Raw genomic sequence first — 55,478 nt, forward strand, 5'->3', positions numbered from 1 at the left:
GCGTTGTCCAGCAGCACGAGCACCCGCTTTCCCGCGGTACGGCTGCGGAACTCCGCCGTGCGCTCCTCGACGGTGGCCGGCATCGACCGCGCCGGCACCCCCAGCGCCCGCAGGAAGCCGGCGAGGACCTCGTGCGGCGCGGCCGGCCGGGCGTCGGCGCCCCGCAGGTCGGCGTAGAGCTGCCCGTCGGGGTAGGCGTGCACCGACGCCGCTCCCACGTGGACGGCCAGCGCCGTCTTGCCGATCCCGGGCATACCGGTGACCAGTACCAGCGGCGGCGCGTCGGAGCGGCGCGCCACCGCGGCCCGGACCGCGGCCGACTCCGCGTCGCGCCCGGCGAACCCGGACGTCCGCGGCGGCAGCTGCGCCGGCACCACGGTCGCGGCCGGCAGCGTCTCGACGGAGAGGATCTCCGCCTCCAGCGCGAGCAGCTCCCGGGGCGGATCCATCCCCAGCTCGTCGCGCAGCACGCGCCGGGCCTCCTGGAACGCCGCCAGCGCGTCGGCCCGCCGCCCGGCGCGGTGCAGGGCCAGCATCCGCCGGCGGTGCAGGCCTTCGCGCAGGGGGTGCGCTCGGACCAGCGCGGTCAGCTCGGGCAGCAGCCGCGCGGACCGTCCACACAGGATCTCCGCGTCGATCCACTCCTCGACCAGGCAGATCCGCAGCTCCTCCAGCCGGGGCAGCTCCGCGCCGGCCAGGTGCGGGGTCACCCCGCCCAGCGGCGTCCCGGTCCACCGGTCGAGCGCGGACCGCAGCAGGACGGCCGTGTCCGCGGGATCCCCGGCCGCACCGGCCGTGCCCATCAGCCGCCGCACCTCGTCGACGTCGACGAGGCAGTCCAGCAGGTACCCGCTCGACACGGTGACCACGGCTCCCGCCGCGCCCGCCCGGTCGAGCGAGGCCCGGAGCTTGGACACCTGGATGTGCACCTGCGTCCGCGCGGTGGCCGGCGGCAGCTCACCCCACAGGGCGTCGATCAGCCGCTCCACCGACACCGGCCGCCGGCAGGCGAGCGCCAGCGCGGCGAGCACCGTGCGCCCCAGCCGTCCCTTGACCGGGACCGGCGTCCCCCGGACCCGCGCGCCGACGGGACCGAGCACCGTGGCTTCCAGCAATCCCCTGCCCGCACCTTTCGGGATCGACGATCCGCCCAGGACCGCCGCCGACCTGTCCGGCGACGATCCCGGGCGAATTTTCGTTACGGCGTCAGGGCTTCTCGAAGTGCTGGTAGTCGATCGGGGTGTCCCAGGAGCCGCCCCAGGTCCAGCCGCGGGTGGTGAACGCCTGCTCGGTGACGTCACCCGCGTGGATCATGCCGGGCGTGGTGAGCGTGCGGTCGACGTACGGCGCGCCGTTGGGCGGGTAGACCGCGCCACTGCCGGAGATGTACGGGTTCTGCACGGTGTTGATGTCGATGGCGCGCCCGTAGGAGTGGTTGGACCACGCGGTGCCGCCGGTGATCGCCCGGCAGTTGAACGCCGAGGTGTTGTTCGCCGCCATCGACGCGTCGTCGTCGGAGTTGTACTTCTCGACGGTCTCCATCCGCTCGATGGGGAACCGGCCGAAGTACAGGTCGGCGAAGGTGCGGGCGACCTCGGTGGCGCGGTCGGCGTTGACGACCAGTTCGCCCCGGTGCACCGCACCGTCGAAGCCGAGGAAGTTCAGGCTCACCAGCCGCAGCTGGTCGGGACCGACCGGGCAGCCCTCGTGCCAGCTGGAAGCGAGCCGTTCCGCGGTGACCGTCTTGATGACGGCGACGTAGGGCGGAAGGCCGCTGCTCGCCGGCGCGGCGATCTCCACGGTCTGGGCCGTGGCGGCCGGCGCCGGCGTGGCGCCGAGCAGGACCGCGGGCAGGGCCATCGCGAGGAGAGCAAGAACTCTCGTTCTCAAGTTCATGACGACAACACACTTTCTCTCGGTTTGCCGGAACAGCGGGGAAATCCGCAGAAGACTTTTCGGCCGGTGAAGCACCACCGGCACGACGAAGACGGCGTCGTCCGCCACGATCACTTCGTTGGTGTCAAAGGATGTGACGCGACTCCGCCGGACAGGTACCGCTCAGCTCTCGTGCCCGCGCTCGCGGCCGGCCGCGCGCGTTCGACGGCGGCCGGACTCCCGGAACGGGTCGTTCAGTGGGTTCCCGCGCCTGGGCGGGAACTGCCGGCGACCTTCACCGGCCTCCCCCGGCGCGGTGCCGACGTGATCCCCTACGTCGGCCATCGCTCTTCGCCATGCGGTCTTCCGCCTTCCCCAGTCACCGAGAGCGCCTTCATCCCCCAGGTGAGTGAAGGAACTCTCGCAAGATCGAACGTGCCAGCGGCGCGCGAACAGCGTCAACCGACCCGAAAACGTTTCGCCCCTCCCCGAAACCTGTTCTCGTGGCCCGGAAACGGCAACCTCGACGCAGCTGCGCTGGTCAGCGCCCGCGTACGGGAATCAGCCGTCGAGTGCCGCCGCGGTCAGGGTGAGGTGCCGGGCGAGCAGCTCGGCCGCGGCGTCGGCGTCGCGGTCCAGGCCCGCTTCCTCCAGGCGGCGGTGCTCGCCGGCGGCGTCCCGGTCCGGCGCGCGCTGCGCCGACCACCGGCGCGCCAGCTCGCTCGCCGCCCACATCCGGTCGAAGGTCTCGAGCAGGGCGGCGTTGCCGCACCCCTCCAGCAGGGTGCGGTGGAAGCTCCGGTGGGCTTCGGACCAGGCGGCGCTGTAGTACTCGCCTTCGCCCGGCGCATACGGTTCCGTGCGGGCCAGGCGGTGGTGCGCGGCCCGCACGCGGGCCTCCCAGTCGACGTCGCCGCGCTCGACGGAGAGGCGCAGCACGACGGGCTCGACGGTCCGGCGCGCCTCCGTGATCTCCTGCCAGCGCCGGTCGGAGAACGCCGGAACGGCGAAGCCGCGGTTCGGCAGCCGGTCGGCCAGGCCCTCGCCGACCACCCGCACGAGCGCCTCGCGCACGACGGCCAGGCTCACGCCCTGGTCCCGGGCGAGGTCCTGGGGCTTGAGCGCTTCACCGGGGGCGTAGTCGCCGCGCATGATCGCGTCCCGCAGGTGTGCGTAGACCTGCTCCGACAGCATCTGACCCATGCCCTCAGCATAGATGTTGCCGTTAATAATCGATTATCTGTGCTATCGTCGATGACGTCACCTCCCCGGAAGGATCCCCGATGACCGTCAACGACCCCTTCGCCCGGCTCCCCGAAGCGGCCGCCTTCTCCGTCACCAGCACCACTGTCACCGACGGCGCCGCCTGGCCCCGCCCGCAGTTCTCCTCGGGGGTCCCGGGCGGCGAGGACGTCTCCCCGCAGCTGTCCTGGAGCGGCGCACCGGAAGGCACCGAGAGCTACGCCGTCACCGTCTACGACCCCGACGCCCCCACCGGCTCCGGGTTCTGGCACTGGGCGGTCGCCGACATCCCCGCCACCGTCGCGCGGCTGCCCGAGGGCGCCGGCGACGACACCGGGTCCGGCCTGCCGGAAGGCGCTTTCCAGCTGCCCAACGACGCCCGCGTGCCTCGCTTCCTGGGTGCCGCCCCGCCCGCCGGGCACGGCCCGCACCGCTACTTCGTCGTGGTGCACGCCCTCGACGTCGCCGCCATCGGCGTCCCCGCCGACGCCACCCCGGCCGTCCTCGGCTTCACCATGGCGGGCCACATCCTCGGCCGCGCGGTCCTGACCGCCACCGCCGAAACGCCCGCATGAGCACCGCCGTGCGGGAGGTCGGCCTCGCCGTCTCCGCGGCCCACACGTTCATCTACCTGGTCCCCGAGTCCGAAGAGGAGGCCGCGAAGCTCGGCGTGACCGACCGCGGGCAGCGGTATTTCGCCTTCCGGTCGGCCGCCATGGGCGCGGTTCCGTGGCAGGTCACGCTGGCGGCCTTCTACAACTTCAGCCCGCGGGCGGTGCGCGCCATGGACGGGGTGTGGAACGCCGCGTCACCCGGCCGATGGCAGGCTGCCCGCTTCACGGCCGCAGTGGATGCTCTGCACCGCGTCGGCGTGAACCTCACGGCCGGCCGGATCGCGGAGGCGCGGTCACTGATCGATCCCGTCGTCGCCCACGCCGACTACGCCGGCAAGACGCTGGCCGCCGCGAACGCGTCGGTCCCGCTGCCGGCCGACCCGCTCGCCGCGCTGTGGCAGCAGCTCACCGTGGCCCGCGAATGGCGCGGCGACGCGCACGTCGCCGTGCTGGCCGGCAACGACCTCGGGCCCTGCGACTGCAACGTCCTCCACACCGCGACGGGCCGGCTCCCCGAAGCGGTCGTCCGCGCCACCCGTGGCTGGGACGACGAGGAATGGGCCGCGGCGACGGCACGTCTCGTCGCCCGCGGCTGGCTCACCGCCGACGGCACCGCGAGCGAGGCCGGCGTCGCGGCCCGTGAACGGATCGAGGGCGAAACCGACCGGCTCTGCGTGCCGCTGTGGGCCCCGATCGGCGCGGCGGGTGCCCGCCGCCTCGCCTCCCTCATCGCCCCTATCGGCGGCGCGTTCACCGCGGCCTACGAGGAGCTGACCCGCCGCCCGGCCCGCCAGAGGAGCACACCGATCAGCCAGGTCAAGAGGAACAGCGCGACGATGCCGAGCCCCGCGTAACCGGGGTCGATGTCCCCGACCCACGCCAGCGGCCCGGACGTGGTGCCGAGCAGCCCGGCCAGCCCGAAGCCGCCGGCCAGCAGCGCGGTCACCACCGAAATCCCGGTGACCAGCAGGTTGTAGCGGATCCTCCGCACCGGGCTGAGCAACGCCCACTCGTAGACGGCGGTCATCACCACCCCGTCCGCCGCGTCGAACGCGCTCATCCCCGCGGCGAACAGCACCGGCAGCGCGAGGAACGTGTACCAGGGCACGGCCGGCGCGACACTGCTCGACAGGACGAGCAGGGAGACCTCGGTGGCGGTGTCGAACCCGAGGCCGAACAGCAGCCCGATCAGGTACAGGTGCCATTCCCGGCCGACCGACCTGGTCAGCCGGGCGAGCAGGCGGGCGAGCAGCCCGCGCGAGTTCAGCTGCCGTTCGAGCTCCGCCTCGTCGTGACCGCCGTCGCGAGCTTGCCTCGCCACCCGCAGGACGCCCGTGAAGGCCCGCGCGTTCAGCACCCCGATCAGCAGGAGGAACCCCGCCGAAATCAGGGCGCCCCCGGCCGTGGTCACGTCGTGGAGCGGAGAGGAGTCGTCGACGACGCTGTCGGCGACCGCCCGGAAGCCCAGTCCCAGCACGACGCAGAGCAGCAACACGACCGTCGAATGGCCGAGTGAGAACCAGAACCCGGCCGACAGCGGCCGCCGCCCGTCGCCGAGCAGCTTCCGGGTCGTGTTGTCGATCGCGACGATGTGGTCGACGTCGAACGCGTGCCGCATGCCCAGGACGTAGGCCGTGACGCCGATCCCGGTACCGAGGCCCTGGGCACCACCGCCGCTCGCCGCCAGCAGCAGCATGCCCACACCGAAGAGGTGCAGGAAGACGACGAAGCCGCCCATGCCGACCAGCCGGCGGCGATCCTGCCGGGTCAAGCCGGTGAGCTGTCCCGGGTTCACAGCTGGAGCTGACTCACCTGGCCACCGTGGACGGTCACGGTGGCGTGCGGTGCACCGTCGGGGTGCCAGACGGTGTAGTCGCCGGCCGGCACGCTGGGGAACACGGCGGTGTAGGCCGTCCGCTCCCGGTTGTGCCGGGCGTGCACCACGTTGTGGCTGCGCGGCGTTTCGGAGTCCGCTCCCGGGCTGATTTCGATCTCCCGCTCGCAGTGCTGCGGGCCGGTGTGGATGACCAGCGCGCCGATGTCGCCGCCGATGTCGAGGATCAGGGTGTCCATGGTGGGTTCTCCGTTCAGGCCTTCGGGGTGGTGAAGCCGCTGTTCGGCACGCCGAGGTAGGGAAAGCGGTCGAGGTAGGGGATGTCGAGGTCGTCCGGGGTCACCCCGTCGTCCACCTTCGCCGCCGCCGGGTCGGGCGTGTAGGTCTTGTCCACCAGGGCATAGGTGGCGCCCGCGATCGCGCGCAGCTCGATCGCGACCACGTCGTCGAACACCCGGCGCCCGTTGGGGAACCCGGCGAGGTCGCCGCCGAGCAGCCCGAAGATGCTGGGCTTCGCCGACGGCGGGATGGCGGTGTTCAGCCGCATCAGGTCGGCCTGGGTCTTGCCGGTGAAGTTCTGGAAGCCCGGGATGAGCCCGCCGGGGATGCCGGTGAGCAGGATGGCCAGCAGGTCGGCACGCGGCTTGCCGGACTTGTTCAGCACGTCGAGGTTCGGGAACACGCCCGGGAACAGGCCCGGCAGCAGCGACGCGACCTCGGGGTTCGCCACGAACTTCGCGAACCGGCTGTCGCCGTCCGGAGACTGCGTGTTCCAGAAGTCCTTGCGCCCCATGGGCACGATGACCTCGTTGAACAGCGGGTTGGCCAGCCGCGAGACCTGCCGCTGCGGCCCGGTGCTCCAGGTGTTGTTGCGGTCGGCGTCGAGCATGCGCACGCGCTGGCGGCTCGCGGTCGTCCACACGCCGATGGTGGCGCGCGGGTCGGTGACGTCGCGGCCCGGCCGGCCTTCCCTGGTCAGGTCGGTGATCGGGACCTGCAGCGCGATGGAGTGCACGTTGAGGTTCTTGGTGGCGTTGACCCCCGCCCCGGACTGCGGGAACTTGGTCAGCCCGAAGTGCGCGTGCGCGTCGGCGAACGGCCGCGGGTCGAGCAGGTCGAAGATGGCACCCAGGTCGACGTAGAACCCCTCGGCCCGCTGCCCGGCGTACACCTTCCGCCCGCCGCCGAGATCGCGCACCGCCGCGTCGGCGAGCGCGCCGTAGTCCGGTGTGGACAGTGGGCCGATGTTGCAGGGCGGGCAAGGGAACTTCCGCCCGAGCAGCTGCTCGCGACCCTTGCCGTCCCGGCGGGTGACCGAGTAGAACTGCCGGCGGTTCCAGTTCGGCGAGTCCAGCGCCTGGATCGGGCCGGTGTTGTAGAGGAAGGTGTTCTCGTTGCGCACCTGGGTGGTGAAGCGGAACTCGTAGCTGACGTCCGCCTTGCCGTCACCGTTGTTGTCGACGTGGATCGCGTACCGGACGTCGTCGCCGAACTCGTAGAAGTTCGGCCCGCCGGCCGGCGCTTGCAGCGGCACGTAGTTCGCGATCAGGGTGACGGTGTCCGGTCTGTCCGGGCTGACGAAGGCGTAGACATCACTGGAGTCGGCGACGGGGTCTTTGGAGATTTCGGGCGCCTCACGGTGTGAAGACATGGTTCAACCTCACGGGTTTTTGAAAAGGAAGCCGGACAACAGGGCCGGCACGGGAAATGCGGCCTTTCAGGCGGCGTTGACGATCTTCGCCAAGCGAGCGGCGAAGGCGCGATCGGTGACCTGGATCCGGCGGTCGCCCACGAACACGTCGAGCTCCCCCGAGCCGGCATCCCGCAGGTGCACCATGACGGGATCAGCCGGGTTTTCCGCCGGGCCATCGGATTCCGCGACGGCGGAGACGACGGACGGACCCACCACACCAACGGCCAGCCCGGCCGCGGCAAGCCCACCCCCCGCCACGAGCGCCCGCCGCCGAGAGACTCCCCCACCGGGCGCGGCCTGATCTTCCTTTGCCATGAGCCAACTCCTCACTGCTGTGGGCGTCCGCACCGCCCGCTCCCCAGACATTCGGCACGCTGAGGCGGCCGGATTGCCCGAGTTTTTCTCGAATGTGCGCGGATGATGTTGTGCCGCAAGGAGTATTAGCCCATTCGGTCGCGGGCAAGAGCCGGGGCGCCGCTCGAAACCGGGGCCGTCACCACGGCTTCGTCGGCGGCGTGGTACCCGTCCGCTCGTCGCTGTAACTCAGCCAGGTTCCGATCCGTCGCCGGCAAGAACCCGCGCACCACCCGAAACCGCAACCGTCACCGCGACTTCGTCGGCGGCGTGGTGCCCGTCCGCTCGTCGCCGTAGCTCAGCCAGGTTCCGATCGGGGCGCGCTGCCCCACTCCCGGACGGCTGTAGTCGCACACCCCATCGGGGAACGTCTCCCGCAGCCGCTTCCGGTCCGCCGTCGTGAACGCCACCGGGTACTCCCGGAAGTCCAACGGCTTCAGCCGGCACTTCAGCACGTCGAGGGACAGGCTCTCCCCCGCGACCATCCGGGTGTTCGCCGCCACCGGGTACTGCGCGCCGCACTGGCCGCTTGCCGGGTACGTCAGCTTCTCCGTGATCCGCGACGCCGCGGAAAGGTAGCAGCCGTCGCCGAGGTCGCGCGGGCGGTCCGCCAGCACCTTCTGCTGGCGGCTCCGGTGGGAACCGTCGGCGTCGATCGCGGTGAGCCAGCGGTCCATCGCGTCGAGCTCGTACACGCTCGCGGCCGCCGCCTCGGGCGCGGTGGGGTGGTTTTCGATGATGACCTGGTTGCCCGCGGTGCCGTTGGCCCGCAGAAGCCGTTGCCGCATCACGTAAGACCACTCGGTGGTGTGGATGTCGTTGCCGAACCCGGCGAAGTCGAGGTCGGTGCGCTGGTCGATGATCGGCGTCTCCCGCAAGCCCTGCGACGCCGAGTTCAGGATGTCGTCGGCGTAAGCCGCCTCGAGCGCCTTCGGATCGGCCGCGATCCGCTGTGCCACGGGCGCTCCGGTGTAGTCGAGGCCGCCGATCGCGGCGTTGAGGTCGGCGAACTGCGCCGCGGTGATCGTCCCGGCCTTCAGCGCGGCCAGGCCGTACTGCACGCCGGTGGTGTCCAGAGGGCTGCGCACGAACCCGGTCTTCGGGTCCCGGCCGAGCTGGTTGACCAGCTGCTCGTTCGAGTTGCACTTCACCCCGCGCGGGTTGGTGACCGGGTCCCACCGCGCCGCGACCGGGATGGCCGCGTTGCAGCTGCCGGTCGCGGTGGCGCGGCTGGCGAACGTCGCGTCCCAGGACGTGCAGGTGTCGTAGCTGGCGAAGCCCGCGACGGCCTGCTTCTGCGCCGCGGTGAACGACGCGCCCGGCCCGGCGAAGTACCGGTCCAGCAGCCGGCAGTCCGACACCGGGCCGCCCACGCTCAGCGGGTCCGGGAACGAGACGCCGGGGATGATGCCGTCGACGATGCCGGGGTAGTTCTCGGCGATGTCGTACTGCTGGATCGCCCCGCCCGAGCCACCCCAGCCGATGGTGTGGGCGATCGGGCCGTAGGTCTCGGCGAAGTGCTCCTTGACCATCATCGCCGCTTCGGCCGAGATGATCGGGCTGCAGTTGTTGTCGAGCACGTTCAGGCTCGACGACGCGACCGCGTACCCCCGCGCCAGGAACAGGTCGTTGACGACCCCGCCGGTCGAGTTGCCCTGGTGGTAGCCCGCGTTGCAGCCGCCACCGAAGGTGTAGACCAGCCTCCCGTTCCAGCTGTTATCCGGCGCGACGGGCGACGGCACGCCGTCGTAGAGGGCCGCCAGCTCGTAGACGGCGCGGTCGATCGTGCCCCGCTCGACGCGGACGACGTACGGCACCGCGTGCCCGTTCACCGTGGCCGTCGCGAGGTCCGCGGGCCGGGTCGCCGGGTCCGCCAGCGGCGCGAACGCCCCGGCGGTGGTCTTGTACTGGTAGCTCACCTGGGTCGGGGCGCTGCACAAGGGCTGGGACGCCGGGGGCAGGCCGAACGCCTGCGTCTCGCAGTAGAACGGGCGCTGCTGCGAGCCGGAGAGGACGGGCCCGGTGATCGGGTGGTTGGTGACGCGCAGGTTCGCGCGCTGGTCCGGGCCGTGACCGCTCGTCCGGGCGCTGAGGTCGTTGACGCCGTCGCGCAGCCCGGTCACCAGGCCGAGCAGGCTGCCGTCCGGCTGAGCGCGGAAGCTCGCGGTGACGTCGTGGCCGTTGCCGCTGACGGTGACCCGTGTCCTCCCCGGCGCGACGACCTTGACCAGGACCTGTCCCCCGCTGACGAGCGCGGGCCGCGGGTTGGACACCGTCTCGATCGTCAGCTGCCGCCCCGGTGGCGTGCCGGCCACGGCGGTCGCGGTCCCCAGCAGGAGCACCGGCGCGGTCAGCGCGGCCACGACGAAAGCACGGTTTGCCACCGGACACTCCGCTCGCTCGTGGCGTCGCGTCGTCGCGACACCGGGCAGCTGCCGGTATAGCACCTGGGACCGGCCGTGAACAACGTTCGGTCCGGGGCCGCCGTTGGGCGGTACGCCGCGACGCACGGGTGCCGCACGATGGGGCGATGGAGGTCCAGCCCGCTCCCTACCCCTTCGGGGACGTCGAAGCCCTACGACTCCACCCGCGCTTCGCCGAGCTGCGGAAGTCCGGGACGCCGGTCCGCGTCACGATGCCCTACGGCGGCGACGCCTGGCTGGTGACGCGCTACGAGCAGACGCGGGTCGTCCTGTCGGACCCGCGGTTCTCCCGCGCCGCCGCGGCCGGGGCGGACGTGCCGCGCGGGCGTCCCGGCCTCGAACCGGCGGGCAACCTGCTGGCCATGGACCCGCCGGAGCATAACCGGATCCGCGCGCTGGTGGCCAAGGCGTTCACCGTCCGCCGGGTGGAGCTGCTCCAGCCCCGGGTCCAGGAGATCGTCGACACCCTCCTCGACGGCATCAGCCCGCCCGTCGACTTCGCCTCGGCGGTGGCGTGGGAGCTGCCCGTGCTGGTGATCAGCGAACTGCTCGGCGTGCCGGCGAGCGAACGCCGGATGGTGCGGCAGTGCACCGAAACGCTGCTCGCGTCGGGCGGAACCGTGACACCCGCGGACGTCACCGAAGCACGCGCGAAGCTGGCGGGCGCGCTGAACACGCTGATCGCGCAGCGCCGGGCGGAGCCCACCGGCGACCTGCTGACCGCGCTCGTCGCCGCCCGCGACGAGGAAGACCGCCTGACGGACAACGAGCTGCTCATGCTCGGCGTGGCGCTGCTGGCCGGCGGCCACGAGACCACGGCGAACCTGACCGGCAGCTTCCTGGTGGAGCTGCTGTCCGACCGCGACCGGTGGACGGCGCTCGTCGAGCGTCCCGAGCTGATCCCGTCGGCGGTGGAGGAGCTGCTGCGGTTCGTGCCGCTGGCGACGGTCGCGGACCTCGCGCGGATCGCCCAGGAGGACCTCGAGCTCGGCGGCCAGGCCATCCGCGCCGGCGACGCGGTCCTGGTCCAGCTGGACTCGGCCAACCGCGACGAATCGGTGTTCGCCTCGGCGGAGGACCTGGACTTCGGCCGCAAGGTGAACCACCACGTCGCGTTCGGCTTCGGCGTGCACCACTGCGTCGGCGCGCCACTGGCGAGGCTGGAGCTGCGCGTCCTGCTGTCGACCCTGGTCCGCCGTCTGCCGGGGTTGCGTCTCGCGATCCCGGCGCAAGACATCGAGTGGCGCCGCGACGGGTTGATGCGCGGGGTCGCGAGCCTGCCCGTCACCTGGTGAAGCCCGATACGGGTGACCGCCGTGATCCTCAGCCTGGTCGGCTCGTGAGGCACTACCGGGCGAAACTGATGTCCATCCGGCCGAACAGTTGCTGCGCAACGCTTTTGCACACTTCGGCCCCGAACCGGTGCTCGTCCCCCTGGTCCGGGTAGTGCACCAGTACCGCGAGCACCCAGTGGTCCCAGACCGCCAGGCAGTTCACCACCCACCAGTCCCCGTGCCGGGTCCAGCCGTTCTTCACCGCCGGGTGCGTGCCCGCCAGCGCCGGCGCCTCGGGGATGCCGAACGCGGCGCCGGGATCCGCCGAACGCATGAGGTCGAGCAGCTTGTCCCGCCACTGCGGGCTCAGGCCCGGACCGCGGACCACGCACTGGCCGAGCAACGTCGCGTCGGTCGCGGACATCGTGGTCCTGGACCACCAGTCCGGGTGGACGCGGGTGTCCCGCAGCCCGCAGGTCCGGATCATCCGCGTGATCGAGTCGTCCCCGCCGAGCCGGAGGTACAGCACCTGAGCGGCGTGGTCGTCGCTGTGCCGGATCATCCGGGTCACCCGATCCTCGTCCGCGGCCGGGATCCGGGACTTCCGGGAGGCGAGGAAGTCCACGGCCAGCCAGATCTTGATCATGGACTCGGTCGTGGTGCGCAGGGTTCCGTCGCCGACCACGACTCCGGTGTCGAGCTCGCGCAGCGCCCAGGACCACTCGCCCCGGACCTCGACCGTCACCTTGAGGTCCTCCGGCCGCGACACGACCGGAGGGCTGCTCAAGACCGAGGGCACGTACGAGACCGGCCTGTCCGCGGCCGGTTCGCCGGCGGGGCGAAGCCAGACCGCCGCGGCGAGGGCCCCGAAGGTGACGACCACCAAAAGGACGACCACGGAGACGCGCACCGCAAGGTCACCGGGTGAGCTGGACGGAGTTCAGCAGGGCCAGCGCGGGCCGCTCGTTGGCGCGCGAGCTGTCGACTTCGACGGTGTAGGCCCCGATCACCCGGTGCTGGTGCACGGGCAGGGGGTCCTCCGGAAACGCGCTGTCGCCGGCCCGGCTGGTCAGCGACACGGTCAACGAGAAGCACCGGACGTCGAGCGGGGCCCGGTTCGCCTCGGGGTCGGGGCAGAGCACGAGGGTGTTGGTCTCGGGCTCGCTGGTGAACGTCGTGACCTGCTGCCCGTCGGGGACCTGCACCGACTTCAGCGGCGACGCGACCACCGGCGGTGTCGTGCCGATCTTCGCCAGCAGGGCGAACATCTCCGCGGCCGTCACCGGCTTCGTCGTCTGGGCCCAGATCCAGCGGTCCGGCCCGTCCTGCCACATGACCGACTGCGGGTGCGCGATCTGACCGGCGGTCGAGGGCTTCGCGGCCAGGGCGCCCCGGGGCGCGGCGCCGTCGCGGACGTCGATCTCGAACGCGTACTTGTGGTCCTGCGCGTAGTGCAGGGCCGCGAAGTGCGGCTGGACGGCCCACATCGCCAGATCCCAGGAGCCGTCCTGGAGGCTCAGCGCCGGCGCGGCCGGAGGTACCTTCCCGCCGGCCGGCGGCGTGGTGGGTGCCGAGCTCGCGAGCGTCGCCGGCGGCACCGCCGCACTCCCGCGGTCCAGCACCACGACGGCACCCGCTCCCAGCGCGAGCACCGCGACCGCCACCGCGGCGACGCCGGCCATCCGGCGACGCCGGATCCGCCGCGTCGCGACGGCGAGCACCTCGCCGGGATCGGGGGCCAGGTCCGCCTGGGCGCGCAGCACGCGGCGCAACTCGTCGAGGTCGGTCATCACACGCTTTCCTTGCCTTCCTTGAGCTGGACGCGCAGCGAGCTCAGGCCGCGCGAGATGTGGCTGCGCACCGTTCCGGTCGCGCACCCGAGGACCGCGGCGATCTCTTCGTCGTCACGGTCCTCGTAGAACCGCAGCACGATCGAGGCCCGCTGGGCGCGGCTCAGCCCGGCCAGCAGGCCGGTGAGCTGGTCGGCGTCGGCGATCCGCCACGCCGGATCGGGCGCGGTGGGCTCGTCGAACCGGGTGACGTCGGCGGTGGGGTGCACCGAGCGCTGGTACCAGCGGCGGCGCCAGCCGAGATAGCCGTTGACGACCATCTTCCGCAGGTACAGGTCCGGCCGATCCACCGCCGCCACCCGCCGCCAGCCCTGGTGCGCGCGCACGAGCGCGTCCTGCACGACGTCCTGGGCCAGCTCACGGTCACCGGTCAGCACGGCGGCGAACCGCACCAGGCCCGGCAGTTGTTCGCGCGAGAACTCTTCGAACTGCACACCTCTTAAGATGCCGCTGCCACGACGCCCTGTTGCAGTACGGCCGAGATTTCCGGCGGCCGGTTCTGTACCGAGAGGTACAATCACAACGAACCCCCTGACCGACGACGAGCCCGTCGTCGAGCGGGTCGGGCAGATCCGCTCGTCATCCTCAGCACGGTCTTCTTCGCCGTCGCGGCGTCGGCGCTGTCCCTGGGCGCCGCCGACCCGGCCGTCTGTTCCAGTCGGCCCTGATGGCCGCCGCGGGCGAGCACGCCGGCGCGGCTCAGCCGATGATGGTGACCATGTGGAACGTGGGCATCGGCCTCGGCGGGCTGACCGGCGGCCTGCTGCTCGCCGTCGTGACGACCGTGCTCATCGTCGTTTCCGCCCGCACTCACGCCTTCCCGAGGAGGACCCGATGACCGACATCAGCTTCTACTTCGACCCCATCTGCCCGTTCGCGTGGATGACGAGCAAGTGGATCCGGATCGTGCAGGCGCAGCGCGACTACACCGTCGACTGGCGGTTCATCTCCCTGCGGCTGATCAACGCGCACCTCGACTACGACACCCACTTCCCGCCGGAGTACGAGGCCCAGCACACCGCGGGCCTGCGACTGCTGCGGGTGGCGTCGGCGGTGCGGGAGAACCACGGCCGCGAGGCGATCGGCCCGCTCTACGAGGCCTTCGGCGCACGCATCCTCGAGACCGCTCCCGACGAGAGCAAGCCCTTCGGCTGGCAGGGCACCCCCGAACTCGCCGCCGGCGCGCTCACCGCCGCCGGCCTGCCGACCTCGTTCGCGGAGTTCCTCGACGACACGAGCCGCGACGCCGAGATCCAGGCCGAGTCCGACGAGGCGCTGTCGTTGACGGGCAAGGACGTCGGTACCCCGATCATCCACTTCGAACCCCCGCACGGCGTCGCGTTCTTCGGCCCGGTGATCAGCAGGCTGCCGAGCGAGGAGCAGGCCGGGGAGCTGTGGGACCACGTCGTCGGGCTCGCCCGGTTCCCCGGCTTCGCCGAGCTGAAGCGCAGCCTGCGCGAGCAGCCGCAGCTGCCGTCGTTCGGCGTCACGACCGGAGAGACGGGCAAGACCGAGGACTGGCACGCGGGCAGCCGCCGGCTCAAGAAGTAGCCCGTCGGCGGCCGAGGAAGACGCCGTCCGCGCCGACGGTCGAGTTGATGTTCCCGCAGCAGGTGGTCACGCTCGACGCCGGACGCGGCGCAGCGGTCCCGGCGTCAGGCACCGGACTTGTAGTCGGCGTCCATCGACGCCAGCACCTTGTCCGGGGTGGACTGCTTGCTGAACACCTCCTGGATGCCCGTCAGCATCGTCTGCTGCACCTTCGGGTTCGGCCACAGCTGGTCCATGAACGGAACCGTCTTGTTCTGCGTGATGTACGTCGACAGCTCGGTCAGCGACGCGTCGAGCTTGAACCCGGTGTCCGGCAGCGCCGGCAGCCCGCCGTGCTTCTCCGCGAACAGGTTCATCCCCTGCGGGGACATCACGAAGCTGATGAACTTCATCGCCAGCTCGGGGTTCTTCGCCTTCGCGTTGACGCCGTAGCCCGCGCCGGCCGCCGCCGGGATGATGGTCTGGGCCGGGTCGTCGGTGGCCGGGACCGGCTTGAGGGTGAACGTGCCCGCCGGGTTCTGCTTCTTCAGCAGCGAGATCACCCAGTTGCCCTGGATGATGCCCAGCGTCTTGCCCGTCGCGGCCAGCTTCTGGCTCGCTTCGTAGCTCGTGCCGAGCGGGTTCTCCTGGAAGCAGCCCGCCTGGTCCATCTCACCGTACTTGGCGAACGCGGCCGCCCACGGCGAGCTCGCGAACGACGTCCGGCCCGCCGCCATCTTCTTCTCGAAGTCGCGGTCCGGGCCGTAGACCAGGGTGGCGGCCAGTGGATAGAGGGCAACCTGCGTGACCCAGTTGTCCTGGATGCCCAGCGCGAACGCGGGCGTGCCCTTGTCCTTCGCCGCGCGGCAGAAGGCGAGCAGCTCGGTCCACGTCGCCGGCGCCGTGAGGCCGGCCTTGGTCATCGCTTCCTGGTTGTAGACCGCGCCGATGCCGTTGATGCCGTAGATCGCGTTGTACGTCTTGCCGCCGTACCGCGCGACGTCGCTGACCACCTTCGGGAACTTCCCGACCCACGGCTGGTCCGAGAGATCCTTCAGGTAGCCGCCCTTGGCCAGGACGGTGACCGTGCCGGGGTTGCCGTTGCCCGGCCACACCGACATCACGTCCGGCGCGGTCCCGGACGCCAGCTGGGTGCGGATCTGCTGCTGGAACTGGTCGGCGCCGCTGGTCGTGAAGTTCACCTTCACCCCGGGGTTGGCGGCTTCGAACGCCTTGACGACGTCCTCGACCGAGCCCTGGTCGACCGAGGCGAGCGACAGCGTCTGCGTGCCGCCGGTGTTCGCGGCGTTCGTACCTCCACCGCAGGCGACCAGCGCGGCGCCGGTCGTCACGGCCAGCAGGACGGGGCGGATCTTCATGGCAGCTCCTTCGAAAAGGTGGCGGTGACGACGTGGTGGCCCGAGGCCAGCCGGAGCGTGGTGCCGCTCCGGTCCCCGGTCTCGCTCGCGATGCTCGCCGGGTCCGTGGTGGGGACTTCCAGGACGGCGGTGGTCCCCGGCGGGACGACGGCGGTGACGGTGATCCGGTCGCCGTCGAGGGCCCACCCGCAGGCGACGCGGCCGCGTGCGGTTTCCTGCTCGGCCCGGGCCCAGGTGAGCGTGCCACCGGGCAGGGGACGCAGCAGGAGTTCGGAGTAGGCGACCGACGACGGGGGCTGGTCGATGCCGGCGACGCGGCCGAAGAGCCAGTCGCCGACGCTGCCGAGGCTGTAGTGGTTGAACGAGTTCATCGCGGCGGACTGGAACCCGCCGTGCTCGGTCCAGCCGTCCCAGCGCTCCCAGATCGTGGTGGCGCCCTGGCGGATCGAGTAGCCCCACGACGGGAACTCCTCCTGCTGCAGCAACGCGTACGCCAGGTCGTCGCGGCCGTGGTCGGCCAGCACCGGGCAGAGCAGCGCGACCCCGACGAACCCGGTCGTGAGCCGGTTGCCGCGCTTCTCGACGTCGGCCGCCAGGTGGTCGACGGCGGCCCGCACCAGGTCGTCCGGGACCAGGCCGAAGGCCAGGGCCAGCAGGTACGCGGTCTGGGTGCCGCCTTCGACCGTGCCGTCTTCGTCCACATAGGACTCGATGAACGCGGCGCGGATCGACGCGTGGAGGGCCCGGTGCTCGGCCGCGATGCCCGGGCGGCCCAGCACTTCGGCGGCGTCGGCGACGATCTCGGCGCTGCGGGCGAAGTAGGCCGTGGAGAGGACGACCCGGGGGGTGGTGACGTCGATCTGCAGCCAGTCGCCGTAGGAGTTGCCGGTGCGGTGCCGCCACCGCAGGTCCGGGTTGTGGCGGCGGATGTGGGCGACCCAGGCGACCATCGCGTCGAAGCTCCGCTCCAGCACGCGCCGGTCGCCGTAGGTGCGCCACAGATGCCACGGCACGATCACCCCGGCATCACCCCACGCCGGGGCGGCCTCGCGGGGCATCGCGATGCGCGGGGCGACGTCGCCGAACGCGCCGTCGGCGTCCTGGCCGTCGACGACGTCGGCCAGCCACCGGGCGAAGAACGCGCCGACGTCGGCGTTGCGGCTGGCGGTCGGGGCGAAGATCTGGGCGTCGCCGAGCCAGCCGAGGCGTTCGTCGCGCTGGGGGCAGTCGGTCGGGACCGCGACGAAGTTGCCGCGCTGGCCCCAGCGGATGTTGGCCTGCAACTGGGTGACCAGCGGATCGGAGCACTCGAACGTGCCGGTCCACGGCGTGTCGTTGTGCAGCACCCGCGCCACGACGTCCTCCGCGGCGAGGGCGTGTCCGGTGACTTCCAGGTACCGGAAGCCGTGCAGGGTGAACCGCGGCTCGAACACCTCGACCGGTTCGCCGCCACAGGTGTAGCTGTCGGTGGCCGTGGCGCGCCGCAGGTTCGTCACGTACAGCTCGCCGTCGTCGAGGATCTCGGCGTGCCGCAGGACGATCCGCCGGCCGGGCGGTGCGTCGCGGACGGTGAGCCGCACCCGGCCGACCAGGTTCTGTCCGAAGTCGACGATGAACCGCCCGGGTTCCCTTTTCACCAAGGAAATCGGCGGCACCTCCCGCGTGACACGGATCGGCGCGTCGGGTTCGGCCACCAGTGGTCCCGGCTCGGTACCGAGCACCGCCACCGGCCGGCCGGGTCCGTCCACACCGGACGCGTCGACGTGCTGCCCCATCAGCAAGTCGGCGAAGCGGACGGCGCCGGGACGCTCGGTCCACGCGGCATCGGTGGCCACCACCTGACGGGAGCCGTCGGCGAAGTCCACGACGAGCTGCGCGAAGAACTCCGGGTGCTCGCCGTAGTGGCGCGCGGGCCGTCGCTCGTCGAACCCGACGAACCCGGACCACCAGCCGTCGGCGACGACCGCGCCGAGCGTGTTCCCACCGGTTCCCAGCGACGAGGTGACGTCGTAGGTCTGGTACTGCAGCCGGTGGTGGTACTCGGTCCACCCCGGCGCCAGCTCGGCGTCACCGACCCGGATGCCGTTCAGCGACGCCTCGTAGACGCCGTGCGCGGTGGCGTACAAGCGTGCGCGCACCGGCTCCCGCGTCAGCTCGAACTCCCGGCGCAGGTTCAGCGGCGGCTCGCCGCGAGGCTGGTCGTGGTCGGTCGGCGGGTCGAACACGGGCTGGGCGTGGGCGTCGCGGCCGATCCACGCGGCCGTCCAGTCGTCGCGGTGCAGCAGGCCCGTCTCGAACCAGCTCTCCCCGGTACCCGCCGCGGTACCCGTCTCGTCCCACAGCTCGACGCGCCAGTGGTAGCGGGTGGCCGAGCGCAGGACCGGCCCGGCCCAGGGCACGAGCACACCGTCGCCGGACTCGCGGCGGCCGCTGTCCCACACCAGCCGCGCGGGGTCGTCGAGGTCGGCCGCGCGTTCGGCGGCGGTGATCCGGTAGGCGCTCTGCGCGGCGCCGTGGCGATCACTCGCCAGCCGCCACGACAGCCGTGGCCGGGGTTCGCCGAGGCCGAGGGGTTCGTGACGCTGTTCGGCCTGAAGTGCGTACGGCGTCAGGGTGTCGGTCATCCTTTGAGCCCTCCGGCGAAACCGTTGATGATGCTGCGTTGCAAGGCGAAGTAGACGACCAGGATCGGCACGATGCTGATCACCAGCGCGGCGAAGATCAGGTTCCAGTCGGACACGTACTGGCCGACGAACCCGGCGATGGCGACCGGCAAGGTCTGTTGCGCGCCGCCGCTGAGGTACAGCAGCGGGGTGAAGAAGTCGTTCCACACCGCGACCGCGTTGAGCACCAGCGCGGTCACGGTCACCGGCTGGAGCATCGGCAGCACGACGTACCGGAAGCCCTGCAACGTCGTGCAGCCGTCGATCAGCGCGGCGTCCTCGAACTCGCGCGGGACCGCGCGCAGGAACCCGACGTACAGGAACGTCGTGAACGGCACCTGCAGCCCGGAGTAGAAGAGGATCAGCGCCCACGGCGTCCCGAGCAGGCCGAGGTCGCGCATCGTCTGGTACAGCGGCAAAGCGGCCAGCTGGAACGGCAGCACCAGACCGAGCATGATCAGCAGGAACGTCCAGCGCGACCACCGGGCGGCGACCCGGGCCAGCGGGTAGGCCGCGAGCGCCGAGACGGCCAGGATGACCGCCACGGACCCCACGGTGACCAGGACGCTGTTGGCCAGCGCTCCACCGAGCGCGCCCTGCTGCCAGGCCTGCGTGAAGTTGCCGAAGGTCGGCGAAGTCGTCGGCGCGATCGGCGACGAGGTGTCCGACGGCTGCCGGATGGCCAGGTTGACCAGCACGTACACCGGGAACGCGAAGACCAGCCCGACGGCGATCATCACCAGTTCCAGGGTGAGCGTGCGGCCGCGGTAGCGGTTCACGACACGGCCTTCTCGGCTCGCGACAGCCCGAGGTACTGCCCGGTCGAGGCCACCGACACGACGAGGGTCAGCACCACGGCGAGGGCGATGCTGTAACCGAACTCCCCCAACGTGAAGGCGTCCTTGTAGATCAACGTCGAGAGCGTGTCGGTCGCGTGGCCCGGACCGCCGCCGGTCAGCGCGTACACCTGGTCGAACAGCTTGATCCCGCCGATGATCGACAGCATCAGGTTGATCGTGAACGCCGGCGCGAGCAGCGGCCGCGTCACCGACCAGAACCGGCGGATGGCTCCGGCGCCGTCGATCGCCGCGGCTTCGTGGACCTCCCGCGGGATCGACTGCAGCCCGGCCAGGAAGATGACCATCGAGTAGCCGGCGAACTGCCACACGATCACGCCCACGACCGACCACAGCGCGATGTCCGGGTCGCCGAGCCAGTCCTGCCGCCACGAGCCGAGGCCGACGGCGTCGAGCAGGCTGTTCACCGCGCCGTCCGGGCCGAGGATGTTGCGCCACAGGTAGGCGGACACGATCGGCGTGACCACGGCCGGGGCGAACAGCAGCACTCGCAACACGTTGCGGGACTTGATGATGCTGTTGACGCCGAGGGCCAGCAGCAGGCCGACGCCGTTCTGGATCACCGTGATGGCCACCGCGATCACCAGCGTGTGCCCGACCGCCTGGGTGGCCGCGGGATCGTCGAGCATGGCGGCGAAGTTGCCGAACCCGACCCAGGAGAAGTCCGGGGACAGGCCGTCCCAGTCGGTGAAGGCGTAGTAGACGCCGCGTGCGCTGGGGACGAGCACCACGAACGCGAAGAGCAGCAGGGCCGGCAGGGTGAACCACCACGGGGCACCCCGCCGGCTCACCGCGCCGCGACGACGGCTCGGCGTGGCCGTGACGACGTCCGGGTGCGGTTCCTTGATGGCGACAGTCATTGGCGCCCACCTTGTTTGAACGTTTCAACATTGCGGCCAGGCCGCTTGACCTGGTTCGAGACGCTTTGGGTAACGTTGCCCACTGAAGGGTGCGGACGACTTTAAGAGTCCGGCGAGGGCGCGTCAAGACACCTGGTGCCGAGCTTGCGTTCGACAGGTAACGTTTCCCATATGGACCGAGCGGAGCAGCAACGACGGGTGACGATCGTCGACGTCGCGCGCCACGCGGGCGTGTCGACGACCGCGGTGTCGAAGGTGCTTCGCAACGCCTACGGCGCGAGCCCCGCGATGCGCGCGAAGGTGCAGCAGGCGATCGAGGAGCTGGGTTACCGGCCGTACGCGGCGGCCCGCGGGCTGCGTGGCCAGACCTACACCATCGGCGTCATGCTGCCGGACATCCGGAACCCGTTCTTCCCGGACATCCTCGACGGCCTCACCGACACGCTGCGCGACACCGACTACCACGTCCTGCTCGGACCCAGTTGCGACAACGAGACCGACGAAGGCAAGCTGACCGACGCGATGGTCGACCGGGGCATGGACGGCCTCGTGCTCATCGCCCCGGTGATGTCGCAGGCGCGTCTCGAGCGGCTCGCCAAGACCGTCCCGACCGTCGTGGTGGGCCGCCACTCCCGTTCGGCGCACTACGACACGGTGACCGACGACGACACGACCGGCGCCGAGCTCGTCGTCGGCCACCTCGCCGACCTCGGCCACCGCCGCATCGCGCACATCGAACACCACGAGACCGAACCCGCCCGCCTGGCCGAAATGCCCAACGCGGTCCGCGCCGACGGCTACCGGAAAGCCATGCGGGACCGGGGATTGCCGGTCGACATCGTGTCCACAAGCTACACCCAGGAAGGCGGTTACCTGGGAACGCAGCAGATCCTCGCCCGGCAAGAGCATCCGACGGCCATCTTCGCCGGCGCCGACATCGTCGCGATGGGGGCGCTGACGGCGCTCAGCGAAGCGGGCCTGTCAGTGCCGGCCGACATCTCCCTGGCCGGCTACGACAACACCAGTTTCGCCGCCCTCGGCCCGATTTCGCTGACGAGCGTCGACCAGGCGGGCCACCACATCGGCACGGCCGCCGCCCGGCTCCTGCTGGAGCGCATCGCCGACCGGACCCGCCCGGCGGCCCAGATCAAGCTGTCACCCAAACTGGTCCCCCGCCGCACGACCGCTCCCCCACGCTGAACCCGGCACTTTCAGTCGCGGCCGGCGGCTTCCGGGTACACCCAGTGCTGATCGTCGTCGCCGAGCCCGCCGGCTTTCGATCCACGGCCCGGAGCAGTCCGGGAAGATCTCGAGCCGGATCGCATCCCCTCGTCGGCGGGACCGAATTCGGTGCCGGTCACCCGGAAGTCCCCCTCCGCGAACCGTGCCGTCAGGAACATCGGCAATGCCTCGACCATGTCGACGCGCAGCTGCGAGTGCTTCTCGGCGAAACGGTCCTCCAGATGACCGGCGAGCGCCGTACGACCGGACCACCGTCACCGTCGCCGGCAATACCCGGCACTCGTTGACCACCCCGCTCCGCACTCCGTAGGTTCGACACCGAGCGCGGTTCGGGTCACTGAACGAGGAGGTCCGGGATGAGCCACCTGGTGCGGTTCGCCGACGGAACCGGCGACGTCCGCGTCGGCCTGCTCACCGATGAGCAGCTGCGGCCGCTCGCGGTGGCGTCGATGGGTGACCTGCTGCGCCGGCCGGTGGCCGAGATCCGTGAGCTGGCCGAGGCCGCCGGAGAGCCCGTGCCCTCGGCCGGGACGCGTCTGCTGCCGCCGCTGGACGGGCGGATGGAGGTGTGGGCCGCCGGGGTGACCTACCTGCGGTCCGAGGAGGCGCGCCGCGAGGAGAGCGCCGACGAGGACGTCTACGCCCGGGTGTACCGCGCGAAACGGCCCGAGCTGTTCTTCAAGTCGGCCGCCTGGCGCGTGGTCACCGACGGCGAGCCGATCGCCATCCGCGCCGACTCCGCGAACGACGTGCCGGAGCCGGAGCTCGGCCTGGTGCTGACCGGGACCGGGGAGATCGCCGGATACGTCGTGGTCGACGACGTCAGCTCCCGCAGCATCGAAGGCGAGAACCCGTTGTACCTCCCGCAGGCCAAGATCTACACCGGTTCGTGCGCGGTGTCGGCCCGGGTGCGACCGGCGTGGGAGGTGCCGGACCCGCTGGCGCTCGGCCTCCGCATGCGCATCCTGCGCGACGGTCAGGAGGTGTTCGCCGGCGAAGCCAGTACCGCGCAGCTGAACCGCGAACCGGCCGAACTGGTCGAATACCTGTGGCGGGACAACGACTTCCCCGACGGCGCCGTCCTTTCGACGGGCACGTCCGTCGTGCCGGGGCTCGATCAAGGACTGCGGCCGGGCGACGTGGTCGAGATCGAGATCGGCGAGGTCGGCTCGCTGCGCTCCCCCGTGGTGCTCGGCGCGGACGAGGTGCGCCGGGCACTCGCCACCCGACGCTAGACCTCCGGTCGTGCCTGCAGGTCGTAGGCGCGGAACAGGACCGCGTGCTCGACCCCCATGGCCTGGCCGCCCATCGCGGCGATCTGCGGGATGAAGTCCGCCGGGGCCGGGTGGTCCGGCAACGCGGCCAGGTACGCGGCGTGCGCCTCGAGCGAGGCGACGCCGCGGCGCAGCGGCTCACCGGTGACGTCGACGCCGTGGGTCGCGTCGGTCATGCCGGAGGTGAGGTACCAGCGCGCGGAGTGCGGCTCGAGGTGCTCGTCCTCGACCTGCTCGGGGAAGACCCACCGGTTGCCCGCGTCGCGGATCGCGTCCAGGGTCGCGAGCCCGGCCGCGCGGTGGTCGGCCTGGTCGAAGCCGTACGGGGTTTCGACGGCGAACCCGGTGCCGAACACGGCGTCGGGCTTGAAGCGGCGGATCTCCCGGCAGATGTCCCGGCGCAGGTCCAGGCCGTAGACGAGCACCCCGTCCGGGTGGTCCAGGATCGTCAGCTGCTCGACGCCGACGGCGTCACAGGCGGCGCGCTGCTCGGCGGCGCGCAGGCGAGCCGTCTCCTCCGGCGGGTTCGGCATGCCGGCCTCGCCGCGGGTGAGCAGCAGGTAGCCGACCTCGATGCCGCGCGCCGTCCAGCGGGCGACCGCCGCGGACGTGCCGTACTCCATGTCGTCCGGGTGCGCGACGACGCAGAGCACGCGGCGGAAGGACTCCTCGGGAAGCGCAGGCAACGTCATGCCGGCCATCTTGCCGCGTCCGCCGTCTCCCGGCCGTCTACCGGTCAGTGCTCCTTCGCCGACAGGGCGGCGGCGAGACGGGCGACAGCCTGGTCGTCGTCGTGCGCCAGCTGCCGCAGGACGTCGTGCGTGAGGGATGCCGGCAGCTCCGCCAGCGCCTGGACCAGGCGGATCCGCACCGCGGAATCCGCCGCCGACACGCCGGTCAGCGCGCTCAGGACCTGGTCCGCGCAGCCGTGGTCGGTCGCCAGCGTGCTCAGGACCTCGGCCGCCTCGACGTCGTTCGCTCCCTCGACCACCATCGCGACGAGGACCGGCACCGCCACGCTCGCACCTCGGCTGCCCGCGGCCAGCGCGGCGGGCCGGCGCACCGCCGGGTCCGGGTCGCCGACCGCGCCCAGGAGCTCCGCGGTCGCCTCGTCCCCGGACAGCTCGGCCAGCGCGAGGACCGCCCGCCGCCGGATGCCCGCGTCGGCCGAGCGCAGACCGGCCGCCACGCCGGCCACGGCGTCGCTCCCGGCCCGCGCGAGCGCCCAGCGAAGCGCGCCGGCGACGTTCGGATCGGACTCGGCGAGGACCGCCTTGACCAGCACGTCGGCGGGCACCGACCCGTCTTCGGCCGGGGCGAGGGCCGCCTGCTGCCGGCGCGCGGCGTGCGGGGACTCCAGCCCGTGCAGCAGCTCGACGACGCGCAGGACGTCCGGCCAGCCGTCGGGAGCCGAGGCGTCGATCGCCCGGAGCCGCTCGAGCAGCTCCTGCTCGCGCTCGAGCCGGTCCTCCGTCCGCCGGATGAGGTCGCCGACCAGGGCGGACGGCGCGAGGTCCTGGTCCGCCAGTGCGCTGCCGATCTGCCGCAGCGACAACCCCAGCGACCGCAGGCCTTCCACGTGGAAGATCCGGCGGATGTCCGCCTCGGTGTATTCGCGGTAGCCCCCGACGGTCCGGCCGGTCGGGCGCACCAGCCCGAGGGAGTCGTAGTGCCGCAGCATCCGCGCACTCACCCCGGACCGGCGGGCCACCTCACCGATCAGCACGCCGCGCCCCCGGCCCGCTCCGGGCCGAGCGCGACCACCCGCTTCGCCTCTTCGACGGCCAGGTCGAACCCGGCGTCCGGGTCACGCAGGAGCCGTTCGGTGGCGCGGGCGTGCGCACGCACCACCGGGTCGGCGTCGGCCAGCGCCGTCCGCACCGCCGGCTCGGCGACGTCCCCGAGCGCGACGAGCGCGCGGCTGAGACTCAGCCGCGTGTCCCGGTCACCGCGGCCGAGCCGGGCGGCCAGCCGGACCGCCAGCTCCGCGCGGTCACCGTCGGGCACGAGGACGACGGCGGCCCGCCACGCGCTGCGCTTGACGTCGTCGTCGGCGTCGTCGAGCAGCGCCGGCGTGATGGCGGGCCACGCGGTCCGGTCGCCGATCTTCGACAGCGTGTGCAGCGCCTGGCTCCTGGCCTGCGCGTGCTCCGAACGCAGCTCGGCCAGGAGCCGGGGAACAGTGACCGCCGCGGGCAGCCGGGTCAGGGCCCAGGTGAGCATGTCGCGCACGAAGAAGTCGGGCTCGACCGCGCACCGGCCGACGAGCGCGTCGACGAGCCCGGGGTCGGCGTGCGTGCCGGCCGCGAGCGCGGCTTCCAAGCGGGTCGACGGGTCGGCGGCGGCCAGGTGTGGGTACGCGTTCATCGAGATCACCTCCGGCCGCCAGTGAAGACCTTGTCACGGTGTCAAGGTCAAGGGGCGGTGGGCTCGTGGCCCGGCGCGGCGCACACCAGCTGCTGCTCACCGGCACGGCGGGGGCGCAGGCGCCGGCGGACCGCGTCCAGGACGCCGCGGGCGCTGACCAGCGCCATGACGCTGATCAGGACCCACACGAAGTTCGCCGCGACGGCGGGCCACGCGCCGTTGGCGGCGGCCGAAACACCCAGCAGGGCGGCACCCGACAGGTTGAGCGTCTGGAACAAGGCCGAGTCCGGCTCGATCACGCGGCGCGAAACCAGGCCGTACGCCGCCGCCGTACCCAGTGCGCCCACCCACCCGGCCGCGGTGGCGGCCAGGGACATCATTTCCTCCATGCCGCCATCGTGACTGCCGTCGGGGGTGCAGCGCAATCGAAGTTATCTGCTCCGGGGGTTAAGCTCCGCTGAATGCAGATCGATCCACGCCGGCTCGCCGTCCTGCTGGCCGTGCACCGCGCCGGTGGCGTGCTCGCCGCCGGCGACCTCTTGCACCTGACGCCGTCGGCGGTGTCCCAGCAGATCGCCCGCCTCGAGGAGGCGATCGGCGTGGCGGTGCTGGACCGCCAGCCCACCGGCGCCGTCCTGACCCCCGCCGGGCGGGTGCTCGCCGAAGCCGCCGAACACATCGAATCCGAGCTGATCGACGCGCGCAAAGCCCTTGCGGCGCTTCAGGAAGACGTCACCGGCACGGTCGTCATCGCCGCCTTCCAGTCGGTCATCCGGACGCTGCTGATCCCGCTCCTGCACCAGCTGCGCGAGCAGTTCCCCGCACTGGAGGTGGTGATCCGCGAAATGGAAACCCGGAAGGCACTGCAGTCCCTGCGGTCAGGGGCGGTCGACCTGCTCCTCCTCGAAGCGGAAAGCCCGGCGAGCCAAGGGAAACCGGCGCGCGGCACCCGTGACGTGCCGGTGCTGGAAGAGCCGTGGCTGGTCGTCCTGCCCGCCGGGACGGCGGACCCGGTGAGCACGGCCGACCTGGAACACCACACCTGGCTGGGCGTCGACTCCGAAACCGCGGCCCACGCGGCCACCGAACGCACCCGCGGCGGGCTTCCGTCCGCACCGGCGCCCGGGCACAGCTACTACGACTACAACGTGGCACTGTCGATGGTCGCGGGCGGCCTGGGCATCGCCATCGTGCCCGCGCTCGCGGTGCGCGAAGCCGTGCCGGACGGGGTGAAGGCCGTGTCCCTGCCCGGCCTCGGGACCCGCACCCTCATCGCCCGCCACCGCACCACCCGCTCCGAACCGCGCAAGGAGGTGGTGACCGTCCTCGACGCGATCGTCACCCTCGCCGCCGGTCTCGACGTGGCGATGCCGTGGACGGTGGAGTCGCCCCACCCGGGCTGACGGCGATCCCCTCCGCGCACAGGGGATCCCCTCCTAACTGTTGCTTATTCTGCCATGTGGAAGTTAACCTCCGCAGAACGGAACTTCGGGAGGTTCGATGGCGAAGGATGACGCGGTGAGCAAGCCCGAGGACGAACGGCTCGGGATCGGCAAGAGCTTCGCCTACGGCGTCCAGCACGTCTTGACGATGTACGGCGGGATCATCGCGCCGCCGTTGATCATCGGGAGCGCCGCGGGCGTGTCACCCGGCGAAATCGGGCTGCTCGTCGCGTCGTGCCTGTTCATCGGCGGGCTGGCGACGATCCTGCAGTCCTACGGCGTGCCCTTCTTCGGCTCCCGGCTACCGCTGGTGCAGGGCACCTCGTTCGCCGGTGTGGCGACGATGACCGCGATCGTCGCCGACGGCGGGCTCCCCGCGGTGTTCGGTTCGGTGATCGCGTCCGCGGTGCTCGGCCTGCTCATCACGCCGCTGTTCTCCCGGCTGGTGAAGTACTTCCCGCCGGTCGTGACCGGGACGGTGATCACGGTGATCGGGCTCAGCCTGATGCCGGTCGCGGCGCACTGGGCGATGGGCAACGACACCAAGGCACCGGACTCCGGGTCGGTCTCCAACATCGGGCTGGCCGCGCTGACGCTGCTGATCGTGCTGCTGCTGAGCAAGGTCGCCATTCCGGCGGTTTCCCGGCTCTCGATCCTCCTGTCGATCGTGCTGGGCACCGCGCTGGCCGCCGTGCTCGGCAAGGCCGACTTCTCGCAGGTGGGGAACGGCCCGATCTTCGCGGTGCCGACGCCGTTCGGTTTCGGCGCGCCGACCTTCGACGTCGCCGCGATCGTGTCGATGTTCATCGTCATCCTGGTGACCCTCACCGAAACCACGGCCGACATCCTCGCCGTCGGGGAAATCGTCGGCACGCCGGTCGGCAAGCGCCGGATCGGCGACGGCCTGCGCGCCGACATGGCGTCCTCGGCGATCGCGCCGATCTTCAACGGCTTCATCCAGAGCGCGTTCGCCCAGAACGTCGGCCTCGTCGCGATCACCGGGGTACGGAGCCGGTTCGTGGTGACCGCCGGCGGCGGGGTCCTGGTCGTCCTCGGCATGCTCCCGGTCCTGGGCCGGGTGGTCGCCGCCATCCCGTACCCGGTCCTGGGCGGCGCCGGTCTCGTGCTGTTCGGCACGGTCGCGGCGTCCGGCATCAAGACACTGTCCAAGGTGGACTACAACGGCAACCTCAACCTGGTGATCGTCGCGGCTTCCGTCGGCCTGGGCATGGTCCCGATCGCGGTGCCGGACTTCTACGACCGGTTCCCGTCGTGGGTCGGCACGATCTTCCACTCGGGGATCAGCTCCGCCGCGCTCCTGGCCGTCGTGCTGAACCTGGTGTTCAACCACCTGAAACCGGGCAAGGCGGGCACCGAGCCGTCGGTGTTCGCGACGGCGACCCGGGTGATCGACTACTCCGACCTGAAGGCTCTTTCCCGGCTCGAGAACGGCGACAAGGTCGTCGACGGCAAGATCGTCGACGCGCAGGGCCGGCCGGTCCCGGTGCGGGACGCGGACGGGCAGCCGGTGTCCTACCGGATCGGCTCGGAGCCGGAGGCGCACTGACGCGACGCCGGCAATCTCCGGAAGTACTGTCGAGATGCGGCCGTTCCGTTCGTCATCCTCTGGGACGCACCCGAGCCAGTGAGCTGGAGGACACGTGCACTACATGCTGCTGATCTACAACTGCGACCGTCCCGAGCCCGGTGACCCGGCCTTCCCCGACGCGTTGGCCCGGGTCAACGCCTTCGCCGACGAATGCCGCCGGCGAGGCGCGTTCGTCGCCGGCCACCCGCTGCAGGCCGAGCACACGGCGACGACCGTCAGCGTCCGCGACGGCAAGACCCTGATCACCGACGGCCCGTTCCCCGAGACCCACGAGCACCTCGGCGGTGCCTACATCCTCGACTGCCGCGGCCTCGACGAAGCCCTCGAGCTGGCCGCGCTCTGCCCGATGGCCGCGGACGGCACGATCGAGGTCCGGCCGATCGCCGGGGTCCCGGACCTCGACCACCGCGCGTCGACGGGCGTATGACGGCCGCACCCGTCCTGTCGGAGGCCTACCGCGAGCACCGCGCGAAGATGCTCGCCGCCCTGGTCCGCGTGCTGGGCGACTTCGAGCTCGCCGAAGACGCGCTGCAGGACGCGTGCGCGCTCGCGTTGCGCACCTGGGAGGACCGGCCACCCGACGACCCGGTGGCTTGGCTCCTGACCGCGGCCCGCAACACCGCGATCGACCGGCTCCGGCGGGCCCGGAACGGCCGGGACAAGCTGGCCCGGCTGACCCAGCTCGCCGGGCAGCCGGAGGTGACCATGAACCTCGGCGAAGAACGCCTGCTCGGCGTCGGCGACGAGCGGCTCAGCCTCATCTTCACCTGCTGCCACCCTGCCTTGGCCGAGGAGGCGCGGGTCGCTCTCACGCTGCAGGCCGTGGCCGGACTGACCGCCGGGCAGATCGCCCGGACGTTCCTGATCGCGGAGCCGGCGCTGGCCCAGCGGCTCGTCCGCGCCAAGCGCAAGATCCGCGACGCGGGCATCAGCCTCGACGTCCCCGCCGACCACCTCCTGCCCGAGCGGCTCGACGGCGTCCTCGCGGTGATCTACCTGATCTTCACCCGCGGCTACACCGCCGGCGGCGACCGGCCGGAGTACGGCGAGCTGCAGCGGGAGGCGATCCGTCTCGCCAAGCTCGTCGCCACCCTCATGCCCGACGAGCCGGAAGCCCTCGCCCTGGTCGCGCTGCTGCTGGTCCACCATTCGCGCTCGGCCGCCCGGTACGCGCCGACCGGCGACCTGGTCCTGCTCGAAGACCAGGACCGGTCCCGCTGGGACGGCGCCGAAATCGCCGAAGCCGTCGGGCTGCTGGACCGAGCCCTGCGGTGGGCGACATCCGGGCCGTACCTGCTGCAGGCGACCATCGCGGTCCTGCACGCCCAGGCGCGGACGGCCGAGGAGACGAACTGGCCCGCAATCGCCGCGGTGTATGAGCAGCTGCTCGGGTTGACGCCTTCGCCGGTGGTGGCGCTCAACCACGCCGTGGCGGTCGCCATGGCCACCACTCCGGGCGAGGGATTGGCCCTGATCGACCGGATCGAGGGCCTGGAGGGTTACCACCTGCTGCACGCCGCCCGCGCCGACCTCCTGCGCCGTCTGGGCCACGCGGACGACGCGATCACGGCGTACCGGCGTGCTCACGACCTCGCCACCAACCCCGCCGACCAGCGCTTCCTCGCCGGTCGGATCCACGCACTGGAAGGACCCCGATGAGCGACGACTCGCACCGCCACCGCGCGGAAACGGTGCGCCAGGCGATGGCCGGGCGCACCGGAATCACCGATGTGGCCCTGCGGACGGCGGTAGCGGCCCGAGCGGCAGGCGGGCCGCCCGTCGCCGAACCGTACGACGACCTGGCCCGGCGGATCGGTGAGGCCTCCTACCGGGTGACCGATGCCGAGGTCGACGCCGTCCGGGAGGCGACCGGCAGCGACAAGGCGGCGTTCGAGATCGTCATGTCCGCCTGTATCGGGGCAGGCCTCGCCCGGTGGGACGCCGCCGCCCGGGTGATCGCGGAGGCGACCGATGCGCCTGCCTGAGGTCGAACGCGGTGACGGTCTCCGTACCAGGATGCTGATCCGGGTCATCACCTTGGCCCTGGGCGCGCGCCTCCCGGACGCGGCCCGGGTTGCCTTCTACCACAAGGGTTTCGTCGGCACCGCGCTCGGCGCGTGGACGCAGGCCGCGATGCGCGGACCGAGCGAATGGTCCGTCGCGGAGCGGGAACTGATGGCCGCGATGGTCGCGACGTGGAACTCGTGTCCCTTCTGCGTCGGGGCTCACCGGGCCATCGCCGTGCGCGGGATGGACCAGGCGGTGGCGGACGCCGCGCTCGCCGACTACCACACCGCACCGATCTCGGATCCCCTGCGCGCCACGCTCGCCGTCCTGGAGACGATGACCTCGCGCCCCGGCGAGCTGGAGGGCGGGCAAGTCCGAGCGGCGCTGGCCGCCGGCGTCACCCGGCGGCAGCTCGACGACGCGACCGCGGTCGCGGCCTTGTTCAACATCGTCACCCGCTACGCCAACGCGCTGGGCTTCGCCATCCCGACCGGCGCCGAGTTCGACAAGGCCGCGGGCATGCTGCTCAAGCGCGGCTACGCCTGAGCGAGGGCGGCTGGACCACCGGCGGGGCGTCGGCGATGCTGGGCGCGTGGAGTACGTGTCCCGAGTGCCGCGACCGCCGCTGGACGGGCTGGTCGACGACCTCTACTACCTGGCGGGCACGTCGCCGTACGCCCGGCTGACGCTGCCGCCGATGCCGGGCGCGTTTCTCATCGTCAACCTCGGGGCGCCGTTCCGCGTCCGCGGCGGCACCGACGTCGAGCCGGCCGAGTACGCCGACGGTTGCGTGGTCACCACGCCCACCCGCGCGGTGGAGTTCGGCTACCCCCGCCGGACCCGCTCCGTCGGCGTGCACTTCAAGCCGTGGGGGCCGGCGCCGTTCCTGCCGATGCCCGCGGCCGAGCTGTGCGACCGGCCGGTGACGCTGGAGCAGGTCTGGGGCCGGCCCGCCGTCGCCGAGCTGCGAGACCGGCTGGCCACGGCGGACGGACCGCACGCGATGCTGACACTGCTCGAGGAGGAGCTGGTGCGACGCCTGCGCGAGACCCCGGGCCTCGGGCTGATCCGCCACACGAGCGGCGTCATCTCGGCGACGGGCGGGGCGGTGGCGATCGGCGACCTGAGCGTGGCCGCCGGCGTCAGCGGCACTCATCTGGCCCGGCGGTTCAAGGAGCTCGTCGGCGTCACGCCGAAGCGGCTGGCCCGCACCCACCGCTTCGCCGCCACCGTGCTGGCGATCGACCCCGCCGGACCGATCGACTGGAGCGACGTCGCCGGCGGCGCGGGATACTTCGACCAGGCCCACTTCGGCCACGAGTTCCGGGCGTTCACCGGCCTCACGCCGACCCGCTACCTCGAAGTCCGGCGGCGGTTCCTGCGCGAACACCCCGGCCACGCGCTGGACGGCTGGCCGCTGCCGATCGATTGATTTCTTACAAGAGCGACGGCTCACGAGACGCTAATTTGGGCTTCCCGAAGCAGAGGAGAGTCCCGTGGGCAAGGTGGTCATGTACAGCTCGGTGTCCGTGGACGGTTTCGTCGCGGACGAGAATGACCAGCCGGGACCCCTGTTCGACTGGTTGTCCGGCGGCGACGTCCCGTTGGACGAGAGCGGCGCGCTGAAGGTGTCCCAGACGTCCTACGACTACACCCGGCCGTACTGGGACGGCATCGGGGTGACGATCGCCGGCCGCCACGTCTTCGACATGACGGACGGCTGGGACGGAAAGCCACCGGGCGGCATCGACCACGTGGTCGTCGTAACGCACCGGCCGGCGCCGGAGGGCTGGAACCCCGAGGCACCGTTCCACTTCGTCGACGGCATCGAGGCGGCCATGGCCAAGGCACAGGAGCTCGCGGGTAACCGCGTGGTCGAGGTAGCGGCCGGCGACGTCGGCGGCCAGGTGCTCGCGGCGGGCCTGGTCGACGAGGTGCGCATGGACGTCGTCCCCGTGGTGTTCGGGGCCGGCAAGCGCTACTTCGGGTCGGTCCAGGCGCAGCACCTGCTGGAGGATCCCGAGGTGGTGCCGGGCAACCGGGTGCTTCACCTGCGCTACCGGGTACGCCGGTGAAGTGACCGGCGGCCGGCAGCCCGTCATTTTCTTGCGAGACAGCGATTCCGGCGGCTTGCTTCTTCCCGCGCCCCGGGAGAATCTTCCCCGGCCGGCCAGCGCGGGAGGATCGATGATGCGGCGTGGGGTGCTGCCCGTGCTCGCAGGGATGGTGAGCACCGGGGACCGGCTGGTGTCGTCCTTCGGCCCTCGGTTCCTGACCTACGACTCGCCCCTGGAGCCGGCCGGCGGCTCCGGCACCCTCTGGCTCATCGCCGGCACCGTGGTGCTGCCCGGGATCGGGTTCTCGCTCGCCTACCGGGCTCTTCGCCCCCACCACGCAAGCCCGGCCGTGGACGGCGCTTGGTGGTGTCGCTGCGGCACTGGCCGATCACGCTCGCCACCGCGATCGCCTTCGTCGCGACGGCCGCCTGGCTCACCAGCGACGACCGCTTCTCCAACGTCGCCGGCAGCGTCGCCTACGCGGCGACGATCGTCCTCGTCGCCGACTCGCTCACCGCCCTCGGGATCTGGTGGCAGGGAATGACGTGGCGCGTCCGCGACCCCCGTCAGCCCCGGCAGCGGACGGCCAGGCAAGCCTTGGCGAGAAACAGGTAAGCGTTCACGAGAGCGCCACCACGCACCGGCACGCGCCGCCGGCGTGACTGACCCGGATCGGATCGGCGGGTGAGAACTCACCAAGCCCTTCCTCCCCGAAATCGATCCTGATGACGTCGGGCGCAAGCGGGGCGAGCACCGTCCCACGCCGGACTCGGCGCCGGCCGTGAACCGGGTCGGGCGCGCCGAACACCAGCACTCGGTCGCCCGGGGCGAAATGGCTCCAGTAGCTGCGCGAGGTGACCGCGATCGCCGGCCGGTCGCACTCGGAGAAGTCGCGCGACTCTGCTTTCACGACTCCCACCCTACACATACTTGTTGGTCGACACGCAAGTTTCTGCTGCTAGACTCCACGCCATGACCGCGACCCGCCGTACCCAGCAGGAACGCCGGGACCAGGCCGAAGCCGCACTGCTGACCGCCGCCGCCGAGCTCGTCGTCGAGCACGGCGTCCGCTCGCTCACGCTGGCCCGGGTCGGGGAACGCGCCGGATACAGCCGCGGCATCGTCACGCACCACTTCGGCGGCAAGCAAGCGCTGGTGGAACGGCTGGCCCGGGCGACGCAGGCCGGGTTCGTCCCGGGCCTCGGCGACCTACCGCCCGGTCTGGACCGGCTCCTGCGGCTGATCGACGGCTACCTCGGCGAACTCACCCGCCTCGGCGTGTTCAACCAGGCGTTCCTGCTGCTGTGGGCCGAGGCGGCCACCCAACCCGACTTGGCGACGATCTTCCGCGAGCGCGACGAAGCTTTCCGCGCCGACCTGCGGGACGACGTCAAGGCCGGCATCGCGGACGGCGTCATCGACCCCGGCCTGCGGCCCGACGACGTCGCGATCGCCCTCGTCGGCCAGCTCCGCGGCATCGCCCTGCAGCGGCTGCTGGACCCGCGCGGCGTCGACGTCGACCAGGTGCGCCGCAGCGTCACCGGCTACTGGCGCCGCGCCCTCGAACCCTCATGAGCGATGAGGTGCGGCGGCCTTGCGGGTCAGCCAGGTTTCGGCGGGCCGGCACAGCAGCCGCGTTCCACCCGCCCGGCTGCCGGCCGCTCTCCTTCCACGCCATCACCGGCGTCAGGATGTCGAACGCCGTGGTGTCGGACCGGTTCCGGGACCTCTGGCCGCCGTCACCGTCGTGAGTTAGAGATCGATGACGACCTTGCCGTGCACGTGCCGGCCGGCCTGCAGTTCGGTCGCGCGACGGATCTGGTCGACCGGGAAGGTCGCCGCGATCGGCACCCGGAGCCGGCCCGCCGCCACGAGGCGAGCGATCTCCTCCAGCGCGCCGGGAGCGGCGTTCGCGCCGTTGGCCGCCGACGCGCCGTCGACCTGCGCGGCGATCGTGCAGATGCGGCCGTCCGGGACGCCGAGCTCCCTCGCCGTGTGGACGGTCTCCGTCCCGTGCAGGTCGATGGCGGCGGTGACAACGCCGAGACCGCGGACCCGGTCGGCCAGACCGTCGCCGTAGCCGACCGGCTCGGCACCGAGGTCGCGCAGGAAATCGGCGGAGGCCGCGGAGCCCGTCCCGAGCACGCGCGCGCCGGCGATCCGGGCCAGCTGGACGGCGAACACCCCGACCCCGCCCGCGGCGCCGCCGATCAGCACGGTGTCGTCCGGGCCGGGATCGACCACGGCGAGGGCGGCGGACGCCGTCCGGCCGGCGATGGTGAGGGTCGCGGCGGTGCGGTCGTCGACGCCGTCCGGGGTGTGATGGGCCTCGTTCGCCGCGATCGCCCCGGCCGCGTCGACCACGACGAAGTCGGCGACCGCCCGGGACAGGGCGCTCCCGAACACCCGGTCGCCGGGCGCGAAGCCGGTGACGCCGTCGCCGACCTGGTCGACGACGCCCGCGTAATCGGTCCCGAACCCGGCCGGGAGGCTCAACCCGAACCGGGCGGCGGTATCGGCGTCGGCGGTCATGATCCAGTCCATCGGGTTCAGGCCGGCGGCGGTGACCCGCACGCGGACCTGCCCCGGACCGGCCTGCGGAGCGGGAACCTCACGGACCTCCAGCACTTCGGGACCGCCGAAGGCGTCGAGCCGGACCGCCCTGCTGCTGTGTGCCTGCATGTACACCCGTCCTTAGGTAAAACGGACTATGCTCCGTTTACCTGGACGACGATAACACAATCGGAGCGTGTTCCGTTTTGAGTGACATGCGCGCACCTCGGGCGGACGCGGCCCGCAACCGCGACCAGCTGCTGGCGGTGGCGACCCGCGTGTTCGCGTCGGCGGACGCCGAGCCGTCGATGCGAGCGATCGCCCGCGAAGCCGGCGTCGGCATCGCGACGCTCTACCGCCACTTCCCCACCCGCGAGTCCCTGGTCGACGCGGTCTACCAAGACCAGGTCGCCCGCCTGACGACGGGCGCCCACGAGCTCCTCGGCCGGCTACCCCCGGCCGCGGCGCTGCGCCGCTGGACCGACTTGTTCGGGGACTGGATCGCGACCAAGAACGGCATGCTCGACACGCTGCTCGCGATGGTCGAGTCGGGCGAGATCGCCCACGCGCAGACCCGCACCGAGCTACTGGCGGCGATCACGAAGATCCTCTCCGCCGGTCACGCAGCGGGCGACCTCCGCCCCGACGTCAGCGCCGAGGACATCGCGGCGTCCCTCATCGGCATCTTCACCGTGGCTCCCCTGCCCGAGCAGGAAGCCAAGGCCGGCCGCCTGCTGGACCTCCTGCTGGCCGGCCTCCGGCCCATCGCCCCGACCGGCTTTGCGGCGGGTGAGGTGTAGAAGGTGCGCACCCCGCCGCGTCGGGTCAGGGGGCGAAGGTCTGCCACCGGAACCCGCACCCTGGCACCCACAGCCGGCCCGGCCCGATCGGTTCCGCCCCGGCCGTCGCGTGCAGGTGGACCGGCACCAACCCGCCGAAGTCCGCCGGTTCCGGGCCGAAGTTGACCACCGCCGGCACCGGGTTCCCGCTCCGGGCGCCCCGCGGATACGCCACCAACCGCGGGTTCCGGCTCTCGAGCCCGGTCGCCGGCGAGTCCGACCCCGGCGACGGTGTCCGCGCGCGAACCGCCGCCAGGTCACGCAACGCCGTGAACGCCCGCGACTCCACAGTGGACTTCTCCGTCCCCCGACCGGCACGGGTCGTAGTCGCCGAGGTAGCGACCGACCTCCACGGGCGCGACCACCGCCTCGGCCTTGAGCAGCAGCCCGGGCGCCGCGAGCCGGGTCAACGCACGGAACGCCCTCAGCTCCAGGTGCGCCTCGGACTGGTCTGGCCGTCGGTGCCAGTCGCTTGCCGGTGAACGGCACTGCGTCCAGGCGCAGCATCACCCCCAAGCAGCGCGCGGAACACCGCCGGGCTCGAGACGTCGCGGGCGGGTGCCGCCCGCGGGTGCTGAGCCCGCTGCACGAGCGCCTCCGGTCGCCGGCGTCCGGTAGCTCGCCTCCGGGTCAAAGCGGCCCGAGCCCGACGACGGACCGGGCCGGGTCACCGGCCTGGCCACCCACGCCCGCCCGTCCTCCGCCTATGCTTACCGGGCTCCAAACCACGAAATCTGAACGGTTCTCTCGAATCGACGACTTCACAGCTTGCGAACGCCGAGATCGGCGAAGAGTCTTCTCGTGACTGGATCAACCGAATAGAGCACGGTGCCGCGGATCGAGCGAGTCATGAGCACTCCGTACGCCCTCCGGATTGCACGTGCGAGTTCTTCGTCCTCACGGATCCGGTTGGCCTTGCTCAGCACGTGTTCGCGGTGCACTTGCCAGCTACCGCCGTCCCAAGTGAGGTCAGGTCCCATGATCACGCCACCCCACTCGTACTCGAGGCCCTGCGCGGTATGGACACAGCCGATCTGCCCGAAGCCGCCGGATTCCGTTGCCCAGAAACGCCGCTTCGGAACTCCGGGGGTATCGTGCTGATCTCCGGCGTTCCACGGGCGCGCCCAGCCCGGCTCGGGGGCGACTTCCGGCTCGGTGCCACTCCGATCTTCCCATTTCCAGCAGATTCCAGCGCTCATCCGAGCGCTTTCCTGCTTGCTCTCCTTTGCGCGAAGGAAGCGTTCCATGGTCGCGGCACTGTCCGTGTACCACAGCTGGAATGGCTCTGGCTCGTCACCATCATCCGGTTTCCAGGGCAGCGGGTCGCCGGCGAACAGGCGCTGGATCCACGTATCGTACGTCGAGCTGCCAACAGCGCGGAGCACCCTGTCCAGGCCGATCGGCACGACCTCCGCCTCGAGGCTCTTTATCTCACGGATGAGCGCTTCCGGCGACCACACCTCGTCGGGGAACAGGCGCTGATCACCGTCGATGAAGAACACCGGCACCTTCGCCCGCGTGACGACCACCGACACGGAGGACTCACCGGGGCGCATGGAATACGAGCCCTTCATCGGGCGCTCGGTCAGTCGGTGCGCCTCGTCGCACAGAATCAAGTCGAGCTCGTCCTTCGTCCGGTTGTCGGCGATACTGTTCAGCGTGGCGAAAGCGGAGCGCCGACCCTGGGACGCGCGTTTGAACGTCTCCCGTGAAGCGATTCCGCCGGATACATAGCCGACTTTGTGCCCATCGTTGAGCGCCTGACCGAGCAGGGTCAGTCCGACCAGCGACTTCCCACTCCCGGCCCGGCCGCTGACGACGAAGACCTTCTTCGCTCCGGCCGGGGACGAGCCGGCCAGCGCCTCGGTCACGCTCTTCACAGCGGCCAACTGGTTCTCCACGAGACTGAACCGCGTGTGCCCAGCCACGATGGCTCCGACGTCCGGCTCGATCAGGGGACTCGCGCGACGTCGCTCGAGCAAGGTTTCAGCCGCATCAGCACCCGACTTCGCACTGAAGTTTCCCTTGAGAAAGGCTTCGAGCTCACCGGGAAAGCGAGCCGTGAACGTCGGTATCCCCGGCCGTGGTGAAACATTTCTCATCCACTGGAACTCCACGGCCTTGAGATTGTGCAGATATGACGCGCCGACAAGATTCACGTAGCGATCATCGAACATGGCGTGGTGCGTCTTGAGCGCCATCATGTTGTCGCACACCTGCACGGCCGGATGCTTCTTGTGCTTCCTGTATGCGTCGAAGTAGACCTTGTCGAGAGCGCACTGCTTGCACAGACTTCCCGGCCCACCCCGTCGGCACACCGCACACAGACCATCGGCGACTTCCGGCCTCGGACGCTCGACCTGACTCCACTGCTTCAGCTCGATCGCCGCGTAGCTCAAACCACCGTTCGGATGAAAACCGGCGAGGACGACGTCGATGGGATTCATTGTACGAGCGACCGAGTACTCCACGAACAGCCAAACTCGATCGAGCCCGAGGCGATCCAGCAAGGACGCCAGCCAGTACACGCTTTGCCGCCAGGAGGTCACGTCTCCCGGACCAGGCGCCGAACCGTTGGGATGCGCCTCCTGATAGCACCGCTCGATTTCAGGAATCAGCTTGGCACTGTCCCGGAGAAATTCCCGCGCCGGCCAGAACGCTTCCGATGGCTGCCACGTGTTCGTTGCCGTCTCCCTTGAACTGTGCCATCGGGTTTACCGACCCTGGATCTCGAACCCGACCTGTCCCATACCCCAAACACGTTCTACACGATCGAGTGAACGGGTGCACCTGCGACACGGCGAGCCTGGGCCGAACGGATGGTCTTACTGATGGCTATTGCGGTGTGACCGTGCGTGCGTACCGTGGAGGAGGTCGCCGGCACCCGGGAGCGCGTGCGTGGGCACTTCGAGCAGATGGAAAGGGCCGCAGACGGCGGCCTGGACAGCCGTGTCGAGGAGTGTCGCCCGGCTGCGGCCGGCGGAAGGCGCAGCCGCATCAGCCGCGGATATCCCCGGACCGCGACAGTCCGAAGATCATCCGATCTCGGACGAGTCGGTCGCGAAGCGAGGACAGCGTTGCTTGGACGCTCTGACCGAAGCGGTGCGTGCCGACCCGGACGCCTACGATCTGCGGCTGACGATGACCAAGGCGGGCGAAGCCCTGGTCGATGTGGTCGGGAGCTTCGGCGGAGACGACGGGCTGGTGGACCTGGTTCCCGACTCGGGCTGGCCCGGCACTCGCGACGAGTGGTTCGCCTACAGGTTCGTATCCGTCGTAGCCGGTGACGGCACGACGATCGCCGACGCCGTCGCACGCCGCTCCGCCACCGCTTGCGCCGAGAAGATCCTCGCCAGTCCTTCGGCGGCGGACGCCGTGAGGCGAGGAGACTCGCACTGGGGCTTTCCCGACGGCCTGTTCTGTGAGATCTACCAGCTCTTCTTCGCCGATTACGTCGCCGAGTTCATTCACGCGGTCATCGCCGAAAAGGTGAAGCTGGCAGTGCCGGCGCTTGTGCTGGTCGATCCCAGCGGTCAGATCGCGGACTGGGTCGCCGACCAGATCACCGCGGTGCTCCCGATGCCCTGCGCCGAGAAGGCCGCACACCCGGACGAGCCCCGCTCCATCGTCGAGCTGGGCCGCGACATGCTGCGGAACGCTGTGACCACGGCTCTGGGGCTTCCGCCGGTGAGCTCATGACCAGCGACGCCCGGAGCTTCAGCTTCACCGCGGCCCCCCGGCGTCGCCGAGACTCCGATCGTGAACCGCTCTCCGACGACGACTTCCACGATCGGGAGACTCGGCTCGACCAAGGCACAGCGATGGTTGGCCCGGCCGAACTTTGGGCCCGTGACCTGCTGCAGGTGGCGCGCGCCGTCTATCTGGTGGACAAACGCTATGTCCGGCGCACCGAAGACGGGTGGTCGCGCACCATCGACCTTGTGGTCGAGGTCGCGGAACCCGAGCGCTGGGGTGCGTCACAACTCGGCGATCTCACCACGCTGCTTGCCGCCCTGACCAGCGATACCTGGCAGGTCCACGTGGTAGGGGGTGCCACCTATCGGCAGTGGTTGGACTACGAAGGACGAGCGTCGGAGGTGACGCTCTTCTCAGGTGGGCTGGACTCCACTTCCTATGCCGCGCGAGCAGCGTCGCAGGGGCAGGCCGGGACATTGCTGCTGATGGGTTACGACGACAACATCCGCGCCCGGCAGCAAGAGGTCCGCCAGGCCATCGAACGGATCCGCAGCCGGCCGGTCAAGCTGGTGCAGATCGGTCAGCGAGTGCTCTCCGGAGCCGACGGCGAGCTCGAGCGCAGCACACGTACGCGTGGCCTGCTCTATATGGCTACCGCGGTGGCGGCCGCGTCAGCGCATCGTCTCGGTCAAGTCAAAGCACCGGAGAACGGACAACTCGCGATCAACCCGCCCTTGACGCCGAACCGCTTGGCCGGTCTCTCGACGCGATCTGTCCATCCTTGGACGCTGGAGCTGACGAACCGCCTGATCCGCGGGCTCGGCGGCGCTGTCGAGGTCGTCAACCCACTACTGTCGTTCACGAAGGGCGAGGTGTGCGGCCAAGCGCTGCAAGCCGGGCTTACCCGAGATGACCTTGCTCGTACAGTCAGCTGCGGCGACCCCAGCAGCGCGCGCTACGCCCACCGAGACCGGCTCAACTGCGGACACTGCTACCCATGCCTCGTCCGGCGCTCGGGCCTCCTGCACGCCGCCGGGACCGATCGAACCGACTATCGGCGCGACCTGACCCGCATCGACATGAGGGCGAAGGCCGCGGAGCACCTCCGTGCACTGGCTCGCTGGCTGGCGAGCGACTTCGGGTTCAAGGACCTGGTCGCCGACATGCCCTTTCCCCGTTCCACGCCCATCCCGGCAGTGCTGCCGATGCTGCACCGCGGACGACGTGAACTGGCGGCGATGGTGGACGAGGTCATGCCGGCCGACAGCCCATTCAGAAGCACGTGGACACCCAAGCTCGCAGGCTGACCCGCTCAGCGGCCGAGCCTGTCCGTCCGTAGCGGTCGCCCGTTCGACCGCAGCGCGGAACCGATCACCCGCTGCCTCGCCGAAGGTCATCGGCGACGAGGCCGAACGCCGGTCCGGCCGCCGACATTTCATGAGTATGACCGCGTGTTCATGGCGCAGCCGGAAGGAAACGCCGCCGGTGTTCGTGGAGCCCGCCGAGCCGGGAGGCCGCGCGCCGGATGACACCCGGCATCGGCGGCGTGGGGTTCGACCTTTCGCGTGCTGCCCGTGACGTACTACTGGGAAAGGATCCACCGGTGAAGCACCGGCTGTCCTACAGGGGAGCCGAAGACGGTAGTCGCTCGGCCAGCACATCGAAGTGGCGCCGGCTCGACCACTCTCGCCGGTCACCTATGACGTAGAGACGACGTTTCGCCCGGCTGGCCGCGACGTTGAGCAGATTCGGTTTGCTCGCTGCCCAACGCCGGGCTCCCGGACGCCGCGGATCACTACCGAGCACGAGGATGACGATGTCCGCCTGCTTCCCCTGAGCCGTGTGGACGGTTCCGGCGACCAGCCCGGGGTAACGGTCGGTGCGCCGGCGGACCTGGTCGGCGACGTCCCGGAACGGCGCGATCACCATCACCTCGGACATGTCGAAGTGCACCAGGCCAAGGGCTCTGAGGATCCGGTCGAGCTGCTGGCCTTCCGCGGGTATCCAGTGGCCTTCGGAGTGGCCGGCCACCACGTCGATCCACTTGGACTCGGGCAGCGACGGATACTTCTCGGCGAACCGGTCGGCGTGGGCCCCCGAGTTGCCGTGGATCATCAGCCCGTCATAGGCGATGTCGTTGGCGATGCCGAACATCGGCTCGTCGCAGCGGCGGTGCACGGTCAAGGGCGCCCCGACCCAGATCTTGCCGTCGTCCGAAGGCAGCAACGTCCCCAGCCGGGTGAGGCGGTCGGCCAGGCGTTGCACGGAAGTCCGGCCCGACAACCATTGCTCGTCGACGCCGAGTTCCCGGCGGATGGCCTGTTCGGCTCGGAACGGCACCGCGTTGATCGGTTCGAGTTGAAGCGGGTCACCGACGATCACCGCGCGCTTCGCGCGCCAAAGGGCACCGACAGCGCTCTGCGGCGTCGCCTGCCCGGCCTCGTCGATCAGCAACCAGCCCAGTGTTTCCGCCCCCAGGTGGGAAAACATGCGAGCGAAGGAGGAGAACGTCGTCGATACCACCGGGACCACCAGGAACAGCGCCTGCCATGCCACGAGCGCGTCGTTTTGGGGCAGCTCCCGTGGCGCGCTGCCGGACAGCACATCCATCGCACCCTGAAGGGTCTGGCGCATCTTCTTCGGCGCGAGCCGCAGAAAAGCCTTGTGCAGCCGCAGGGCGGCCAGGAACAGCTCCGTCCGCGCCGAATTCCACGACGAGTCGGTCCACAGCGCCGCCAGCTCGCGACGGGTCCGGTCGGCGAACCAGCTGTCATCGGGGAAGCACGGGCCGAGGGCCGCCTCCGCGCGGGTCAGTTCGTCGAGCAGACTGCCCAGCACGCGCTGGGCGCTCTCCACGCCCAGCTTCGCGCGATCCCGGTTGCCGGCGGCGACGTCGACTTGGTTGGTCAAGTAAGCCACCTCGGTACGGGCCTGGTCGAACGCCCGCTCGGCGGCGGTGAGTCCACTGGCCAGTTTCGCGTCACGGTTTCGCCATTCCCGCAGCGCGCGACCCCAAGTCGTCAACCATTCCAGGAAGCCCGGCCGGAACCGCTGGTGTTCGATCCGCAGTCCGGTCAGGCGCCTGCCCTCCGCGTACCACGCGTGCGCACGACTGTTCGCTTCGCTCAGCTGAGCGCGGACGCCATCGAGTAGCCGCGCCGCGGCCGAAAGTTCGTCCTGGCAGTGTCGCAAACGCTTCTCGGCAGGTGGCTTCTCGCACCAAGCCCGGTAGATTCGTTCCCGCTCCGCCTGATCCGCTTCGGCGCGCTTGAACACTCGGTCGAACTCAGCCGCGGCTTCCGGCCACGTCTCGGCGGGCGTCGACAGCTCGTAGTCTTTGAGGATGGCCAGCAGGCCGGCTCGAGCGTGGTCGAGGTCCTTCGTTTCCCCGGCTTCGTCATCGGCCGGTTCGGAGTCGCTCACGCCGACCGGCGGCTGCGGCGGGGTGCGGTACCAGAACGCGTCCACGAACCGGCTGCGGTTGGCCTTGTTGCCCAGCCGCGCCGTGAGCAGGGCCCAACCCGCCTGCTCTTCATCGGGCGGCCGTGACCCACGGTTCGCCGGGTCCTTGTCCGCGGTGAGCAGTGCTGACGCTATGCCCGCGAAGTAGTCGACGTCCTCGGCGGCATGACGCCAGCTGTCGTCGACAGCATCCCACGCCGGCATCTCGTCGGTGACGTTCTCGACGGCGCCGTTGTTCGCCGACCCGACGACCATTTCGAAGCCGGTGAGTTCGGGGCGAAGGGTGTGGACCACCCGTGTGTAGTCGCCGGTGCGCCAGGTCGCCGTCGCCCCGGTGAACGCGTCGTCGGGCCGGTCAAGCCCCGCCAGGACACGAGCCCGCTCGACCACCAGCGCGGCGACGAGGTCGCGCAGCATGGTCGTTTTCCCGGTGCCGGGCGGTCCGTTCACGGCGAAGATCCGCCCGGGCCCCTCCCCCAGCCGCACCGCGTTGGAGACCGCCAGCTGTTGTCCGAGCGCGAGCGAATGGTCCGGGCTGCTCGGCCACCGCCCCAGCGGGACCCGCCCGGGCGCGGTGTCGTGCAGCACCGCGTCCGGCCGGTTCCGAACATCCACGCGGGCGCCGAGATCCAGCTCGGCATCGGGGCGCAGATAGGCGCGCAGGGCCGCTCCGGCACCGCCTTCCGCGGCACTCGCCGCCACGGTGGCCAGGTCGCCGGCGATCATACTGTTGAGGAAGTCGTGTCCGTCCACGCCGAAGGCGTTGCGCTTGGCCACGATCTGGCTGTGAATGCGGATCTCACCGTGCGGCACCACGCCGCCGAGCCGAACGAGGTCCTCGACCAGCCGGAAGCACCCGGCGAGCAGTTCCTCGTCGGCCACGTAACCCACCTCGTGCACCCGCCCTGACTTCCGTGCCTCCAGCACCGTCTTCCGACCGGGCGTGACCAGGTTCTCGAACAGGGAGGCGAATTCTTCCCGGGTTCCCTCGAATCCCTTCATCCATCCGGGTACATCGGGCCCGGGATTGAGTACCCGGCCGGTCGCCCACGCACAGCCGGACAGCACCTGCGAGTCGACCAGCGGACGCCCCGCTCCCGAAACGACGAACGCTGCCAAGGCGCTCTCCCCCGCCGGTCGCTCGTCGTAGCTCGTCTCGTCCGGCGGAAACACCGAGTCGAGGAACTCGAAGACCGGCTCGAGCTGGTAGATACCCAGGTAGACCGAGTGCCGCCAGGCTTGCTTCGACGTCAGCCGATAGCGCGCCAGCTCGTGGTCGGGTTCCCACGGCAACGGCTCGCCGGGGACTACCGTGCTCACTCTCTCCCGGCCGCTCACTTTCTTCACCGGCTGCGGACTGAACATTTCGACGGTGTTCCAGAACCCGACGATCGCCGCGCGGTCCGCGTCGGTCCCGGGCGCTGACGCTGATCCGAGCTTCGCCACGCCTTGCCGGCGCCGGTTTTCGAGGATCTTCGTCGGCGGTGCCGCGGCGTCCGCGAGCACTTGGGCCAGCGTGCTCGTCCGGTTCCGCGGCGACGCGGCAGGCAGGTCGTCGGCCGGATCCGGCCTCTCTTCCGGGAGGTCGTCCCGAATCGCGGCGGAAGCCCCGCGGACGAGCGCGAGCCGACCGGCGGTGTTCGTCGCCCTGCGCTGGGGCGCCGGCAGGCCGAGCCCGACCAGCCGATCGTTGACGTGCTGGTAGATCTCGTCAAGCGAGCGGGGCTCGGGTTCGGCGAGCGCGCTCAGTAACGCGTCGGTGAACGCCGTGAACCGCGCCCCGGGTGGTGCGTGGGATGGAACGTTCGCCGAACTGGAGGTCAGGGTGTACGTCCCGGTGAGGGTCAGCTGACCGGTCACGAGGCTGCTGGGAGTGGCCATCGCCGCGATCGCCTGGCCGGAGAAGCAGCAGTCCAGGATCAGGACCCGCGCCCGGGCACGGGCCTGGCCCAGGTCCTGCTTGATCCGTGCCACCGGGAGGCCGCTGTAGCCGACATTCTGCGGTTCGGTGTCTTCGAGCCCCAAGTGCAGGCTGCCGTCGTCGTCGAGCAGTCCGTGACCCGCGTAGTAGACCACCAGGAGGTCCGTGGCTTCCCGAGCGGCCCGGCCGAGCGCCATGCCGACCTTGGCCAGCGATGTCGGTCCGTCAAGGCCTTCGACCGTGCAGTGCTCGGGACTCAGCAGTCCGCCCACCGAGTCCGTCAAGGCATCCCGCAGTGCCCTCAAGTTGTTCGCCACCGCCGGAATGGCAGTGAGGTCCGCCGCCCGGTAGACGCTCGTGCCGATCAGGACCGCCCGGCACTTGCCGGCCTCCGGGAACCAGGGAGTGGTCATCGGTCAGTCCTCAATGGGATCGACCAGGGACGCGACCTCCCGGATGATCGCCTCGGGATCACGGGCGCGCCGCACATCCACACTGACTTCACGGCCGTCTTGCGCCTTCACGGTGACCGTGACATCGGCCCGCCGCTGCGCCAGCCAGGTCGAAAGAGATCGAGCGAGCGCGACTCCCGCACCTCCCGTGCCCAGCGTCACCGCGAGGAGGTCCAGCACTCCGCCCATCTGACCGGGCACGACCGGACGGTTCCGCAATTCGAGGCAACCTCGAAGTTCGTCTTCATGAAGCAACCATTCACGCAGCGCCCGCAGGTGCAGGTCCGAGTCTCCCCCGCTCACGACCAGTTGCACCTCGCGCGGATCCGACGGAAGAGACTTGTGGTTGATCACCGGCATTCCGACATCATGCCACCGGCACTCTCGCCCCGAGACCGGTTCCCGAAACAATCGGCAATACATTGCGTGCTTTACCAGATTACCAATTGGTACGCAATAGTCAGATCTGGCGCGTTCTGAAGTAACGCTTTGAGAGGGGAACTCGAGGCTTGCACGTCGTCCCCCACCCCGAGAAGGTGCCTCGCCGCGAGACGCGCAGCTTCGCCACCTGGGGCTTGCCTCCACATTCGGCTTGGCAGTGCGTGATGACCTGGCGGCGACTCGGATCGAAGGCCTCTAGAGCAGAACGTCGGCCGAGCTCCGGTCGGACGGTCGAGCACGCATGCGGCCGGCGTTGGTGGCGACCGCCTGCGGGGGGGCTCGTCGTCTGTCGACAGGGCCAACGAGGGGCCGCAGGTGTCCCCGAGCGCGACTGTGGGTAGCATCTTGCGCTTCCCACATAGATCGGTTCAGCCATTTTCGCCCACTTCCCACGGCTCATTCCCCGCTTTTTCCTCCCTGTCACCGAATTTCGCGGAATCGGACGGCACGGCCCGACCGAAGCATCTGCCCGGCCGTAGCACCCCCGCCCTCGTCCGGCTGTTTCCGAGATGTCGTCGAACAACTGTCATAGTTTAAGAGCCGGGTTCACACCGCCCCGGAATCGAGCAGACAGCCAGGGGTTGCCCTGCCCGCCGCCCTCGGTCCGGATCGCTCGGCCGTCGAAGTCCACGAAGCCCGGACAACCTCGGCCCGCGCGGACCGCGCTAAGTCTGTGCGTGGTATCCACATCGTCGACAGCCGAACGCGACGATGCCGGGCTCGGCTCACCGATCAGCTGACCTCAGTGATCCCCGTCAAGCCCGACGCTTCGGGTGGGTCGGTCTCGAACTCCGCGCCCCAGATGACTTCCGCGCCGCACCGATCTCCAGGACCACCTCCGTCCCGTCGGCCAGCTCGGCCCCGACCAGGCACGGCACCTCGAACTCGCGGGAGACGATGGCGAGGTGCGAGCGGAGGGTCCCGTCCAGGCAGACGACCCCGCCGAGGCGCCCCAGGATCGGCGACAGGAAAGGTGGTGCCGCCGGACGCGACGAACGCGACCGTCGACTCGAGATCGCCGTCCAGCGACGCGATCACGTCGGCGGGCGAGCGGAAGTGCCGCACCGCGCCCCGTGCGGACGGGATACCCATCTGCCTCCACGCTGGGGCGCTGGTCGGAGCCTATGAAGACGACGATGGACGACCAGCGCACTCAGGGGGACACGTCCGGAGGCAACACCGGAGCCGCCCGGAGCTCGGCCTTCGCGATGGACCTCAGGTGCACCTCGTCCGGCCCGTCGAACAGCCGCATCGCGCGGTGCCACGCGTACATCGCGGCCAACGGCGTCACGTCGGTGACGCCCGCGCCGCCGTGGATCTGGATCGCGCGGTCGATCACCCGGGTCGCCGCCCGGGGCACCGCCACCTTCGCCATCGCCACCAGGTCCTTCGCGGCCTTGTTGCCCGCGACGTCGATGACGTGGCTGGCCCGCTGGCACAGCATCCGCGCCTGCTCGATCTCCAGCCGGGACTCCGCGATCTGCTGCTGCACCACGCCCTGGTCGGCCAGCGGCCCGCCGAACGCCACCCGGTCGCGCGCCCGCGCCACCATCAGCGCCAGGGCGCGTTCGGCCGCGCCGAGCGCGCGCATGCAGTGGTGGATCCGGCCCGGGCCGAGCCGGGCCTGCGCGGCCGCGAACCCGCCGCCCTCCTCGCCGATCACGTTCTCGACCGGCACCCGGACGTCGTCGAAGCGGACCTCGGCGTGGCCGTGCTGGTCGTGGTGGCCGAACACCGGCAGGTCGCGCACGATCGTCACGCCGGGCGTGTCGCGCGGCACGAGCACCATCGTCTGCTGCCGGTGCGTCGCGGCCTCGGGGTCGGTCTTGCCCATCACGATGAAGAACGCGCACCGCGGGTCCATCGCCCCGCTCGTCCACCACTTGCGACCGGTGATGACGTAGGTGCCGCCGTCGCGCACGATGCGCGTGGCGATGTTCGTCGCGTCGCTGCTGGCGACGTCCGGCTCGGTCATCGCGAACGCCGACCGGATCTCCCCCGCCAGCAACGGCGCCAGCCAGTCGCGCTTCTGCTCGTCGCTGCCGAGCAGGTGCAGCAGCTCCATGTTGCCGGTGTCGGGCGCCTGGCCGTTGATGGCCTCGGGTGCCAGGTCCAGGCTCCAGCCCGACAGCTCCGCGATCGGCGCGTACTCCAGCTGCGTCAGCCCCGACTCGGCGGGCAGGAACAGGTTCCACAGCCCTTCGGCCCGGGCCGCCGTCTTCAGCTCCTCGACGACGGGCGGGACGCCGTGGTCGTCGGGCCCCGCGGCCCGGCGGTGCGCCAGGTACGAGGCTTCGGCCGGGAGCACGCGGTCGCGGACGAACGCCAGCATCCGGTCGTGCAGCTCGCGGGCGTGGGCCGAGGGGGCGGGCAGAGCGTAATCCGGCACGAGATACTCCTGAACGCAACCGAGCGACTGGTCGGAATGACCGTACGATCGGCCGCGCCGGGTGTCAACGCGCGAGCCGCACCACGTCCAGGGCGAACCCGACGTACTGGCGCGCGACCGTCTCCGGCGACGACGGCCCGGACGGCGACCACCACTGCGGCAGCGCGGTGCACATCGTGACCACGGCCCGCGCGGCCTCCTTCGGCAGCGGCGTGGCCAGCACCCCGCGGCGGCAGCCCTCCACCACCTCGTCGTCGACCATGTGCTGCATCTCCTGGCGGCTGGCCGCGATGCGGGTGCGGTCGGGCTCCTCGACGCTGCGCATCTCGCTCGCCCCGATGAACCCGAGCTCGCGCCGGTGGGTGTGGAAGAGCGCGAGGCACTCGACCAGGCGGGTGAACCGCTCGACCGGGCCGTCCACCTCGGCCCGCGCCGCGCGGGCGCGGGTCAGCAGGTCGGCCATCGTCAGGTCGAGCAACGCGACCAGCAGGTCCTGCTTGGCCGGCCAGTGGTGGTAGACGCCGGGGACCGACAGCCGGGCGCGCTGGGCGATGTCGCGGATGGTCGAGCCGTGGTACCCGAGCTCGGCGAAGGCCGCGAGGGCCCCGGCCAGCGGCGGTTCGAGCCGCAGCGGCGCGAAGTCGCGCCAGCTCCCGGCGACCGGCGCGCCGCGCAGGGTCGCGACGTCGGTGCCCAGGACGTCCGCGACCCGCGCGAGCCGGGCGTCGTCGAGCTTCGTCCCGCCGTTCTCCACCGCGCTCCACGTGCCGGCGCTGACGTCGAGGGCCTGCGCCACCTGACGCAGGGTCAGCCCGGCGCTCCGGCGGGCGTCGCGCAGCCGGGAGCCCACCTCCTTCCGGGCGTCGAGCTCCTCCGGCGCTATCCCACGTGCCCCCACGGGTCCGTCCTCTCGGCGCTTGACAGTTCCGACCGCCTCGGGGATGGTACTCGACATCTTGTTCAGTTTTACCGTTCGATCGCTCGGTATCGAAAGGTTCTTGGCTATGTCGAGCCCACCGGGAGTTTCGGTTCCCGCACTGGCCGCGTTCCTCCGCGAGCGCGGACTGCTCTCCGGGCCGCTGCGCGTGGAGCTGCTGGCGGGCGGCCGGTCCAACCTGACCTACCTGCTGACCGACGGGTCCGGCCGCCGGGTGCTGCGCCGCCCGCCGCTGGGCCACGTCCTGGCCACGGCGCACGACATGGACCGCGAGTTCCGCGTCCTGCGCGCGCTGCACCCGAGCGCGGTGCCGGTGCCCGAGCCGATCGTGCAAGGCGTCGCCGACGCGCCCTTCTACGTCATGGAGTTCGTCGAGGGCAGCGTCCTGCGCGACCAGCACCAGCTCGAGTCCTTCGGCCGCGCGGAGGCCACCCGCCTGGCCGGCGCGCTCGTCGAAACCCTCGCCCGGCTGCACCACACCGATCCCGCGACGGTCGGGCTGAGCGACCTTGGCCACCCCGACGGCTACCTCGAGCGCCAGCTGCGACGCTGGGCGCGGCAGCTGCGCGACTCCCACAGCCGGGACCTGCCCGAGCTGACCGCGCTCGGTGAACGCCTGGCCCGCCGGATCCCGGAGTCCGGCGCGGCGGCGATCGTGCACGGCGACTACCGCCTGGACAACATCGTGGTCGATCCGGCCGACGGCACCGTCCTCGCCGTCCTCGACTGGGAGATGGCCACCCTGGGCGACCCGCTGGCCGACCTCGCTTCCGCCGTGGCCTGGTGGGACGGCCCGGCCACCCCGGTCGCCGCCACGCCCGGCGCGGTCCCCGGGTTCCCGTCCGGCGACTTCCTCGTCGAGTCCTACGCCCGGCACAGCGGCCGGGACCTGTCCGCCCTGCCGTGGTACCTCGGGTTCGCGTTCTACAAGATCGCCGCGATCTTCGAAGGCATCCACTACCGCGCCCAGCGGGGGCTCACCGTGGGCGAGGGGTTCGACCGCCTCGGCGCGTTCGTCCCCGCGCTCGTCGACCGCGGCCACGCCGCCCTCGCTTCGTGACCCCCGCACAGGAAGGCCGACCATGACCACGCTGAAGGGACAGCCGGGCGTGCACCGGCAACCCGGTGGCGGCCGCCCGATGAGCGCGGTCACCTACACCCTCGACGGGCGCGTCGCCCGGATCCGGCTGTCGGACGGCGATCGCGGCAACTCTCTCACACTGTCCACTGTGGACGCTCTGGGACGGGCCGTGCGGCAGGCCCGGACCGACGACGCGCACGTCGTCGTGCTGTCCGCCGAGGGACGTGCGTTCAGCGTCGGAGGCGACGTTTCGGCGTTCGCCGCGGCCGGCGACGTCGGTGTCCTGGTCGACGACCTGGCCGACGCCCTCCACCGCGCGATCAGCGACCTGCACCGGATGGACGCCGTCGTCGTCGCGGTCGTGCAGGGCACCGCGGCCGGCGCCGGGCTCTCGCTCGCCGCGGCGGCCGACCTGGTGCTCGCCGGAGCGTCGGCGCGGTTCACCCTGGCCTACACGAAACTCGGCTTCTCCCCCGACGGCGGCGCTTCGCTGCTGACGGCCTCCCTCGGCCTGCACCGGGCGCTGCGCGTCGCGTTGCTGAACCCGGTCGTCACCGCGGACGAGGCGCGCGAACTCGGGCTGGTCGCCCAGGTCCACCCGGACGAGGAGCTCGAAGCCGCCGCCGAGGAAGTCGTGCGGCGCCTGGCCGCCGGGTCGCGAGCCGCCCAGGTCGCGACGAAACGGCTGCTGCGCGAGACGGCCGTCCCCGCGGCCGAGGTCGCGCTGCGGCGGGAAGCCGTGTCCATCCGGGCGCGGGCCGCTTCCCCGGACGGCCGTGAAGGCGTCGCGGCGTTCCTGGAGAAGCGGCCGCCGGAGTTCACCTCGTGACCGGGCCGCTGACAGGACTGCGCGTGGTCGAGCTGGCGGGCCTCGGGCCGGCGCCGCACGCGGCCATGGTGCTGGCCGACCTCGGCGCGGACGTCGTCCGGATCGAACGTCCCCAGGGCACGCTCGACCTGACCGGCGGCAAGCCGGACCACCTGCTGCGCGGCCGGCGGTCCGTGGCCGCGGACCTCAAATCCGAGTCGGGACGGGCGCTGGCGCTGCGGCTGATCGCGAAGGCCGACGTGCTCGTCGAAGGCTTCCGCCCGGGCGTCACCGAGCGGCTCGGCATCGGCCCGGACGCGTGCCGGGAGCGAATCCGGCGGCTGGTCTACGCGCGGATGACCGGCTGGGGACAGGACGGGCCGCTGGCGGCGCGGGCCGGCCACGACATCAACCACATCGGCCTCACCGGCGCGCTGCACGCGATCGGCCGCGCCGGCGAGCGGCCGGTGCCCCCGCTGAACCTGGTCGGCGACTTCGGCGGCGGCTCGATGTTCCTCGTCACGGGCATCCTCGCCGCCCTGTGGGAGCGCGAGCGGTCCGGCGAGGGCCAGGTGGTCGACGCGGCGATGGTCGACGGCACGAGCGTGCTCCTGCAGGTGCTGTGGACGATGCGCGGCCAGGGCACGTGGTCGGCCGGGCGCGGCACGAACCTCCTGGACGGCGGCGCCCCGTTCTACGACACGTACGTCTGCCAGGACGGCCGCTGCGTCGCCGTCGGCGCGCTCGAGCCCCAGTTCTACGGCGCGCTCCTGACGGGCCTGGACCTCGACCCGGCCACCCTGCCCGGCCGGCTCGACCGCACGGGCTGGCCCACGTTGCGCGCCCGGTTCGCCGCGGCGTTCCTCACCCGGCCCCGCGACGAGTGGGCGGCGGTCTTCGCCGGCACGGACGCGTGCGTGACGCCGGTCCTGGCCCCGGAGGAGGTCGCCGCCCACCCGCACTTGGCCGCGCGCGAGACGATCATCGAGATCGACGGAGTCGAGCAGGCGGCCCCGGCCCCGCGTTTCTCCCGCACGGCCACGGGCCGCCCGGCCCCACCGCCGCGGCCGGGCGCGGACACCGAGGCCGTCGTCGCCGAGTGGGACGCCTGACGCTCAGGGTTCCGAAGTCAGCCGGCTCGCTACGCCCGCCCGGCGCGACACCCCCAGCTTCGTCAGCACCCGTCCCACGTGGACGGCCACCGTCTTCGGGCTCACGTACAACGCCTTCCCGATCTCACTGTTCGTCAGCCCCTTCGCGACCAGCTCGGCCACCTGCCGCTCACGCCCGGTGAGGGTATCGAAGCCGTGACCGCGGGGCTGCTGCGCGTTCACCCGGCGCTGAACGCGTAGCACCTCTTCGACCCGCAACGGCGCCCCGCAGGCCTCGAACCGCGCGCAGGCCTCACCGAAGTGCGCGCGTGCCGAGCCCATCTCCCCGAACGCGCCGAACGCCGTCCCGGCGACGACGTGCGCCCGCCCCTCCCCCAGGCGATCACCGGCGACGCGCAGCGAGTCGACCGCCCGGACCGCGGCCGCGGCGGCGCCGCGCGGATCCGACGGCAGGAGCGCGTGCGCCTCGGCGAGGTGGGCCAAGCCGGTGCGCCGGGGCAGGCCGGCCGCCTGGGCGAACGCCAGCCGGGCCCACTCCGCCGCCTCCTTCTCATGGCCCAGGGCGGCCTCGGCCGCCGCCAGGGTTTCGTACCAGTTGGGGCGCTCGACGGGGTAGACCTCCCACAGGTCCGGGCCGCTCGTCATCAGCTCCACGCCCGTCGCCGCGTCGCCCGCCAGGAAACAGGCGAAACCCAGCGTGCCCGCGACCATGCCGATCTCGGGGAGCTTCGCCTCGTCGGCGATGGACAGTGCCTCCTTGCCCAGGCGGACCGCCGTCTCCGCATCGCCCCTCGAGATCGCCAGCAGGCAGTGGCTGCGCAGCGCGAAGCTCCGCAACGCCGGGCTTCCCGTCAGGTGCGCCGAATCCAGCTCGTCGGCGAGGTGGCCGGCCGCGCGGGAAAGGGTGCCCCGCATGAGATCGACGCCTGACAACATCGAGTACAGGTGCGTCACCACGTGGCTCTGGCCCGTCGCGCGGACGATCTGCAAGGCGCGCGTCAGGTGGCGGACCGCGTCGTCGAAGCGCTCCTGGCACAGCTCGGCCGAGCCCAGGAGGCCGACCGTCTCGACCGCCGGGGCCAGCTCCGCGTCCGTGGTCGCGTCGACCAGCTGGGCGGCCTCGTCCAGCCAGGCCACCGTCCGGTCGTCCACGCGGCCGTCCACATGGGACTGGAGGGCGGACATCGCCAGTGCCGCCGCGACCGCCGGACGATCCGGGTGGCGGCGGGCCGTCTCCCGGGCTTCCGCGGCCCAGTCGCGGCTCCGGTCCCGGTCGGCCCTCAGCGCGACACCGTTCGCGAGGCCGAGCTTGAGGGCGAGCGCCGCCTTGCCGTGCTGGTCGGTCAGGGCCGTCAGCTCGGCCAGGAGCTGGGCGCGCGCCTCGGCGTGGCGGCCCAGGAACCGCTCGATCAGCGCGCAGAACGCCGCGATCTGCGCGTGCTGCTCGGTCAGCTCGGCCGGGAGGAGCCGCCGGAGCTCGTGCAGGGTCGCCCGGCAGTCGCGGAACCGGCCGGTCAGGCCGTACGCGTGGGCGCGCATCAGCAGCAGCTCGATCCGCGCCGGCGACGGCTCCGGGACCAGCCGCAGCGCCGCCTGCACCCAGTGGACCGACGCCGACGGCGCCCGGTGCAGGGAAACCGCCGCCGCCCGCCGGAGGACGTCGACGGCCGCCGCGTCACCCGGAGCCGCCGAGCACTCGACGTGGTGGGCCAGCTCGGTGACCGGTCCCGAGCGCAGCGCGGCCGCGGCCCGCGCGTGGGCGGCGACGCGCCAGCCGGCGCCCGCCGCGTCGTAGGTGACGCGGCGGACCAGCGGGTGCCGGAACGGGAACCGGCCGCCCGGCGCCGGCCGGAGGAGGTCACGGCGGACGAGGTCGTCCAGGACCGGGAGGACGTCGTCGAGGGCCGCGCCGGCGGTGTGCGCGATCAGGCCGGCGGGAACGCCGTCACCGGCCACGGCCGCGGCCTGCACCACCAGGAGTTCTTGCGGGGACAACGTGTGCAGCTCGGCGAGGAGCGCCGCCTGCACGGGTTCCGGGATGCCGGCGCCGCTGTCTCCCGCGGCCCGCACTTCGCCGTACGGACCCGCCAAAGCCTGGACGTAGAACGGGTTTCCGCCGCTCGCCGTGTACAGGGCCGCGCCACCGGCGGGGGCCAGCTCGGCGACGTCGGCCGGCGTCAGCGGTTCCAGTTCGAGCCGGTGGACGTCGCCGGCGTGGGCCAGGGCGCGGCGCAGCAGGCTCGACGTCTGCCGGGGCCGGTGGGCCAGGCCCAGCACCAGGCGGGCGTCCGGCGGGCGCCGCAGCAGGTGGTCGACGACCTCGGCGGTGCCTTCGTCGGCCCAGTGCAGGTCGTCGAGCAGCACGAGCAGCCCGGCCGGCCCCGCCAGGGTTTCCAGCAGCCGGCGGACCGCGCGGTGCAGGCGGTAGCGCTCGGCCGGGGAGATCTCCGGCGGCGCGGTGCCCGTGGACAGCGCCGGGAACGCCGACCGCAGCAGGTCGGCCTCGTCCTGCGCCAGCCCGGCCAGGTCGGTTTCCTCCAGCGCCGTGGTGAGCACGGAGAACGGGACGTGCCGCTCCGCCTCCGCCGCGCGTCCGGACAGCACCAGCCACCCGGCTTCCCGCGCCCGGGCCGCCAGCTCGGCGAGCAGCCGCGTCTTGCCCATGCCGGGCTCCCCGGCGATCTCGACGGTCCGGGACACCCCGGCGGCGCCTTCGGCCAGGAGCCGGTCGAGGAGCGCGAGCTCTCGCTGACGGCCCACGAACGACGTCGGTGCCACGCTGCCTTCCCCCGGTACGTAGTTCTGCGGATGCTATCGGCCACCGGGTCCGGCGAGGGTGGCCGGGAGCGGGCCGCCCGGCTCGCGCGCAGGGGGAATCCGTGGACACCGACCACATCGTGGGCCGAACGGCCGAGCTCCGGGCACTGGACGGCGTAACGGACGCCGCGTACGTGATCCTGGGCGACGCCGGCATCGGCAAGACGACGCTCTGGCGTCACGCGGCCGCACGCGCGCGCGACCGCGGCTGCCGCGTCCTGACCTGCCGGCCGGGCGAACCCGACCGCGCGCTGCCGTATTCGGGGCTGACCGATCTCCTCGAGACCGTCCCCGACGAGGAGTTCCGCCCGCTGCCCGCGTTCCAGCGGCAGGCGCTGGAGGTCGCGCTGCTGCGCGCGGCGGGCCCGGTTCCGGACCCGCGCGCGGTGGGCGTGGCCACGCTCGCGCTGGTGCGGCTGCTGGCCGGCGGCGGTCCGGTCGTCCTGGCCGTCGACGACGCGCAGTGGCTCGACCCGGCGAGCGCGGACGTGCTCGGCCACGTCGCCCGCCGGGTGCTCGGGCGC

Annotated in this window: 54 protein-coding genes (2 of these 54 running past the window's edge); 24 read left to right on the top strand and 30 right to left on the bottom strand. The window is 71.5% G+C overall.

What is annotated here, in order from left to right; translation table 11 throughout:
• From ACZ7OU_RS37355 to ACZ7OU_RS37365, 3 genes are all read right to left on the bottom strand, one after another.
• Positions 1-1,115, bottom strand: partial view of an AfsR/SARP family transcriptional regulator gene (locus ACZ7OU_RS37355; protein ID WP_470258858.1) — the start only. The gene continues 1,762 nt to the left of window position 1, outside the view; only the first 1,115 of its 2,877 coding nucleotides appear in the window; its start codon is at positions 1,113-1,115; the stop codon falls past the left edge of the window.
• A gap of 91 nt (positions 1,116-1,206) precedes the next feature.
• Positions 1,207-1,896, bottom strand: a complete 690-nt coding sequence (locus ACZ7OU_RS37360; protein ID WP_470258859.1) for a M15 family metallopeptidase — start codon at positions 1,894-1,896, stop codon at positions 1,207-1,209.
• Between the two features lie 540 nt (positions 1,897-2,436).
• Positions 2,437-3,069 carry a GntR family transcriptional regulator gene (locus ACZ7OU_RS37365; RefSeq protein WP_470259041.1) on the bottom strand — a complete coding sequence of 211 codons (633 nt, stop codon included), beginning with the start codon at positions 3,067-3,069 and terminating at the stop codon, positions 2,437-2,439.
• A gap of 89 nt (positions 3,070-3,158) precedes the next feature.
• On the opposite strand from ACZ7OU_RS37365, the gene ACZ7OU_RS37370 reads away from it, so the two are divergent.
• On the top strand, positions 3,159-3,692 hold the full coding sequence (locus ACZ7OU_RS37370; protein WP_470258860.1) for a YbhB/YbcL family Raf kinase inhibitor-like protein: 534 nt from the start codon (positions 3,159-3,161) through the stop codon (positions 3,690-3,692).
• Positions 3,689-4,585, top strand: coding sequence for an SCO6745 family protein (locus ACZ7OU_RS37375; RefSeq protein ID WP_470258861.1), 897 nt, complete (start codon positions 3,689-3,691; stop codon positions 4,583-4,585). Before ACZ7OU_RS37370 ends, ACZ7OU_RS37375 begins: the two co-directional genes overlap by 4 nt.
• Here ACZ7OU_RS37375 and ACZ7OU_RS37380 read toward each other — a convergent pair.
• The 5 genes from ACZ7OU_RS37380 to ACZ7OU_RS37400 form a co-directional block, all read right to left on the bottom strand.
• Positions 4,492-5,526, bottom strand: a complete 1,035-nt coding sequence (locus tag ACZ7OU_RS37380; protein ID WP_470258862.1) for a HoxN/HupN/NixA family nickel/cobalt transporter — start codon at positions 5,524-5,526, stop codon at positions 4,492-4,494. The genes ACZ7OU_RS37375 and ACZ7OU_RS37380 overlap by 94 nt on opposite strands.
• On the bottom strand, positions 5,523-5,804 hold the full coding sequence (locus tag ACZ7OU_RS37385; protein WP_470258863.1) for a hypothetical protein: 282 nt from the start codon (positions 5,802-5,804) through the stop codon (positions 5,523-5,525). Before ACZ7OU_RS37385 ends, ACZ7OU_RS37380 begins: the two co-directional genes overlap by 4 nt.
• A gap of 14 nt (positions 5,805-5,818) precedes the next feature.
• A complete protein-coding gene (locus ACZ7OU_RS37390) occupies positions 5,819-7,216 on the bottom strand; it encodes a DUF4331 domain-containing protein (RefSeq protein ID WP_470258864.1) in 1,398 nt (465 codons plus the stop codon).
• Between the two features lie 66 nt (positions 7,217-7,282).
• Complete coding sequence (locus ACZ7OU_RS37395) at positions 7,283-7,573, bottom strand: hypothetical protein (protein WP_470258865.1); 291 nt, start codon at positions 7,571-7,573, stop codon at positions 7,283-7,285.
• A 287-nt stretch (positions 7,574-7,860) separates the two neighbouring features.
• The gene (locus tag ACZ7OU_RS37400; RefSeq protein ID WP_470258866.1) at positions 7,861-9,996 is read right to left on the bottom strand and encodes a DUF6351 family protein; all 2,136 of its coding nucleotides are present in this window, start codon (positions 9,994-9,996) and stop codon (positions 7,861-7,863) included.
• Between the two features lie 146 nt (positions 9,997-10,142).
• On the opposite strand from ACZ7OU_RS37400, the gene ACZ7OU_RS37405 reads away from it, so the two are divergent.
• On the top strand, positions 10,143-11,330 hold the full coding sequence (locus tag ACZ7OU_RS37405; RefSeq protein WP_470258867.1) for a cytochrome P450: 1,188 nt from the start codon (positions 10,143-10,145) through the stop codon (positions 11,328-11,330).
• 52 nt (positions 11,331-11,382) lie between these two features.
• Here the strand turns inward: ACZ7OU_RS37405 and ACZ7OU_RS37410 are convergent, their stop codons facing one another.
• From ACZ7OU_RS37410 to ACZ7OU_RS37420, 3 genes are read right to left on the bottom strand one after another with little or no spacing between them, the layout of a single operon-like run.
• Positions 11,383-12,219 (bottom strand): serine hydrolase, encoded by an 837-nt coding sequence (locus ACZ7OU_RS37410; RefSeq protein WP_470258868.1) that lies wholly within the window; start codon positions 12,217-12,219, stop codon positions 11,383-11,385.
• A 7-nt stretch (positions 12,220-12,226) separates the two neighbouring features.
• Complete coding sequence (locus ACZ7OU_RS37415) at positions 12,227-13,099, bottom strand: hypothetical protein (protein WP_470258869.1); 873 nt, start codon at positions 13,097-13,099, stop codon at positions 12,227-12,229.
• Positions 13,099-13,593 (bottom strand): SigE family RNA polymerase sigma factor, encoded by a 495-nt coding sequence (locus ACZ7OU_RS37420; protein WP_470258870.1) that lies wholly within the window; start codon positions 13,591-13,593, stop codon positions 13,099-13,101. Before ACZ7OU_RS37420 ends, ACZ7OU_RS37415 begins: the two co-directional genes overlap by 1 nt.
• A 233-nt stretch (positions 13,594-13,826) precedes the next feature.
• Between ACZ7OU_RS37420 and ACZ7OU_RS37425 the strand changes: the two genes are divergently transcribed.
• Both ACZ7OU_RS37425 and ACZ7OU_RS37430 read left to right on the top strand, forming a co-directional pair.
• Entirely contained in the window at positions 13,827-13,997 is a 171-nt protein-coding gene (locus ACZ7OU_RS37425; RefSeq protein WP_470258871.1) for a hypothetical protein, read from the top strand.
• A complete protein-coding gene (locus ACZ7OU_RS37430) occupies positions 13,994-14,710 on the top strand; it encodes a mycothiol-dependent nitroreductase Rv2466c family protein (protein ID WP_470258872.1) in 717 nt (238 codons plus the stop codon). Before ACZ7OU_RS37425 ends, ACZ7OU_RS37430 begins: the two co-directional genes overlap by 4 nt.
• A gap of 104 nt (positions 14,711-14,814) precedes the next feature.
• Here ACZ7OU_RS37430 and ACZ7OU_RS37435 read toward each other — a convergent pair whose 3' ends face one another.
• From ACZ7OU_RS37435 to ACZ7OU_RS37450, 4 genes are read right to left on the bottom strand one after another with little or no spacing between them, the layout of a single operon-like run.
• Positions 14,815-16,068, bottom strand: a complete 1,254-nt coding sequence (locus ACZ7OU_RS37435; RefSeq protein ID WP_470258873.1) for an ABC transporter substrate-binding protein — start codon at positions 16,066-16,068, stop codon at positions 14,815-14,817.
• Positions 16,065-18,692, bottom strand: a complete 2,628-nt coding sequence (locus ACZ7OU_RS37440; protein ID WP_470258874.1) for an alpha-L-rhamnosidase — start codon at positions 18,690-18,692, stop codon at positions 16,065-16,067. Before ACZ7OU_RS37440 ends, ACZ7OU_RS37435 begins: the two co-directional genes overlap by 4 nt.
• Positions 18,689-19,510, bottom strand: a complete 822-nt coding sequence (locus tag ACZ7OU_RS37445) for a carbohydrate ABC transporter permease (protein ID WP_470258875.1) — start codon at positions 19,508-19,510, stop codon at positions 18,689-18,691. The genes ACZ7OU_RS37440 and ACZ7OU_RS37445 overlap by 4 nt, the downstream gene beginning before the upstream one ends.
• Positions 19,507-20,448: a carbohydrate ABC transporter permease gene (locus ACZ7OU_RS37450; protein ID WP_470258876.1), complete on the bottom strand. Its 942-nt coding sequence runs from the start codon at positions 20,446-20,448 to the stop codon at positions 19,507-19,509. The genes ACZ7OU_RS37445 and ACZ7OU_RS37450 overlap by 4 nt, the downstream gene beginning before the upstream one ends.
• Before the next feature lie 171 nt (positions 20,449-20,619).
• Between ACZ7OU_RS37450 and ACZ7OU_RS37455 the strand changes: the two genes are divergently transcribed.
• Positions 20,620-21,648 (top strand): LacI family DNA-binding transcriptional regulator, encoded by a 1,029-nt coding sequence (locus ACZ7OU_RS37455; protein WP_470243069.1) that lies wholly within the window; start codon positions 20,620-20,622, stop codon positions 21,646-21,648.
• 11 nt (positions 21,649-21,659) lie between these two features.
• On the opposite strand, the gene ACZ7OU_RS37460 is transcribed toward ACZ7OU_RS37455, so the two are convergent.
• Positions 21,660-21,866 carry a hypothetical protein gene (locus ACZ7OU_RS37460; protein ID WP_470258877.1) on the bottom strand — a complete coding sequence of 69 codons (207 nt, stop codon included), beginning with the start codon at positions 21,864-21,866 and terminating at the stop codon, positions 21,660-21,662.
• A gap of 180 nt (positions 21,867-22,046) precedes the next feature.
• Between ACZ7OU_RS37460 and ACZ7OU_RS37465 the strand changes: the two genes are divergently transcribed.
• Positions 22,047-22,925 carry a fumarylacetoacetate hydrolase family protein gene (locus tag ACZ7OU_RS37465; RefSeq protein WP_470258878.1) on the top strand — a complete coding sequence of 293 codons (879 nt, stop codon included), beginning with the start codon at positions 22,047-22,049 and terminating at the stop codon, positions 22,923-22,925.
• On the opposite strand, the gene ACZ7OU_RS37470 is transcribed toward ACZ7OU_RS37465, so the two are convergent.
• From ACZ7OU_RS37470 to ACZ7OU_RS37485, 4 genes are read right to left on the bottom strand one after another with little or no spacing between them, the layout of a single operon-like run.
• Entirely contained in the window at positions 22,922-23,665 is a 744-nt protein-coding gene (locus tag ACZ7OU_RS37470; protein WP_470258879.1) for a PIG-L deacetylase family protein, read from the bottom strand. The two genes, ACZ7OU_RS37465 and ACZ7OU_RS37470, sit on opposite strands and share 4 nt — an antisense overlap.
• Positions 23,666-23,700: 35 nt before the next feature.
• The gene (locus ACZ7OU_RS37475; RefSeq protein ID WP_470258880.1) at positions 23,701-24,690 is read right to left on the bottom strand and encodes a MerR family transcriptional regulator; all 990 of its coding nucleotides are present in this window, start codon (positions 24,688-24,690) and stop codon (positions 23,701-23,703) included.
• Complete coding sequence (locus ACZ7OU_RS37480; RefSeq protein ID WP_470258881.1) at positions 24,684-25,331, bottom strand: HEAT repeat domain-containing protein; 648 nt, start codon at positions 25,329-25,331, stop codon at positions 24,684-24,686. Before ACZ7OU_RS37480 ends, ACZ7OU_RS37475 begins: the two co-directional genes overlap by 7 nt.
• A 47-nt stretch (positions 25,332-25,378) precedes the next feature.
• Positions 25,379-25,720, bottom strand: coding sequence for a CBU_0592 family membrane protein (locus tag ACZ7OU_RS37485; protein ID WP_470258882.1), 342 nt, complete (start codon positions 25,718-25,720; stop codon positions 25,379-25,381).
• Positions 25,721-25,792: 72 nt separating this feature from the next.
• Between ACZ7OU_RS37485 and ACZ7OU_RS37490 the strand changes: the two genes are divergently transcribed.
• From ACZ7OU_RS37490 to ACZ7OU_RS37530, 9 genes are all read left to right on the top strand, one after another.
• Entirely contained in the window at positions 25,793-26,734 is a 942-nt protein-coding gene (locus ACZ7OU_RS37490) for a LysR family transcriptional regulator (RefSeq protein ID WP_470258883.1), read from the top strand.
• Between the two features lie 97 nt (positions 26,735-26,831).
• Positions 26,832-28,340 carry a nucleobase:cation symporter-2 family protein gene (locus tag ACZ7OU_RS37495; RefSeq protein WP_470258884.1) on the top strand — a complete coding sequence of 503 codons (1,509 nt, stop codon included), beginning with the start codon at positions 26,832-26,834 and terminating at the stop codon, positions 28,338-28,340.
• Between the two features lie 94 nt (positions 28,341-28,434).
• Positions 28,435-28,809: a YciI family protein gene (locus ACZ7OU_RS37500; RefSeq protein ID WP_470258885.1), complete on the top strand. Its 375-nt coding sequence runs from the start codon at positions 28,435-28,437 to the stop codon at positions 28,807-28,809.
• Positions 28,806-30,041: an RNA polymerase sigma factor gene (locus ACZ7OU_RS37505; RefSeq protein ID WP_470258886.1), complete on the top strand. Its 1,236-nt coding sequence runs from the start codon at positions 28,806-28,808 to the stop codon at positions 30,039-30,041. The genes ACZ7OU_RS37500 and ACZ7OU_RS37505 overlap by 4 nt, the downstream gene beginning before the upstream one ends.
• The gene (locus tag ACZ7OU_RS37510; RefSeq protein ID WP_470258887.1) at positions 30,038-30,367 is read left to right on the top strand and encodes a hypothetical protein; all 330 of its coding nucleotides are present in this window, start codon (positions 30,038-30,040) and stop codon (positions 30,365-30,367) included. The genes ACZ7OU_RS37505 and ACZ7OU_RS37510 overlap by 4 nt, the downstream gene beginning before the upstream one ends.
• Positions 30,354-30,935, top strand: a complete 582-nt coding sequence (locus tag ACZ7OU_RS37515) for a carboxymuconolactone decarboxylase family protein (protein WP_470258888.1) — start codon at positions 30,354-30,356, stop codon at positions 30,933-30,935. The genes ACZ7OU_RS37510 and ACZ7OU_RS37515 overlap by 14 nt, the downstream gene beginning before the upstream one ends.
• Before the next feature lie 64 nt (positions 30,936-30,999).
• Positions 31,000-31,821, top strand: a complete 822-nt coding sequence (locus tag ACZ7OU_RS37520) for an AraC family transcriptional regulator (RefSeq protein WP_470259042.1) — start codon at positions 31,000-31,002, stop codon at positions 31,819-31,821.
• Positions 31,822-31,885: 64 nt separating this feature from the next.
• Positions 31,886-32,464, top strand: a complete 579-nt coding sequence (locus tag ACZ7OU_RS37525) for a dihydrofolate reductase family protein (protein ID WP_470258889.1) — start codon at positions 31,886-31,888, stop codon at positions 32,462-32,464.
• Positions 32,465-32,806: 342 nt separating this feature from the next.
• Positions 32,807-33,061, top strand: coding sequence for a hypothetical protein (locus ACZ7OU_RS37530; RefSeq protein WP_470258890.1), 255 nt, complete (start codon positions 32,807-32,809; stop codon positions 33,059-33,061).
• Between the two features lie 4 nt (positions 33,062-33,065).
• Here ACZ7OU_RS37530 and ACZ7OU_RS37535 read toward each other — a convergent pair whose 3' ends face one another.
• Complete coding sequence (locus tag ACZ7OU_RS37535) at positions 33,066-33,356, bottom strand: hypothetical protein (protein WP_470258891.1); 291 nt, start codon at positions 33,354-33,356, stop codon at positions 33,066-33,068.
• Positions 33,357-33,418: 62 nt separating this feature from the next.
• Between ACZ7OU_RS37535 and ACZ7OU_RS37540 the strand changes: the two genes are divergently transcribed.
• Positions 33,419-34,021: a TetR/AcrR family transcriptional regulator gene (locus tag ACZ7OU_RS37540; protein ID WP_470258892.1), complete on the top strand. Its 603-nt coding sequence runs from the start codon at positions 33,419-33,421 to the stop codon at positions 34,019-34,021.
• A 177-nt stretch (positions 34,022-34,198) separates the two neighbouring features.
• Here the strand turns inward: ACZ7OU_RS37540 and ACZ7OU_RS37545 are convergent, their stop codons facing one another.
• Positions 34,199-35,128, bottom strand: a complete 930-nt coding sequence (locus tag ACZ7OU_RS37545) for an NADP-dependent oxidoreductase (protein WP_470258893.1) — start codon at positions 35,126-35,128, stop codon at positions 34,199-34,201.
• A gap of 86 nt (positions 35,129-35,214) precedes the next feature.
• Here ACZ7OU_RS37545 and ACZ7OU_RS37550 point away from each other — a divergent pair, with 86 nt between their 5' ends.
• Positions 35,215-35,799, top strand: coding sequence for a TetR/AcrR family transcriptional regulator (locus ACZ7OU_RS37550; protein WP_470258894.1), 585 nt, complete (start codon positions 35,215-35,217; stop codon positions 35,797-35,799).
• A gap of 25 nt (positions 35,800-35,824) precedes the next feature.
• On the opposite strand, the gene ACZ7OU_RS37555 is transcribed toward ACZ7OU_RS37550, so the two are convergent.
• The gene (locus tag ACZ7OU_RS37555) at positions 35,825-36,127 is read right to left on the bottom strand and encodes a hypothetical protein (protein ID WP_470258895.1); all 303 of its coding nucleotides are present in this window, start codon (positions 36,125-36,127) and stop codon (positions 35,825-35,827) included.
• Between the two features lie 472 nt (positions 36,128-36,599).
• Positions 36,600-38,387: a DNA/RNA helicase domain-containing protein gene (locus tag ACZ7OU_RS37560; protein WP_470258896.1), complete on the bottom strand. Its 1,788-nt coding sequence runs from the start codon at positions 38,385-38,387 to the stop codon at positions 36,600-36,602.
• Between the two features lie 532 nt (positions 38,388-38,919).
• Between ACZ7OU_RS37560 and ACZ7OU_RS37565 the strand changes: the two genes are divergently transcribed.
• A complete protein-coding gene (locus tag ACZ7OU_RS37565) occupies positions 38,920-39,537 on the top strand; it encodes a hypothetical protein (protein WP_470258897.1) in 618 nt (205 codons plus the stop codon).
• The gene (locus tag ACZ7OU_RS37570; protein ID WP_470258898.1) at positions 39,534-40,841 is read left to right on the top strand and encodes a 7-cyano-7-deazaguanine synthase; all 1,308 of its coding nucleotides are present in this window, start codon (positions 39,534-39,536) and stop codon (positions 40,839-40,841) included. The genes ACZ7OU_RS37565 and ACZ7OU_RS37570 overlap by 4 nt, the downstream gene beginning before the upstream one ends.
• Before the next feature lie 313 nt (positions 40,842-41,154).
• Here the strand turns inward: ACZ7OU_RS37570 and ACZ7OU_RS37575 are convergent, their stop codons facing one another.
• The 5 genes from ACZ7OU_RS37575 to ACZ7OU_RS37595 form a co-directional block, all read right to left on the bottom strand.
• Positions 41,155-45,330, bottom strand: coding sequence for a caspase, EACC1-associated type (locus ACZ7OU_RS37575; RefSeq protein WP_470258899.1), 4,176 nt, complete (start codon positions 45,328-45,330; stop codon positions 41,155-41,157).
• A gap of 3 nt (positions 45,331-45,333) precedes the next feature.
• A complete protein-coding gene (locus ACZ7OU_RS37580; protein ID WP_470258900.1) occupies positions 45,334-45,729 on the bottom strand; it encodes an effector-associated constant component EACC1 in 396 nt (131 codons plus the stop codon).
• An 836-nt stretch (positions 45,730-46,565) separates the two neighbouring features.
• Complete coding sequence (locus ACZ7OU_RS37585) at positions 46,566-46,826, bottom strand: PEP-utilizing enzyme (protein ID WP_470259043.1); 261 nt, start codon at positions 46,824-46,826, stop codon at positions 46,566-46,568.
• Positions 46,827-46,963: 137 nt separating this feature from the next.
• Positions 46,964-48,142: an acyl-CoA dehydrogenase family protein gene (locus ACZ7OU_RS37590; RefSeq protein ID WP_470259044.1), complete on the bottom strand. Its 1,179-nt coding sequence runs from the start codon at positions 48,140-48,142 to the stop codon at positions 46,964-46,966.
• Between the two features lie 121 nt (positions 48,143-48,263).
• On the bottom strand, positions 48,264-49,097 hold the full coding sequence (locus tag ACZ7OU_RS37595; RefSeq protein WP_470258901.1) for a TetR-type transcription factor C-terminal domain-containing protein: 834 nt from the start codon (positions 49,095-49,097) through the stop codon (positions 48,264-48,266).
• A gap of 100 nt (positions 49,098-49,197) precedes the next feature.
• Here ACZ7OU_RS37595 and ACZ7OU_RS37600 point away from each other — a divergent pair, with 100 nt between their 5' ends.
• From ACZ7OU_RS37600 to ACZ7OU_RS37610, 3 genes are read left to right on the top strand one after another with little or no spacing between them, the layout of a single operon-like run.
• On the top strand, positions 49,198-50,196 hold the full coding sequence (locus tag ACZ7OU_RS37600; protein ID WP_470258902.1) for a phosphotransferase family protein: 999 nt from the start codon (positions 49,198-49,200) through the stop codon (positions 50,194-50,196).
• Positions 50,197-50,218: 22 nt separating this feature from the next.
• Positions 50,219-51,046: an enoyl-CoA hydratase-related protein gene (locus tag ACZ7OU_RS37605; RefSeq protein WP_470258903.1), complete on the top strand. Its 828-nt coding sequence runs from the start codon at positions 50,219-50,221 to the stop codon at positions 51,044-51,046.
• Positions 51,043-52,137, top strand: a complete 1,095-nt coding sequence (locus ACZ7OU_RS37610; RefSeq protein WP_470258904.1) for a CaiB/BaiF CoA transferase family protein — start codon at positions 51,043-51,045, stop codon at positions 52,135-52,137. Before ACZ7OU_RS37605 ends, ACZ7OU_RS37610 begins: the two co-directional genes overlap by 4 nt.
• A 3-nt stretch (positions 52,138-52,140) precedes the next feature.
• Here ACZ7OU_RS37610 and ACZ7OU_RS37615 read toward each other — a convergent pair whose 3' ends face one another.
• On the bottom strand, positions 52,141-54,915 hold the full coding sequence (locus ACZ7OU_RS37615) for a helix-turn-helix transcriptional regulator (protein ID WP_470258905.1): 2,775 nt from the start codon (positions 54,913-54,915) through the stop codon (positions 52,141-52,143).
• A gap of 101 nt (positions 54,916-55,016) precedes the next feature.
• On the opposite strand from ACZ7OU_RS37615, the gene ACZ7OU_RS37620 reads away from it, so the two are divergent.
• A protein-coding gene (locus ACZ7OU_RS37620) for an AAA family ATPase (RefSeq protein WP_470258906.1) crosses the window boundary here: on the top strand, positions 55,017-55,478 show its beginning. 1,887 nt of this gene lie beyond the right edge of the window; only the first 462 of its 2,349 coding nucleotides appear in the window; the start codon lies at positions 55,017-55,019; the stop codon falls past the right edge of the window.

The sequence above is a fragment of the Amycolatopsis sp. NPDC114505 genome (genome assembly GCF_055633615.1).

Excerpts from the sequence above, each read along its gene's own strand:
- ACZ7OU_RS37545 (WP_470258893.1), bottom strand. The coding sequence starts at position 35,128 with ATGCAGGCACACAGCAGCAGGGCGGTCCGGCTCGACGCCTTCGGCGGT.
- ACZ7OU_RS37395 (WP_470258865.1), bottom strand. The coding sequence starts at position 7,573 with ATGGCAAAGGAAGATCAGGCCGCGCCCGGTGGGGGAGTCTCTCGGCGG.
- ACZ7OU_RS37405 (WP_470258867.1), top strand. The coding sequence starts at position 10,143 with ATGGAGGTCCAGCCCGCTCCCTACCCCTTCGGGGACGTCGAAGCCCTA.
- ACZ7OU_RS37365 (WP_470259041.1), bottom strand. The coding sequence starts at position 3,069 with ATGCTGTCGGAGCAGGTCTACGCACACCTGCGGGACGCGATCATGCGC.
- ACZ7OU_RS37425 (WP_470258871.1), top strand. The coding sequence starts at position 13,827 with ATGGCCGCCGCGGGCGAGCACGCCGGCGCGGCTCAGCCGATGATGGTG.
- ACZ7OU_RS37490 (WP_470258883.1), top strand. The coding sequence starts at position 25,793 with ATGCAGATCGATCCACGCCGGCTCGCCGTCCTGCTGGCCGTGCACCGC.
- ACZ7OU_RS37385 (WP_470258863.1), bottom strand. The coding sequence starts at position 5,804 with ATGGACACCCTGATCCTCGACATCGGCGGCGACATCGGCGCGCTGGTC.
- ACZ7OU_RS37505 (WP_470258886.1), top strand. The coding sequence starts at position 28,806 with ATGACGGCCGCACCCGTCCTGTCGGAGGCCTACCGCGAGCACCGCGCG.
- ACZ7OU_RS37455 (WP_470243069.1), top strand. The coding sequence starts at position 20,620 with ATGGACCGAGCGGAGCAGCAACGACGGGTGACGATCGTCGACGTCGCG.
- ACZ7OU_RS37465 (WP_470258878.1), top strand. The coding sequence starts at position 22,047 with ATGAGCCACCTGGTGCGGTTCGCCGACGGAACCGGCGACGTCCGCGTC.
- ACZ7OU_RS37360 (WP_470258859.1), bottom strand. The coding sequence starts at position 1,896 with ATGAACTTGAGAACGAGAGTTCTTGCTCTCCTCGCGATGGCCCTGCCC.
- ACZ7OU_RS37570 (WP_470258898.1), top strand. The coding sequence starts at position 39,534 with ATGACCAGCGACGCCCGGAGCTTCAGCTTCACCGCGGCCCCCCGGCGT.
- ACZ7OU_RS37575 (WP_470258899.1), bottom strand. The coding sequence starts at position 45,330 with ATGACCACTCCCTGGTTCCCGGAGGCCGGCAAGTGCCGGGCGGTCCTG.
- ACZ7OU_RS37470 (WP_470258879.1), bottom strand. The coding sequence starts at position 23,665 with ATGGCCGGCATGACGTTGCCTGCGCTTCCCGAGGAGTCCTTCCGCCGC.
- ACZ7OU_RS37430 (WP_470258872.1), top strand. The coding sequence starts at position 13,994 with ATGACCGACATCAGCTTCTACTTCGACCCCATCTGCCCGTTCGCGTGG.
- ACZ7OU_RS37485 (WP_470258882.1), bottom strand. The coding sequence starts at position 25,720 with ATGGAGGAAATGATGTCCCTGGCCGCCACCGCGGCCGGGTGGGTGGGC.
- ACZ7OU_RS37370 (WP_470258860.1), top strand. The coding sequence starts at position 3,159 with ATGACCGTCAACGACCCCTTCGCCCGGCTCCCCGAAGCGGCCGCCTTC.
- ACZ7OU_RS37550 (WP_470258894.1), top strand. The coding sequence starts at position 35,215 with ATGCGCGCACCTCGGGCGGACGCGGCCCGCAACCGCGACCAGCTGCTG.
- ACZ7OU_RS37415 (WP_470258869.1), bottom strand. The coding sequence starts at position 13,099 with ATGACCGACCTCGACGAGTTGCGCCGCGTGCTGCGCGCCCAGGCGGAC.
- ACZ7OU_RS37590 (WP_470259044.1), bottom strand. The coding sequence starts at position 48,142 with ATGCTGGCGTTCGTCCGCGACCGCGTGCTCCCGGCCGAAGCCTCGTAC.
- ACZ7OU_RS37605 (WP_470258903.1), top strand. The coding sequence starts at position 50,219 with ATGACCACGCTGAAGGGACAGCCGGGCGTGCACCGGCAACCCGGTGGC.
- ACZ7OU_RS37390 (WP_470258864.1), bottom strand. The coding sequence starts at position 7,216 with ATGTCTTCACACCGTGAGGCGCCCGAAATCTCCAAAGACCCCGTCGCC.
- ACZ7OU_RS37515 (WP_470258888.1), top strand. The coding sequence starts at position 30,354 with ATGCGCCTGCCTGAGGTCGAACGCGGTGACGGTCTCCGTACCAGGATG.
- ACZ7OU_RS37435 (WP_470258873.1), bottom strand. The coding sequence starts at position 16,068 with ATGAAGATCCGCCCCGTCCTGCTGGCCGTGACGACCGGCGCCGCGCTG.
- ACZ7OU_RS37440 (WP_470258874.1), bottom strand. The coding sequence starts at position 18,692 with ATGACCGACACCCTGACGCCGTACGCACTTCAGGCCGAACAGCGTCAC.
- ACZ7OU_RS37375 (WP_470258861.1), top strand. The coding sequence starts at position 3,689 with ATGAGCACCGCCGTGCGGGAGGTCGGCCTCGCCGTCTCCGCGGCCCAC.
- ACZ7OU_RS37480 (WP_470258881.1), bottom strand. The coding sequence starts at position 25,331 with ATGAACGCGTACCCACACCTGGCCGCCGCCGACCCGTCGACCCGCTTG.
- ACZ7OU_RS37495 (WP_470258884.1), top strand. The coding sequence starts at position 26,832 with ATGGCGAAGGATGACGCGGTGAGCAAGCCCGAGGACGAACGGCTCGGG.
- ACZ7OU_RS37450 (WP_470258876.1), bottom strand. The coding sequence starts at position 20,448 with ATGACTGTCGCCATCAAGGAACCGCACCCGGACGTCGTCACGGCCACG.
- ACZ7OU_RS37580 (WP_470258900.1), bottom strand. The coding sequence starts at position 45,729 with ATGCCGGTGATCAACCACAAGTCTCTTCCGTCGGATCCGCGCGAGGTG.
- ACZ7OU_RS37460 (WP_470258877.1), bottom strand. The coding sequence starts at position 21,866 with ATGGTCGAGGCATTGCCGATGTTCCTGACGGCACGGTTCGCGGAGGGG.
- ACZ7OU_RS37540 (WP_470258892.1), top strand. The coding sequence starts at position 33,419 with ATGACCGCGACCCGCCGTACCCAGCAGGAACGCCGGGACCAGGCCGAA.
- ACZ7OU_RS37510 (WP_470258887.1), top strand. The coding sequence starts at position 30,038 with ATGAGCGACGACTCGCACCGCCACCGCGCGGAAACGGTGCGCCAGGCG.